Source organism: Curtanaerobium respiraculi, assembly GCF_024609215.1.
GTDB lineage: Bacteria > Actinomycetota > Coriobacteriia > Coriobacteriales > Eggerthellaceae > Curtanaerobium > Curtanaerobium respiraculi.
The window spans coordinates 1-57,671 of sequence record NZ_JANIPD030000034.1 but is presented as its reverse complement, the minus strand read 5'-3'; the positions used below and the strand labels follow the sequence as shown (position 1 = coordinate 57,671).

General features: G+C 65.2%; 45 protein-coding genes, 1 tRNA gene, 1 other RNA gene and 1 riboswitch (1 of these 48 running past the window's edge). Of the genes, 41 read left to right on the top strand and 6 right to left on the bottom strand.

All coding sequences use genetic code 11. The annotated features are described in order from the left end of the window. The 3 genes in view from NOV21_RS08090 to NOV21_RS08080 are tightly spaced (at most 41 nt apart) and all read left to right on the top strand, a layout consistent with a single transcriptional unit that may run on beyond the window. A protein-coding gene (locus NOV21_RS08090) for a cell division protein SepF (protein WP_283170549.1) crosses the window boundary here: on the top strand, window positions 1–601 show its 3' portion. It extends 311 nt beyond the left edge of the window; 601 of the gene's 912 nt are visible here — the last part of the coding sequence; its start codon lies off the left edge, out of view; it ends in the stop codon at window positions 599–601. Window positions 602–638: 37 nt separating this feature from the next. Continuing rightward, complete coding sequence (locus NOV21_RS08085; protein ID WP_283170548.1) at window positions 639–896, top strand: YggT family protein; 258 nt, start codon at window positions 639–641, stop codon at window positions 894–896. Between the two features lie 41 nt (window positions 897–937). Next, complete coding sequence (locus NOV21_RS08080; RefSeq protein WP_283170547.1) at window positions 938–1,714, top strand: DivIVA domain-containing protein; 777 nt, start codon at window positions 938–940, stop codon at window positions 1,712–1,714. Between the two features lie 336 nt (window positions 1,715–2,050). On the opposite strand, the gene NOV21_RS08075 is transcribed toward NOV21_RS08080, so the two are convergent. Next, window positions 2,051–2,716 carry a thiamine diphosphokinase gene (locus tag NOV21_RS08075; RefSeq protein ID WP_283170546.1) on the bottom strand — a complete coding sequence of 222 codons (666 nt, stop codon included), beginning with the start codon at window positions 2,714–2,716 and terminating at the stop codon, window positions 2,051–2,053. Between the two features lie 85 nt (window positions 2,717–2,801). On the opposite strand from NOV21_RS08075, the gene rnpB reads away from it, so the two are divergent. From rnpB to rpmE, 9 genes are all read left to right on the top strand, one after another. Next, window positions 2,802–3,145, top strand: an RNA gene (gene rnpB, locus NOV21_RS08070) — RNase P RNA component class A. A 203-nt stretch (window positions 3,146–3,348) separates the two neighbouring features. Next, window positions 3,349–3,453, top strand: a riboswitch (TPP riboswitch). Continuing rightward, the gene (gene thiC, locus NOV21_RS08065; RefSeq protein ID WP_283170545.1) at window positions 3,443–4,747 is read left to right on the top strand and encodes a phosphomethylpyrimidine synthase ThiC; all 1,305 of its coding nucleotides are present in this window, start codon (window positions 3,443–3,445) and stop codon (window positions 4,745–4,747) included. It overlaps the preceding riboswitch by 11 nt. Further along, window positions 4,740–5,381: a thiamine phosphate synthase gene (gene thiE, locus NOV21_RS08060; protein ID WP_283170544.1), complete on the top strand. Its 642-nt coding sequence runs from the start codon at window positions 4,740–4,742 to the stop codon at window positions 5,379–5,381. The genes thiC and thiE overlap by 8 nt, the downstream gene beginning before the upstream one ends. A gap of 21 nt (window positions 5,382–5,402) precedes the next feature. Continuing rightward, a complete protein-coding gene (thiD, locus tag NOV21_RS08055; RefSeq protein WP_283170543.1) occupies window positions 5,403–6,197 on the top strand; it encodes a bifunctional hydroxymethylpyrimidine kinase/phosphomethylpyrimidine kinase in 795 nt (264 codons plus the stop codon). Window positions 6,198–6,607: 410 nt separating this feature from the next. Continuing rightward, on the top strand, window positions 6,608–7,294 hold the full coding sequence (locus NOV21_RS08050; RefSeq protein WP_283170542.1) for a transaldolase family protein: 687 nt from the start codon (window positions 6,608–6,610) through the stop codon (window positions 7,292–7,294). A 1-nt stretch (window position 7,295) separates the two neighbouring features. After that, window positions 7,296–8,966 carry a transcription termination factor Rho gene (rho, locus tag NOV21_RS08045; protein ID WP_283170541.1) on the top strand — a complete coding sequence of 557 codons (1,671 nt, stop codon included), beginning with the start codon at window positions 7,296–7,298 and terminating at the stop codon, window positions 8,964–8,966. A 9-nt stretch (window positions 8,967–8,975) separates the two neighbouring features. Then, on the top strand, window positions 8,976–9,998 hold the full coding sequence (gene sppA, locus NOV21_RS08040; RefSeq protein ID WP_283170540.1) for a signal peptide peptidase SppA: 1,023 nt from the start codon (window positions 8,976–8,978) through the stop codon (window positions 9,996–9,998). Beyond that, window positions 9,982–12,000, top strand: a complete 2,019-nt coding sequence (locus tag NOV21_RS08035) for a methionine--tRNA ligase (protein WP_428978392.1) — start codon at window positions 9,982–9,984, stop codon at window positions 11,998–12,000. The genes sppA and NOV21_RS08035 overlap by 17 nt, the downstream gene beginning before the upstream one ends. Before the next feature lie 92 nt (window positions 12,001–12,092). Then, window positions 12,093–12,575 (top strand): 50S ribosomal protein L31, encoded by a 483-nt coding sequence (gene rpmE, locus NOV21_RS08030; RefSeq protein ID WP_283170538.1) that lies wholly within the window; start codon window positions 12,093–12,095, stop codon window positions 12,573–12,575. 70 nt (window positions 12,576–12,645) lie between these two features. Here rpmE and NOV21_RS08025 read toward each other — a convergent pair whose 3' ends face one another. Beyond that, on the bottom strand, window positions 12,646–13,536 hold the full coding sequence (locus NOV21_RS08025) for a class I SAM-dependent methyltransferase (protein ID WP_283170537.1): 891 nt from the start codon (window positions 13,534–13,536) through the stop codon (window positions 12,646–12,648). A 114-nt stretch (window positions 13,537–13,650) separates the two neighbouring features. Between NOV21_RS08025 and thyX the strand changes: the two genes are divergently transcribed. From thyX to NOV21_RS07940, 17 genes are all read left to right on the top strand, one after another. Continuing rightward, complete coding sequence (gene thyX / locus NOV21_RS08020; protein ID WP_283170536.1) at window positions 13,651–14,331, top strand: FAD-dependent thymidylate synthase; 681 nt, start codon at window positions 13,651–13,653, stop codon at window positions 14,329–14,331. A 1-nt stretch (window position 14,332) separates the two neighbouring features. After that, window positions 14,333–15,688, top strand: coding sequence for a DUF1385 domain-containing protein (locus NOV21_RS08015; RefSeq protein ID WP_283170535.1), 1,356 nt, complete (start codon window positions 14,333–14,335; stop codon window positions 15,686–15,688). A 314-nt stretch (window positions 15,689–16,002) separates the two neighbouring features. Next, window positions 16,003–18,480, top strand: coding sequence for a DNA topoisomerase I (locus NOV21_RS08010; protein WP_283170534.1), 2,478 nt, complete (start codon window positions 16,003–16,005; stop codon window positions 18,478–18,480). Then, window positions 18,480–19,217, top strand: a complete 738-nt coding sequence (tmk, locus tag NOV21_RS08005; protein WP_283170533.1) for a dTMP kinase — start codon at window positions 18,480–18,482, stop codon at window positions 19,215–19,217. The genes NOV21_RS08010 and tmk overlap by 1 nt, the downstream gene beginning before the upstream one ends. Then, window positions 19,217–20,359 carry a DNA polymerase III subunit gene (locus NOV21_RS08000; RefSeq protein WP_283170532.1) on the top strand — a complete coding sequence of 381 codons (1,143 nt, stop codon included), beginning with the start codon at window positions 19,217–19,219 and terminating at the stop codon, window positions 20,357–20,359. Before tmk ends, NOV21_RS08000 begins: the two co-directional genes overlap by 1 nt. Continuing rightward, complete coding sequence (locus NOV21_RS07995) at window positions 20,325–21,716, top strand: PSP1 domain-containing protein (protein WP_283170531.1); 1,392 nt, start codon at window positions 20,325–20,327, stop codon at window positions 21,714–21,716. The genes NOV21_RS08000 and NOV21_RS07995 overlap by 35 nt, the downstream gene beginning before the upstream one ends. 3 nt (window positions 21,717–21,719) lie before the next feature. Then, the gene (locus NOV21_RS07990) at window positions 21,720–23,186 is read left to right on the top strand and encodes a nicotinate phosphoribosyltransferase (protein WP_283170530.1); all 1,467 of its coding nucleotides are present in this window, start codon (window positions 21,720–21,722) and stop codon (window positions 23,184–23,186) included. A gap of 9 nt (window positions 23,187–23,195) precedes the next feature. Continuing rightward, a complete protein-coding gene (locus NOV21_RS07985; protein ID WP_283170529.1) occupies window positions 23,196–24,140 on the top strand; it encodes a DegV family protein in 945 nt (314 codons plus the stop codon). A gap of 18 nt (window positions 24,141–24,158) precedes the next feature. Further along, window positions 24,159–25,085 (top strand): DegV family protein, encoded by a 927-nt coding sequence (locus tag NOV21_RS07980; RefSeq protein ID WP_283170528.1) that lies wholly within the window; start codon window positions 24,159–24,161, stop codon window positions 25,083–25,085. A gap of 1 nt (window position 25,086) precedes the next feature. Continuing rightward, window positions 25,087–26,109, top strand: a complete 1,023-nt coding sequence (locus NOV21_RS07975; RefSeq protein ID WP_283170527.1) for an NAD(P)-dependent oxidoreductase — start codon at window positions 25,087–25,089, stop codon at window positions 26,107–26,109. 31 nt (window positions 26,110–26,140) lie between these two features. Next, complete coding sequence (locus NOV21_RS07970) at window positions 26,141–27,121, top strand: radical SAM protein (protein WP_283170526.1); 981 nt, start codon at window positions 26,141–26,143, stop codon at window positions 27,119–27,121. Between the two features lie 89 nt (window positions 27,122–27,210). Further along, window positions 27,211–28,188, top strand: coding sequence for a 1-phosphofructokinase family hexose kinase (locus tag NOV21_RS07965; RefSeq protein ID WP_283170525.1), 978 nt, complete (start codon window positions 27,211–27,213; stop codon window positions 28,186–28,188). A 56-nt stretch (window positions 28,189–28,244) separates the two neighbouring features. Continuing rightward, the gene (locus NOV21_RS07960; RefSeq protein ID WP_283170524.1) at window positions 28,245–30,200 is read left to right on the top strand and encodes a PTS fructose transporter subunit IIABC; all 1,956 of its coding nucleotides are present in this window, start codon (window positions 28,245–28,247) and stop codon (window positions 30,198–30,200) included. A gap of 31 nt (window positions 30,201–30,231) precedes the next feature. Beyond that, a complete protein-coding gene (locus NOV21_RS07955; RefSeq protein ID WP_283170523.1) occupies window positions 30,232–30,498 on the top strand; it encodes an HPr family phosphocarrier protein in 267 nt (88 codons plus the stop codon). A gap of 123 nt (window positions 30,499–30,621) precedes the next feature. Further along, window positions 30,622–32,370 (top strand): phosphoenolpyruvate--protein phosphotransferase, encoded by a 1,749-nt coding sequence (gene ptsP / locus NOV21_RS07950; RefSeq protein WP_283170522.1) that lies wholly within the window; start codon window positions 30,622–30,624, stop codon window positions 32,368–32,370. 135 nt (window positions 32,371–32,505) lie between these two features. Further along, window positions 32,506–33,762, top strand: a complete 1,257-nt coding sequence (rpoD, locus tag NOV21_RS07945; RefSeq protein ID WP_283170521.1) for an RNA polymerase sigma factor RpoD — start codon at window positions 32,506–32,508, stop codon at window positions 33,760–33,762. A gap of 131 nt (window positions 33,763–33,893) precedes the next feature. Continuing rightward, window positions 33,894–34,625, top strand: coding sequence for a metalloregulator ArsR/SmtB family transcription factor (locus NOV21_RS07940; RefSeq protein ID WP_283170520.1), 732 nt, complete (start codon window positions 33,894–33,896; stop codon window positions 34,623–34,625). 340 nt (window positions 34,626–34,965) lie between these two features. Here NOV21_RS07940 and NOV21_RS07935 read toward each other — a convergent pair whose 3' ends face one another. Further along, window positions 34,966–35,988: an alpha-hydroxy-acid oxidizing protein gene (locus tag NOV21_RS07935; protein WP_283170519.1), complete on the bottom strand. Its 1,023-nt coding sequence runs from the start codon at window positions 35,986–35,988 to the stop codon at window positions 34,966–34,968. A gap of 282 nt (window positions 35,989–36,270) precedes the next feature. Beyond that, a complete protein-coding gene (locus NOV21_RS07930) occupies window positions 36,271–37,479 on the bottom strand; it encodes a diphosphate--fructose-6-phosphate 1-phosphotransferase (protein ID WP_283170518.1) in 1,209 nt (402 codons plus the stop codon). Window positions 37,480–37,731: 252 nt separating this feature from the next. On the opposite strand from NOV21_RS07930, the gene ppdK reads away from it, so the two are divergent. Further along, a complete protein-coding gene (gene ppdK, locus NOV21_RS07925) occupies window positions 37,732–40,449 on the top strand; it encodes a pyruvate, phosphate dikinase (protein WP_283170517.1) in 2,718 nt (905 codons plus the stop codon). Window positions 40,450–40,640: 191 nt separating this feature from the next. Next, window positions 40,641–42,209, top strand: coding sequence for an alanine/glycine:cation symporter family protein (locus NOV21_RS07920; protein WP_283170516.1), 1,569 nt, complete (start codon window positions 40,641–40,643; stop codon window positions 42,207–42,209). 98 nt (window positions 42,210–42,307) lie between these two features. Here NOV21_RS07920 and NOV21_RS07915 read toward each other — a convergent pair whose 3' ends face one another. Further along, the gene (locus tag NOV21_RS07915; RefSeq protein WP_283170515.1) at window positions 42,308–42,751 is read right to left on the bottom strand and encodes an Hsp20/alpha crystallin family protein; all 444 of its coding nucleotides are present in this window, start codon (window positions 42,749–42,751) and stop codon (window positions 42,308–42,310) included. 435 nt (window positions 42,752–43,186) lie between these two features. On the opposite strand from NOV21_RS07915, the gene NOV21_RS07910 reads away from it, so the two are divergent. Then, window positions 43,187–43,468, top strand: a complete 282-nt coding sequence (locus NOV21_RS07910) for a hypothetical protein (protein WP_283170514.1) — start codon at window positions 43,187–43,189, stop codon at window positions 43,466–43,468. Between the two features lie 441 nt (window positions 43,469–43,909). Here NOV21_RS07910 and serC read toward each other — a convergent pair whose 3' ends face one another. Beyond that, window positions 43,910–45,001, bottom strand: coding sequence for a 3-phosphoserine/phosphohydroxythreonine transaminase (gene serC, locus NOV21_RS07905; protein WP_283170513.1), 1,092 nt, complete (start codon window positions 44,999–45,001; stop codon window positions 43,910–43,912). Window positions 45,002–45,227: 226 nt separating this feature from the next. Between serC and NOV21_RS07900 the strand changes: the two genes are divergently transcribed. From NOV21_RS07900 to thrS, 9 genes are all read left to right on the top strand, one after another. Further along, window positions 45,228–45,806: a helix-turn-helix domain-containing protein gene (locus NOV21_RS07900; RefSeq protein WP_283170512.1), complete on the top strand. Its 579-nt coding sequence runs from the start codon at window positions 45,228–45,230 to the stop codon at window positions 45,804–45,806. Between the two features lie 15 nt (window positions 45,807–45,821). Continuing rightward, window positions 45,822–47,711, top strand: a complete 1,890-nt coding sequence (locus NOV21_RS07895) for an AMP-binding protein (RefSeq protein ID WP_283170511.1) — start codon at window positions 45,822–45,824, stop codon at window positions 47,709–47,711. A 179-nt stretch (window positions 47,712–47,890) separates the two neighbouring features. Beyond that, window positions 47,891–47,975 (top strand) — tRNA-Leu (locus NOV21_RS07890). A gap of 76 nt (window positions 47,976–48,051) precedes the next feature. Beyond that, window positions 48,052–49,617, top strand: a complete 1,566-nt coding sequence (gene tig, locus NOV21_RS07885) for a trigger factor (protein WP_283170510.1) — start codon at window positions 48,052–48,054, stop codon at window positions 49,615–49,617. A gap of 137 nt (window positions 49,618–49,754) precedes the next feature. Then, window positions 49,755–50,378: an ATP-dependent Clp endopeptidase proteolytic subunit ClpP gene (clpP, locus tag NOV21_RS07880; protein ID WP_283170509.1), complete on the top strand. Its 624-nt coding sequence runs from the start codon at window positions 49,755–49,757 to the stop codon at window positions 50,376–50,378. Window positions 50,379–50,393: 15 nt separating this feature from the next. Beyond that, complete coding sequence (clpX, locus tag NOV21_RS07875; protein ID WP_283170508.1) at window positions 50,394–51,770, top strand: ATP-dependent Clp protease ATP-binding subunit ClpX; 1,377 nt, start codon at window positions 50,394–50,396, stop codon at window positions 51,768–51,770. A gap of 70 nt (window positions 51,771–51,840) precedes the next feature. Beyond that, on the top strand, window positions 51,841–54,507 hold the full coding sequence (locus tag NOV21_RS07870; RefSeq protein ID WP_283170507.1) for a valine--tRNA ligase: 2,667 nt from the start codon (window positions 51,841–51,843) through the stop codon (window positions 54,505–54,507). A 409-nt stretch (window positions 54,508–54,916) separates the two neighbouring features. After that, a complete protein-coding gene (locus NOV21_RS07865; RefSeq protein WP_283170506.1) occupies window positions 54,917–55,450 on the top strand; it encodes a double zinc ribbon domain-containing protein in 534 nt (177 codons plus the stop codon). Between the two features lie 82 nt (window positions 55,451–55,532). Then, the gene (gene thrS, locus NOV21_RS07860; protein ID WP_283170505.1) at window positions 55,533–57,449 is read left to right on the top strand and encodes a threonine--tRNA ligase; all 1,917 of its coding nucleotides are present in this window, start codon (window positions 55,533–55,535) and stop codon (window positions 57,447–57,449) included. Window positions 57,450–57,671 lie beyond the last annotated feature (222 nt).

Sequence of the window (57,671 nt, the reverse complement as noted above, 5' to 3'; positions counted from 1 at the left end):
CGACGTGAAGAACAGCACGCGCGTGCCGGATTCGCTCAACCGCGATCCCCTGCCGCCGCGCCGCCGCAGCAACGCGGGCCGCGCGACCGCGCTCCGCGCGAGCGACTACAAGCGCTCTGGGGCCGAGATCGACCGCGGCCTGGGCGTGGCCGAGCCCACGTCCGCCGAAGGGCGCCGCAACGGGTACGGCTCGCTCTTCGAGCCCTCCGCCGATGCCGCAGAGCCCGCCGATCCCACGCCCGCTTCCAGCGTGGGGCAGGGAACCCATCCCGCCCGTGGCGGATACGACCCGTACCAGGCGTACGAGGGCGCGGGCTCGCCGAGGCACGCTCCCACGCGCCGCATCACCGTCATATCGCCCACGGCCTACAGCGAGGTGGAGGCCGTGTCCCGCGGCTTGAAGGCGGGGGACGCCATGGTCCTGAACCTCCGTAATACCGGCAACCAGCTCTCGAAGCGCGTGCTCGACTTCTCCTTCGGCGTGGCCAGCGCCTTGGATGCCAGCGTCGACTGCATCGCCGACCAGGTGTTCGCCATCACGCGCACCGCACCCTTGTCCGACCAGGAGATCGCCGATCTCCGCACGAAGGGCGTCATGTAGTGGCGTCCGCGTGCCCCCGATAGAACAGGAAACCTCGATGCTCTCCCGACTCATATTGGAATTGGGGAACCTCTATTCCCTCTGCATCGTCATCTACTGCATTTTCACGTGGATTCCCATGAACAGGCAGGGGGTGCTCGCCGACATCGCGAATTTCTTCCGTGCCATCTGCGAGCCGTACCTCAACCTGTTCAAGAAGCTGATCCCCCCTATTGGAGGAGCAGTGGATATAACGCCCATCATCGCGCTGGTTGTACTACAATTAGCCGTGTCTTTCATTGTCCGCCTGCTCTAATCGGCGCATGCCGTTGAAGTTATCGTACGAAGGGAAAACCAATGGCACTCACTGCTGAAGACGTCAACAATCAAAGTTTCTCGATCGACCGCAAGGGCTACAACGTTGACGAGGTCGATGTTTTCCTGGAGCAGGTTGCGGCTTCGCTTGACGAGCTGAACGCTCAAGTGGCCGACCTTTCCGACCAGCTCCGTTCGTCCCAAAGCGCGCCCGCGGCGCTTTCCTCCGGCGACGAGGGCTACTCCCGCGCCGACATCGAGGAGCGCGATGCCCGCATCCGCGAGCTCGAGGTGAAGCTCGCCGACCGCCGCGCCGACGACAGCGCCATCTCGCAGGCGCTTATCGTCGCCCAGCGCTCCGCCGACGAGGTCATCGCAAACGCCAACGGCGCCGCGGAGACCACCCGCCAGGACGCCATGGCCGAGGCGCAGCGCATCCTCGACAAGGCCAATGCCGAGAAGCAGCGCGTGCTCGACCAGATCAAGAAGCTCGAGGACGACCGCGAGGGCGTCCGCGACCAGTTCACCGAGATGCTCAACGAATTCGTGGCGAGTTCGAAGGACCTGCTCAGCGACTTGGAGGCCGGCAAGGGGAACCGCTCCCGCGGCAGCCACCGCCTGCCCTCCGCGCGCACTGCGGCGGAATCGCCCGAGACCTCGGGCGCTCCCTCGGCGGCAGCCGTCGCGGCGACCTACACCACGCCTACCGTCTCCCCGGTGGTGGTGGCTCCCACCGCGCCTAAGCCCAGCAAGCCCGAGAAGGACTTCAGCGGCTTCGGCGACACCGACGACGGCTTCGAATTCGACGACGTCGACTAGGGGAACCGCTGACGGATTCCGCCGGCCCAGGGACGGCATGCTGGCGCCGGAGCGGCTCGATCCCCGTTCGCGCACGCCTGCGCCCGCTCGGCTTTCGCCGCCCTGGCACTCAGCCCGCCGTCCCCGGCCAAGGCGGAATTCATCAGCGCTTCCCCAACGCGGCGCAGCTCCCCGAGCTCGATCCCTTGCATCGCGCGCCCGGAAGGCTTTCCCCTCCGGGCGTTTTCGCGCTCGCGTCCAGCCGGTTTGCCCTGATGCGGGCCGGGAGCGCGGGGCTTCGTGCACGAAGCGCGCCCGTGGGGTTGCGGATCGACGGGATCGGCGCACCCCGCCGACTCAGAGCAGGGCGCCCCACGCCTCCAGCGGGAAGGTGATCAGGAGGGTTCCCGCGCCGACGGTGATGGAGGCGGGGGAGGCGGCGAACTCGTTGCTGAGGCCGCGGCTGACCGTATCGGGCACGTCCTCGTGCTCGAAGGCGTATTTCAGGCCCTTCTCGCACACGTCGCGCGCGGTCCCGCCGTGGGCGAACACGCTGACGAAGTTTGCATAGGGGCCGATGAGCTCCTCGGGCGGGATCTCCGCGAAACGCAGCTCGCCGGGTGCCGCGCCCCCTGCGATCGCGGCCAGCGCGAATGCGTCGCCGATTCCGAAGACGCGGACGCCCGCCTGCGCGAGTCCGCTCATGAGCTGCACGTTGGCGATGGTATGGTCCAGGCGGGCGGACAGGCATCCGTACAGCAACAGCTCGTCCGCATGGGCAAGCCCCTTGCGGCAGGCGAGCTCCATGTCGCTTTCGTCCTTCTCCGCGGGGAAGACGGCCACGTTCGAGGCATCGGGCACGAAGCCGAGCGAATCGAAGTCGCCCACGACGGCATCGGGTTCGATGCCGGCTGCTTTGAGCTGGGCGTATCCTCGGTCGACGGCGATGACGTAGTCGGGCCGCTGCGAGCGGAAATGCCCGACGTTGAAATCGACCGCCCCCACGAGCGCACAGGTGCCCATCGGCGCCCTCCCTTCGAATATGGCGAAGCTCCCGGCTTTTCGGCCGCCCGGCACATGCGCGGGCAGTCTGCTACAATACTCCCTCGGAGCGGGCGGGACAACCGCGGGCCGCGAAGGCGGCGTGAGGAAAGTCCGGGCTTCGCAGGGCAGGATGCCAGCTAACGGCTGGACGGGGCGACCCGATGGATCAGTGCCGCAGAAAAGAAGACTCCGCCTCGCGCGGAAAAGCTGAAACGGTGCGGTAAGAGCGCACCAGCATGCCGGCAACGGCATGGCTTGGCAAACCCCATCCGAAGCAAGCGCAAATAGGAGCGCCATGCGGTGGCCCGCCGCGCGTTCGGGTTGCGCGCTCGAGACGCGCAGCGATGCGCGTCCTAGATAAATGGTTGTCTTCGACGACAGAACCCGGCTTACACGCCCGCTCCCTCCCGTCTTCTCCGCCCCGCTAGCGGCTTCCCTGCGGCGATGCGGCCGATTCCCGCAGCACAGGGGGCATTTGATACGCCGCGGCGCCGGCTCGGGCCAACCCGTATCTCCGATGGGGTTTCGCGTGCCCGCCGGAACCATTCATCATGCCCGATTTGCCCTCGCAGTTCCCCTGATTCGAAACGAGGTGCGACCGTTGGTGTAATATGGATCGACCGGGGAGCCGCGCGGTGGCTGAGAGGGGGCGTTTCGCCCCGACCCGATGAACCTGTATGGGTAATGCCAGCGAAGGGAGTATGCATGACGCAGATGGATGCGGCGCGTGCCGGCGAAATCACCCCGGAAATGAAGCTCGTGGCCGAAAAGGAGGGCCGCGATCCCGAATGGATCCGCGAGCGCGTGGCGCGCGGGCGCATCGCGATACCGGCAAACGTGCACCACCGGGCGCTCTCGGCGGAGGGCGTGGGAGAGGGGCTGCGCACGAAAGTCAACGTGAACCTGGGGATCTCCGGCGACATCGCCGACCTTCCCCTGGAATGGCGCAAGGTGGAATGCGCGCTGCGCTACGGTGCGGAATCGATCATGGATCTGTCGAACTGCGGCAAGACGCACCCCTTCCGCAGCGAGCTGGTGGCGAAGTCCCCCGCGATGATCGGCACCGTGCCGATGTACGATGCCATCGGATATTTGGAGAAGCCCCTGGAGGACATCACCTGGCAGGATTTCATGCGCGTGGTGCGGGCGCACGCCGAGGATGGCGTCGATTTCGCGACCATCCACGCGGGCATCAACCGCCGCACCGTGGAGGCCTTCTTGCGCGGCGGCAGGAAGATGAGCATCGTCAGCAGGGGAGGGTCGCTCATCTTCGCCTGGATGGAGCTGACGGGCAACGAGAATCCCTTCTTCGAGCACTACGACGAGCTGCTGGAGATACTGCACGAACATGACGTGACCATCTCCCTCGGCGATGCCATGCGCCCCGGCTGCTTGGCCGATTCGAGCGACGCCGGCCAGATCTCCGAGCTGGTGGAGATTGGCGCGCTCACGCAACGCGCATGGGATGCCGGCGTCCAGGTGATGGTGGAGGGGCCGGGCCACATGGCCATGGACGAGATCGCCGCGAACATGAAGATGGAGAAGCGCCTGTGCCACGGCGCGCCGTTCTACGTGCTGGGCCCCCTGGTGACCGATATCGCCCCCGGCTACGACCATATCACGAGCGCCATCGGCGGGGCGATCGCGGCGGCGGCGGGCGCCGACTTCCTCTGCTACGTCACCCCGGCCGAGCATCTGCGCCTGCCCGACGAGGATGACGTGCGCGAGGGCGTGGTCGCCACCAAGATCGCCGCCCATGCGGCGGACATCGCCAAAGGCGTGCCCGGCGCACGCAATGCTGATGACGCGATGGCGGACGCCCGACACGCGATGGATTGGGAGGCGATGTTCGCGGTCGCCCTCGATCCCGTCAAGCCGCGCGCATACTTCGAGAGCGCCCCGCCCGCCGAGGAGGGGACGTGCACGATGTGCGGCGAGATGTGCGCGGTCCGCACGATGAACCGTGCCCTCGATCGGCTCGAGGCGAAATTGGGGGGCAGCCATGCATAAGTTCGTTCCGGAGGACCTGCTGTGCTACGCTGTCACGGACAGCGCTTGGCTCGGCGGGCGCACGCTGCCCGAATGCGTGCGGCAGGCTATCGAAGGCGGGTGCACGTTCGTGCAGCTCCGCGAGAAGGACGCCGGGCAGGAGAGGATCGTCGCCCTCGCGCGTGAGATCAAGCCGATCTGCGAGGCGGCCGGCGTGCCGTTCGTCATCGACGACGATGTGCAGGCCGCTCGCGAGGTGGGCTGCGACGGCGTGCACGTGGGCCAGAGCGACGAGGGGTGCGCATCCGCGCGTCGGACCCTGGGGCCCGACGCCATCATCGGCGTTTCCGCCCAAACGGTCGCGGAAGCGCAGGCCGCCGAAGCGGCCGGGGCCGACTATCTGGGCGTGGGCGCGCTGTTCGGCACGACGACGAAGCTTGACGCCGGCGATCTGCTCACGGCTGGGCGCTTCGCCGAGATCTGCCGGTCGGTGTCCATCCCCGTCGTGTGCATCGGCGGCTTGAACGCCGGCAATCTTCCCCGGATCAAGGGACTGGGGGCGTCGGGCGCCGCGGTCGTCTCGGCGATATTCGCGGCGGATGATTGCGGGGCCGCCGCAGCCGAGTTGCGCGCGGTGTGCGATACTGTGTTCTAACCGAGAAAAGGAGCATGCGCTATGATTCCCTCCGTACTTTCCATCGCCGGTTCCGATTCGTCGGGCGGTGCCGGCATACAGGCCGACCTGAAGACCATCGCCGCCCATAAGCTCTACGGGGAGACGGCCATCACCGCGGTGACCGCGCAGAACACCCTGGGCGTGCTCGCCGTGGCATATCTGGACCCGGCGTTCGTCTCGCAGCAGATCGAAGCGGTGTTCGACGACATCCGGCCCGCTGCCGTGAAGATCGGCATGGTCGGCAACGCCGACATCGCGCGTGCCGTCGCGCGCACGCTGCGCGATGTCGAGGCGGAGAACGTCGTGCTCGACCCCGTCATGGTCGCCACCTCGGGGTCGTCGCTGATGGCCGACGCCGCCGTGCAGGCCGTCGTGGACGAGCTGCTGCCCGTGGCGGACATCGTTACCCCGAACATCCCCGAGGCCGCCGTCCTTTCGGGGCGCCGGGTGGAGGCGCAAAAGGACATGTCAGCCGCCGCCCAGGCCATCCAAACGCTGATGGGACGTGGGAAATGGGTCCTGGTCAAGGGCGGACACCTTGCGGATTGCGCCGATGACCTGCTGCTCACCGAGCACGGCCGCGAGGTGTGGCTGCGCCGCAAGCGCGTCGCCACGTCGAACACGCATGGGACGGGCTGCACGCTGTCCAGCGCCATCGCCTGCGGGCTCGCGCGCGGATTCGACATGCAGGCGAGCGTCAGCAAGGCGAAGTCCTACCTTTCGGGTGCGCTGGAGAGCGACCCGGGCATGGGCCGCGGCAGCGGCCCGCTCGACCATATGTGGGAATACCGCTAGACGTGGGGGAAATCGCAGGTCGACGGGGGCGGGGTGCGGTTCGGCATCGCCGCCCCGTCGCGTCGGGGCGCTCCCCGGCCATTCCGCACGCCGCCCACGCTGTGCTGCAAAGAAGCGTTCGCAGTCGCTTCGATAGTCGTTATCGCAGGTAAGCGACTCGCGCCCTCGGTATGTATGCGCCCAGGGCGCGTCTTCGTGCAGGAGTAGTACCGCAATACTATATACGTCGCTGCAAACGGTGCTCTTTGGGGAAATATGTGAATGCACCTTGCGCATGGCCTGCCGTTTGCTACGATGAACACGGTTTCCCCGGCGGGGAGCCGTTTCCAAACACTTCCCCTTTGAGAATGCGCTCGTATCACGTTCCGTCCATGCGCATTCTGCATTTCCTTGTGAGGAGGAATCTTTCCGTGAAATTTTTCCTGGACACCGCCGACTTGGCCGAGATCGAAGAGGCGGCAAGCTGGGGCGCCATCGCCGGCGTGACCACCAATCCGACGCTCTACGCGCGCATCGGCGGCAAGCTGCCCGATTTCGAAGCCCACATCAAGCGCATCTGCGACATCGTCGGCTCGGATTGCCCGGTTTCGGCGGAGAGCGTCGCCATGGACCGCGCGGGCATCGTCGAGGACGGCCGCCGGCTTTCGGCGATCGCCCCCAACGTCGTGGTGAAGGTTCCCACGATGGTGGAGGGCCTCGCCGCAACGCGCACGCTGGCGAACGAGGGCATCCGCGTGAACATGACGCTGTGCTTCAGCGTTCCCCAGGCGATCCTCGCCGCGCGGGCGGGCGCGCGCTACATCAGCCCCTTCATCGGGCGCTTCGACGATATCAGCGAAGACGGCCTGGCTCAGGCGAACGACATCGTCGACGCCATCGCCAACTACGATTTCACGGCCAGCACGGTGGGGGGAGAGCGGGTGGAGGTCATCGCCGCCAGCATCCGCAGCGCCCACCACGTCGCGCAATGCGCGCTCATGGGCGCCGACATCGCGACGGTGCCCTTCGGCGTGCTGAAGAAAATGGTAAAGCATCCCCTGACCGATCAGGGGTTGGCAAGTTTCATGAAGGACTGGGAGAAAGTGCAGGGTGCCTAGCATGGCCGAGAACGAAGAAGCCTTGATGGTTGAGGAGAAGCCGAAGTGCCGTACACCCCGCGCGCGCAAGGCGAAGCCGGCGCCCGAAACCAAGGTCGATGCCGCGGCGGAGGCCCCCGCGGAGCCGCGGCGCTCCCGAGCGAAGACTGCTGCCGGGGACGATGCCGAGCCGAAGCCCGCAGCCGACAACGACGGCGAGCAGAGGACGGCGGGCGATGCCGCGCGCGAGACCGCCACGAAGGTGCGCCGCCGCCGCGTGCAGCCCAAGCAGCAGGGCACGCAGCGGCAGGATTCCACCGCCCAAGCCGGCCCCGGTGGAAAGGACCGCAACCGCGGGAAGAACCGCAACCGCCATGACCGCAACGGCCGCAACCGCGAGGTTTCGCCCAGCGTCACCAAGGACGAGCTCGCCGCGCTGAAGGTCGTCGAGCTGCGCGAGAAGGCCAAAGAGCTCGACATCGACACCAAGGGCCTGCTCAAAGCGGACTTGATCCAGGCGGTGTACGATGCCGAGGTCAAGAAGGAGGGTTTCGTCGAGGTCTCCGGCGTCCTCGACATCCTATCCGACGGGTACGGATTCTTGCGCACGGAGGGATACCTGCCCGGCGAGCACGACGTGTACGTGGGCACGGCGATGATCCGCCGCAGCGGGCTGCGCAAGGGCGACATGGTGTCCGGCACGACCCGCCCGCCGCGCAACAACGAGAAGTTCGGCGCGCTCCAGCGCATCGCCTCGGTGAACGGCAAGCCCGTCGAAGAGTCGTTCCGCCGGCCGCATTTCAAGGATCTCATGCCGGTCTACCCCGACGAGCGCCTGATCATGGAGCACGGCCGCCAGAGCATCACCTCGCGCGTGATCGACCTCGCCGCCCCCATCGGCAAGGGCCAGCGCGGGCTGATCGTCTCGCCCCCGAAGGCGGGCAAGACCACGGTCCTCAAGCAGATCGCCGCGAGCATCGCCGCCAACAACCCCGAGGTGCATCTCATGTGCCTGCTCGTGGACGAGCGCCCCGAAGAGGTCACCGACATGGAGCGCAGCGTGAAGGGCGAGGTGGTAAGCTCAACCTTCGACATGCCATCCGACAACCACATCGCCGTGGCGGAGATGGTGATCGAGCGTGCGAAGCGCCTCGTGGAAGAGGGCAAGGACGTCGTCATACTGCTCGACAGCATCACCCGCTTGGCGCGCGCGTACAACCTCGCGCAGCCCGCGAGCGGGCGCATCCTCTCCGGCGGCGTGGATTCCACCGCGCTGTATCCGCCCAAGCGCTTTTTGGGCGCTGCCCGCAACATCGAGGGCGGCGGCAGCCTCACCATATTGGCTTCGGCCCTCATCGACACCGGCTCGAAGATGGACGAGGTCATCTTCGAGGAGTTCAAGGGCACGGGCAACATGGAGCTCAAGCTCGACCGCAACCTCGCCGACCGCCGCATATATCCGGCCATCGACCCGGTGGCAAGCGGCACGCGCAAGGAGGATCTGCTGCTCAACCCCCAGGAAGCCCCGCTCATATGGGCCGTCCGCCGCATTCTGGCGAACATGAACAACACCGAGCGCGCAATGGACATGCTCATCAAATCGCTGAAGCAGACGGAAACCAACGCGGAATTCCTGCTGCGCACGGCCAAGAAGGCGCAGAACCGCCGTTCCGACGACAACTTCGAATTGTAGGGGGAATCCATGGCAGAGAACACGCCCTACGATGCCCCGCAACCGCCCTACAATGCATGGCAGCAAGCGCAGCCCCCGTATCCGCAGCCGGCGCAACCCGCCCGACCCAAGAAGAAGCGCGGGTGGATCGTCGCGCTCGTCATCGTCGCGATCATCGCCCTCCTTGCGTTCTCCGTCAGCTCGTGCACCCAGGCGCTGATGAGCGGCGGCGGGGATATGCGCGTCGCCAAGCCGGGAACGGTGGCGGTCATCAATCTGGACGGCACGATCAAGTACGACGGCAGCTCATGCAGCCCCGAGGGGTTGAAGTCGCTGCTCGATGAGGCAGAGGGGGACGAGAACATCGTCGCCGTGGTGCTGCGCGTGAACTCCGGCGGCGGCACGGCGACCGCCGGCGAGGAGATGGCCCAGTACGTGCGCGATTTCAGCAAGCCCATCGTGGTGAGCTGCGCGAGCATCAACGCCAGCGCCGCGTACGAGATCAGCTCGCAGGCGGATTACATCTTCGCGGCGAAATCGACCGAGACGGGCTGCATCGGCACGGCCATGCAGACCATCGACTACTCGGGCCTGCTCGAGCTGCTCGGCGTGCAGATGACCAACATCACCAGCAGCCCCAACAAGGATTCCAGCTACGGAACCCGGCCCCTCACCGACGAGGAGCGCGCCTATTACCAGGATATGGTGAACCAGATCAACCAGGTGTTCATCGACAACGTCGTCCAAGGCCGCCGCATGTCCGTCGAGCAGGTGACGGCGCTTGCCACAGGCCTTCCGTTCACCGGCGTGCAGGCGGTTCAAAACGGCCTGATCGACGAGATCGGCACGCTCGAGGACGCCGAGGCTAAAGCGGCGGAGCTTGCGGGCGCGAGCACCGATGACGTGCCGGTCACCACGCTCAAGATCGAATCGCACGGCCTGTCGGACCTCCTCGACCTGCTGTCCTCCTCGAGCAATTCGGGCGGCATAAGCGTCGACCAGCTGGCGAAAGCATTGAAGGAGCTCAACCATGGCGATGGAATCGTCCAATAACGTGGAATGGCCGCATCGCGCCGTCGTGACGGCGGGCATGCCCTACGGGAACAAGCCGCTCCACTTCGGCCACGTCGGCGGCGTGTTCGTCCCCGCCGACTGCTTCGCCCGCTTCCTGCGCGACCGCATCGGCGCGGACAACGTGCGGTTCGTGTCGGGCACCGACTGCTTCGGGTCGCCGATCGACGAGGGGTACCGCAAGCTCGTCGAGGCGGGGGGTTTCGAGGGGACCATTGCCGACTACGTCCAACGCAACCACGACGCGCAGAAGGCGACCCTCGACGCATACGGGATCAGCCTCGACATATACGAGGGCAGCGGCATCGGGCATGCGGGCGAGGTGCATCAGGCGGTCACCAACGAAGTGCTGAGGCGCCTGCACGAGAGCGGGCACCTGCATAAGCGCGAGACCCTGCAATTCTACGACCCCGAAGCCAAAACGTTCTTGAACGGGCGCCAGGTGGTCGGGCGCTGCCCCGTGCAGGGGTGCAAGAGCGAGAAGGCATACGCCGACGAATGCGATCTGGGCCACCAGTACGACCCGCGCGACCTCATATCGCCGCGGTCGTCGGTCACCGGCAGCGTGCCGGAGATGCGCCCGGTGCAGAATTGGTACTTCGACTTGCCGGACTTCGCGGACTACCTGCGCGACTGGGTGAAGCTGGAGGAGCGGGACCCCGACGTGCGCGCCGTCGTCACCGAGACGATCGAGGAATTCCTCGTGCCGCCGATCATCTTCGTGAAGAACGATCTCCACGACGCGTACCTGGGCGTGAGGGACCGCCTGCCCGAGCATGCCTTCCGCCCGGCCGAGGGCGGCAAGCAGAGCTTCGAGCTCGAATTCCCGGACATCGACGCGCGCGATGACGCGCGCGACGTCCTCGCGGCGGCGGGCATCCGCTTCCGCACGGGCAAGGCGCTCGTCCCGTTCCGCATCACGGGGAACATCTCCTGGGGCGTGAAGGCGCCCGAGATGGACGGCACCAGCGGGCTGACGGTGTGGTGCTGGCCGGAGAGCCTGTGGGCCCCGATATCGTTCACCATCGCCGCCAACGACGCCCGCGGCCTGCCGCGCGAGGAATGGCGTCGGTTCTGGTGCGACGACGATGCCGAGGTCTACCAGTTCATCGGGCAGGACAACATCTACTTCTACGGTGTGGCGCAGCCCGCGCTGTGGGCCGCGATGCAGGAGGGGGGCAATCGCGATCTCGAGCCCTCCGGTTCCGACCTGCGCCAAACCAATCTGGTCGCCAACTACCACATGCTCTTCGGCAGCAAGAAGGCGAGCTCGTCGAGCGAGTGCAAGCCGCCGACCGCCGACGAGCTGCTCGACTTCTATACCGTGGAGCAGCTGCGAGCCCACTGGCTCGCGCTGGGGTTGGACCAGCGCGCGGTCGGGTTCAAGCCGAAGGCGTTCGAGCCCGACCCCGCGAAGCGCGCCGATGCGCGCGTCTCCGATCCGGTGCTGAAGGAAGGCGCGCTGCTCACGCGCGTGTTCAACCGCCTGGCGCGCAGCTGCCTGTACGAGGCGAAGAACAATTTCGACTGCTTCATGCCCCTGGGCGCGGTCACGCCCGAGGTGCGCGACCGCGCGCTCGGCACCATGTCCCGCTACGAACGCTTCATGCACAGGGTCGAGCTGCATTCGATCATGTCGCTCATGGACGATTTCATCCGCTATGCGAACAAGTGGTGGAGCGATGGGATACGCCGCGCGCAGAACGACGAGGACGAGGCGCTTCGCCGCCAGGTGCTGGTCGACAGCTTCTACCTGCTCCGCATCGCGACGCTGCTCATGCATCCGGTGGTGCCCCAAGGGACCGAGAAGATCTGCGATTACCTCAATTTCGACTTCGCGGAATTCTTCAGCTGGAACTACGACTTCGAGAGCATGGACGAGCTTTGCGGCGCCGCCGAGCTGGGGGAGGGGCGCCATCTGGTGCTCGAGCTTCCCCCCAAAGCCGACTTCTTCCGCCCGCATCCCTCGCAGTTGAAGAAGTGATGGAAGGGTTTGCCCTCGCGAAGGGGCGGGGGTATAGTTACCGGGTTCGTCTTTCGCCTTGCACGGAAACCAAGGCGGCAAAGGAGAAAACCATGAAACAGGGAATCCATCCGGAATACGTCGAGTGCACGGTCACGTGCTCATGCGGCAACACGTTCAAGACACGCTCCACGAAGTCCGAGCTCAAAGTCGATATTTGCAACGAGTGCCATCCGTTCTTCACCGGGCAGCAGAAGCTGATCGACACCGGCGGACGCGTCCAGCGCTTCACCGACAAGTTCGGTTCCGCCCGCGAGGGCGTCGCTGCCCGCGAGGCCGCCAAGAAGGCCAAGCGCGCCGAGGCGACCGCCGCTGCGGAAGCCGCCAAGAAGGCCGAGCGCGAGGCGAAGGCCGCCAAGAAGGCCGAGCGCAAGGCCGAGTTCGAGAAGAAGGCCGCCGAGGCCGAGGCGAAGGCCGCTGCCGCCGCCGAAGCCGCCGCAACCGCCGCCGCTGCCGAGGAGGCCGCCGCCGAAGCGCAGGCCGACGAGGTCATCGCCGAGGCCGCGACCGCGGAGGAAGCCTCTGCTGCGGAGTAAGCCGCGCCACATGGAAATCGAAAAGGGTGGAGTCCCGCTCCGCCCTTTTTTCATGCCGCCGGGGGGTGGATCAAATCCCCCATGAGATGAACGCCCAGGTCACCACGCGGGGCTCCCTCAGCACGAGCGCGCCCTGCTCGTTCCCCTTGGCATCCGCCTCTCCCGCATGCGGGTTGGCGACGAGGTTGCCCTCGAGCCACGAGCGCAGCTTGCCCTTCGCCGTGCCGATCTCCTCGGTCCGGCTCGCATCGACCACGTCGTCGATCATGCGCCCGAAGTCGATGGCGGCGGCGTCCAGCGAGTCGAAGGTGTCGCGTCGGATCGTCCGTATATAGGCCACGCTCGGCGCGAACCCGGCGTTCACCAGTATGTTCCAGGCGTATTGGTGATCGCGGCCGTGCAGGTTGCGGATGCCGCAGGCGCTCAGCACGCGCGGGTCCATGCGCGGGCTGCTCCCGCATGAAAGGGTGACGCAGCACTTCCGCCGGGCGATCCAGGTGAGCTTGGCGAGCGCCGCGGCCATATCATCGGTCGCGATGGAGCGGCTGGCGAAGGCCACGTCGGCCGATTTGGCGCGCAACCCCGCTTCCTTCCAGTTGTCATCCCATGCCAGATGCAGCGTCTTCACCCGAACGCCCGTCGCTTGCGCGCGAAGGCCGGTCTGCTCGAGCATGCTGCTGCTGAAATCGGCGGCGACCACCTCGTGCCCCGCCTGCGCCAAGGGGATCGCCAGCGTGCCCGTTCCGCATCCCATGTCGAACACCGATTCGCCTGGCCCGACGGCGGCGAGCCGGAGGAAATCCTCGACGTAGGGGTTGTGCTGCCCTGTGTCGAAGTTATTCGACCGCTTGTTCCAGTATTGCGAGTCGTCGCGCTTGCGGCGCACCCGCTGCAGGAGCTTCCATTCCTCGTTCCAGTCGGTCCCCTGCAGAGTCGATATCTGCTCGATGCGTTCCACCATGCGTTCTCCTTACCTACCCCGTTCATGGTAACAGCATATGGCGGTTGCGCGTACATCCCCGTAAACGCGATTTTGTCGTTTAGGATACGAAGGAGTTTGAAGGAGGGTGCTTCCATGCATGTCGAACTGCTATACCATACGCCCGATCCCGAGCGCGCCATCGCCACGGCCGCGCGGCTGTGCTACGCGCCGGTGGGGGCGGCGGAGCTCATGGAGACGCTGTCCGAGGATCGCATTCGAAGCGTGCTGGGCACCATCATGGGCAGCGGCCATTTCAGCACGCTCGAGCATGCCAGCTTCACGTTCGCGGTCGACGGGGTCTCCCGCGCGCTCACCCATCAGCTGGTGCGGCATCGCCTGGCAAGCTACAACCAGCAAAGCCAGCGCTATGTGAAGTTCAAGGACGGCGTGCCGGCGGTCAAGCCTCCCACGATCGCCGAGAACGAGGAAGCCGCCCGCCTGTTCGACGATGCCATCGCCGTAGCCGCCGAGGCGTACGCGAAGCTCGTCGCCGCGGGCGTCCCCGCGGAGGATGCGCGGTACCTGCTTCCCAATGCGACCGAGAGCAAGATCGTGGTCACCATGAATGCCCGCGAGCTGCACCACTTCTTCGGCGAGCGCTGCTGCAACCGCGCCCAATGGGAGATCCGCGATCTCGCGTGGCGGATGCTCGAGCTCGTGCGGCCCATCGCGCCGTTCATCTTCCTCGACGCCGGCCCGGGCTGTGTGCGCGGCCGATGCCCCGAAGGGAAGATGGCCTGCGGCAACCCCTATCCCCGGGCGGAGTGCCGGTAGCGTGGCGCGGCCCCGTTCCGACCTCAAGCGCGCCTTCTCGGAAGACGGTACGCTGAAGACCCACGTCGGGGGGCAGGCCCTCCTCGAGGGCATCATGATGCGTGGCCGCTACAACTGGAGCGTCGCCGTGCGCGAGCCCGCCGGGGGGATCTACACCGAAGAGCACGACCTTGCCAGCGGCAGGGACGAGAACAGCTGGCTGCGCTGGCCCGTCATCCGCGGATGCACCGCGTTCGTCGAGAGCCTGGCGCTGGGCTACAAGGCGCTCGAGATCGCGGCGCTCCACGCATTCGCTGAGGGGGACCGCGCCGGCGAGGAGCGCGCCGGCGATGCCGAGGCGCCCGCTGCGCACGGGGAGCACCCGAGCGAGGCGGCGCCGTCCGCCGCGGCGGGCTCGTTCAGCTGGAGCCGCGACTTCGGCCATCCCGACGAGGCGATCGACGCCCTCGGAGCCCAGCGCGCGCTGGAGGTGGTGCGAGAGCCGGCTGCCGAGGGTTCGCCCGCGAACGCGTCCCGCGCAGCCCGCGATGATTCCGACGGGGGCTCGTTCGGCCATCGCGAGATGGCGGCCTCCATGGCGCTCGGGCTGCTTCTGGGCATCGTGTTGTTCATCGTGGCTCCCGCCGCCCTCGCCAACCTGCTGGTGGGGGAGTACGATCACGCCACGCTCGCTTGGAACCTGGTCGACGGCGTGGTTCGCGTGGCGGTCTTCGTCCTCTACATATGGCTCATCGGGCGCATGAAGGATATCCAGCGGATGTTCGGCTACCATGGCGCGGAGCACAAGACCATCCATTGCTACGAGCACGGGCTGCCGCTTACGCCCGAAAACGCCCGCAGCTTCCCCCGGCTCCACGTACGCTGCGGCACCGCGTTTCTGATCATGGTGATGATCATCGCCATATTGGTATACACCATCACGCCGATCAACGGGCTCATCGCCGCCTGGGGCGTGCCCGACGGCCTGCCGAAGCTCGCGCTGGTAATCGCAGTCCGCATACTGCTGATGCCCGTCATCGCGGGGGTGTCGTATGAGGTCACCGTCAAATGGGCCGGTTCCCATCCCGAAAACCCGCTGGTCAAAGTCATATTGTGGCCGGGGATGCAGATGCAGTACCTGACCACGCGGGAACCCGACGACGGCCAGGTCGAATGCGCGATCGCCGCGATGCGGCTGGTGTTGGAGTGCGAGGCTCGGGAAGAGGCGCCTGCGGGCAAGGCGGAATTAATCAGTGGTTCCCTAGAGCTTGGAGGTCGTCACGATCTGGGTGGCGCGCGCAGGCTCCGCCGCGGGAGCGGGCGCTACGAAGAATTGCAGGTACACGCTGACGGAACCGATGACGATCAATGCGATTAAAGCGAACAAGGCGATGAATTTCCGCACCGACGCGTCACCTTCTCTCAAACCCATCCTATCAAGGCGCCCCCAGCATAGCCGACTTTGCCCGCATGCCCTCCGCGATGGCGGTAATACAGATTCCGCCCGCAAGGATTTCGCCGAATCTCCTTTAACGGAGCGGTGCATGCGGCTTAACGGAGCGGTGCATGCGGCGCGGCGGTGTAATTTCGCGCCCCGCCGGTTTTTCGTGTATCATGCCGTCCAGTTCGCGTCCGAGGTTCGGACGCCGGAATTCCAACCCCACGCACGTTAAATCAAGAGAGGGGCATCGTGTGAAGCTCGTAGTCACGGAAAAGAACGACGCTGCCGAGAAGATCGCGCAGCTTTTGGGCGAGACCAAGCCGAAACGGGACAAGGTGTACAGCACGCCGGTGTATCGGTTCGCGGTGGACGGCGAGGATTGGATCGCCATCGGCTTGCGCGGCCATATCCTCGAACCCGACTTCACGCCGCAGCTGGTCTACAAGAAGCGCGGCGGATGGCGCGGGGTGGATGCCGACGGGGAGGCCGTCCCGGCGAAGCTCCCCCCGACGCTTCCCAAGCCCCCCTTCAAGAAGAAGAAGCCCTTCACCGAGGACGGCGTCGATCTGTCCAAATGGAAGATGGACGCGCTCCCGTACCTCATCTACGCGCCGGTGCGGATGCTCCCCAAGGAGAAGGACATCATCCGCAGCCTGAAGAACCTGGCGAAGAAGGCCGACAGCATCGTCATCGCCACCGACTTCGACCGCGAGGGGGAGCTCATCGGCAGCGATGCCCTCCAGATGGTGCGACAGGCGAACGGGGCCGCGCCCGTCTCGCGCGCGCGGTACTCCGCCTTCACCGAGCAGGAGATCGCCCACGCGTTCTCGAATCTCGTTGCCATGGACGATGACCTTGCGGCTGCCGGCGCGAGCCGGCGCGACATCGACCTCATCTGGGGCGCCGTGCTGACCCGCTATCTGACGCTGGTGAAGTTCGCCGGCTATGGCAATGTGCGCAGCTCGGGGCGCGTGCAGACGCCCACGCTGGCCCTCATCGTCGCCCGCGAGCGCGAACGGCTCGCGTTCAAGCCCGTCGACTACTGGGTCATCCGCGGGAGGTTCGCGAAGGCGGGCGAGGAATTTTCCGCCCCGCACGCGACCGCGCGCTTCAAGACGGAGGAGGCGGCCATAGCCGCGATGCGGCATGTCGAGGGCGCCACGACGGCGCGGGTCGTCAGCGTCGAGAAGAAGCGCCGCCGCGTGAAGCCCCCGGCGCCGTTCAACACCACCTCGCTCATGGCTGCCGCGGCCTCCGAGGGCATACGGCCCGCGCGCACCATGCGCATGGCCGAGAGCCTTTACATGGACGGCTACATCAGCTACCCCCGCGTCGACAACACCGTGTACCCCTCATCGCTCGATTTGGCGGAGGTCGTCGCCATGCTCGAGGGCAACCCCGCCTACCGCCCGTATTGCCAAAAGCTCCTTGCGGAGGGGCCCCTGCATGCCACGCGCGGCAAGAAGGAGGAGACGGACCATCCGCCCATCTACCCCACGGCGGCGGTCACCCCCGACGACCTGCCCGCGGCCGAGTACAAGCTGTACAACCTCATCGCCCGCCGCTTCCTGGCCACGGTCTCCGGCCCCGCCACCATCGAGGGCACCAAGGTGGCGCTCGACGTGAATGCGGAGCCCTTCGCCGCCAAGGGCGACGTGCTGGTGGAGGCGGGCTTCCGCGCCATCTATCCCTACGGCCTGAAGAAGGACGAGCAGCTTCCCGCGCTCGAAGAAGGGCAGACGGTCGATTTCCTGGGCGCGGATATGCAGAAGAAGAGCACCGAGCCCCCGGCGCGCTATTCGTCGGGCCGCCTGATCCAGGAGATGGAGCGGCTCGGCCTGGGCACCAAGAGCACGCGGCACAGCATCATCGAGCGCCTGACGACGGTGGGCTACGTGGTGAACGACCCGCTCGAGCCCACGCAGATGGGCATGGCCGTCGTCGACGCCCTGGGCTCCTTCGCGCCGCACATCACCACGGCGGACATGACCGCCGAGCTCGAGCGCGAGATGAGCAACATCGCCGAGGGCAAGACCACCAAAGACATCGTGGTGGGCCATTCGCGCGATCTGCTCGCCGAGCAGCTCGCTGCCCTGATGCCCCATTCCGAAGAGGTGAAGACCGCCCTGGCGGATGCCGTTGCCGCCGACGCATACGTGGGCAAATGCCCCAAATGCGGCAAGGACCTGCAGCTGCGCGTGAGCCAGAAGACGCGGGGGATGTTCATCGGGTGCGCCGGCTGGCCCGACTGCGATGTCACCTATCCGCTGCCGAAGGGCAAGGTCGAGGCCACGGGCAGCACCTGCCCGGTGTGCGGGATGCCGCAGATCAAGGTTTCCCCGTTCCGCGGGAAGCCCTTCCTCCACTGCATCGACCCGGAATGCCCCACGAACAAGGAACCCGATCTGGTGGTAGGCGAGTGCCCGACATGCGCTGCCGCCGGCAAGCACGCGCGCCTCATCGCGCGCAGAAACCCGCGCACGCTGAAGCGGAGCATCACCTGCGAGAACTTCGACGAGTGCGGCACGCGCTACCCGCTTCCCCAATACGGGACGCTGGAAGCCACCGACGAGGTGTGCGAGCATTGCGGCGCGCCGCTCGTCGTGGTCACCACGAACCGCGGACCGTGGAAGCTGTGCCCCAATTTCGATTGCCCGGGGCGCGCGGAGGCCGAGAAGGAGAAGGAAGAGCGCAAGGCGAAGAAGGCCGCGCGCGGAAAGGCACGCTGATGAGCGCGGAAGCGGGAGTGTTCATAACGTTCGAAGGCGGCGACGGGGCGGGCAAGAGCACCCATATCCGCTTTTTGGCGGCCGCCTTGGAGGGGCAGGGACGCGAAGCGCTCTGCCTGCGCGAGCCGGGTGGAACGGTCGTGGGCGAGGCGCTGCGCGACGTCGTTCTCGACCCCGCGAACGAGGGGCTTGCGCCCGAGGCGGAGCTCTTCATCTACGAGGCGGCCCGCGCCCAGATCGTGGCGGAGGTGATCAAGCCCGCGCTCGCGCGCGGTGCGGTGGTGCTGTGCGATCGCTTCTGCGATTCCACGGTAGCCTACCAGGCGTACGGCCGGGGCCTCTCACGCGAGTTCGTGCAGCAGGCTAACCGCTTCGCCTGCCAGGGCGTGCGCCCCGACCGCACCGTGCTCATGCTCGCGTCGGAAGATCCCGCGGTCGGCCTGGCCCGCGCGTCGCGCGGCTCCGCGCCCGACCGCATGGAGGGCGCCGGCCTGGAATTCCACGAGCGCGTGGCGCATGCGTTCCGCCTGCTCGAAACGCATGCCCCCGACCGGGTCCGCGTCGTGCGGTCGGCGGCCCGCAAGAGCGATACCGCGCGCGCGGTGTTTTCCGCCGTGGCCGACGTGCTCGGCTGGGATGCGGAGGACCTCCCGTTCGACGATGCGTTCTTCCACGGCGCGGACCGCTCGAACCGGGCCGGGAAGGGGCGCGCGGCCGCGGCGGGGAAGGCGCTCTGATGTCCGACCCGTTCGAGCGCATCCTGGGACAGCCCAAGGTGCGGGAATTTCTGCGCGCCACGGTCGCGTCCGGGCTCATCGGCCAGTCGTACCTGTTCACCGGTCCGGCGGGGAGCAATAAGACGACCGCGGCGTACGCCCTTGCCCAGGCGGTCGTGTGCGAGGACTCCGGGTGCGGGACCTGCGACGCGTGCAAGCGCGTGATGCGCCGCCGCCATCCCGATGTGATCCATCTTGAGCCCGCCGGGGTGGACGGCTACCTTGCCGAGCAGGTGCGCGATATCGTCGCCGATGTGAATATGGCGCCGGTCCAGGCGAAGAGCAAAGTGTACATCATCGACCGGGCCGACCAGATGGGCGCGTCCGCGGCGAACGCCTTTCTGAAGACGCTCGAGGAGCCTCCCGCGCATGTGGTGCTCATCCTGCTCGCGCGCACGCGCGCCGGCGTGCTCTCCACCATCGTCTCGCGCTGCCAGGTCGTCCCCTTCCGCCAAATCCCCGAGCGCATCGCCGCCGGCATCGTCGCCCAGAACAGCGGCGTCGCCGCCGATCGGGCGCGGTGGGCGCTCGCGGCCTGCAACGGCTCCATCGACGCGGCGATCGAATTCGCCCGGTCGACCGACCGCTTCCTGTTCAGGCAGCGGGTGTTCAAGGTGATGGAGGATCTGGCCGCCGCGGACGACCTGGATATACTGGGGTACGCCGCCGAGCTGATCGAGATGGCGAAAGCTCCGCTCGACCTGGTGCGCCGCGGCCTCGACGAGGATCTGGAAGCCTCGCGCGAGTTCATGGCACGCTCGGCGATCAGGCAGATCGAGGCGCGGAACAAGCGCGCGCTTTCGAAGAAGACCAAGGATGTCCTGTACGAGACGACGGCCTTGATGCGGTCGTGGTTGCGAGATATGCTCGTGGTGTGCGGCGGCGCCGCGAACCTTGAGGTGAACGGCGATGCGGCGGCCGCGATCCGAGCGGCGGCCGCGAAAACGGATGAGGGCCGCGTCGTGCGCGCGCTTGCCGCGGTCGACGAAGCCGACACGGCCATCCGCTATAATGTTTCGCCCGAAACGTGCATCGATGTTCTGCTTCTGCAAATGAGAGAGGAGCTGTATGGTTCGCATAGCGCCCGTGGCGTTGCAAGATAATCCGCGTCTGCTCTGGCTCGACCCCCGCGACCTGGACATCCGCGAAGGCGACACCGTCATCGTCCATACCGAGAAGGGTTTGGATTTCGGCGTGTCGAAAGATATCATCGAAGTGGGGGAGGACCAGGTCAAGCGGCTGAGATCGAGGCTGAGGCCCGTGGAGCGCATCGCCGATGACCGCGATCTCGCGCGCATCCGCGATCTGCGGCAGAAGGGGCGCGACGCCCTTCCCCGGTTCAAGCAGCTTGCCGCCGAGACCAACGAGGATATGCACCCCGTGATGGTGGAATACCTCTTCGACGGCGACCGCGCCATCTTCTTCTTCGAGGCCGAGGAGCGCGTTGACTTCCGCGACCTGGTGCGCAAGCTGGCGAACGAGTTCCACGTGCGCGTCGACATGCGCCAGGTAGGCGTCCGCGACGAGGCGCGCCTCGTGGGCGGCCTAGGCCATTGCGGCCAGGAACTGTGCTGCCGGCGGCTGGGAGGGGATTTCAACCCCGTGTCCATCCGCATGGCCAAGGAGCAGGATCTTTCGCTGAACCCGCAGAAGATCAGCGGCGTCTGCGGCCGCCTGATGTGCTGCCTGCGCTACGAGTACGACGCGTACAAGGACTTCCATTCCCGCGCCCCCAAGCAGAACGGCCGCATCGAGACGCCGCATGGCACCGCCAAGGTGGTTTCGCTCGACGTCCCGCGCGAGCAGGTGACGGTTCGCGTGGAAAGGGGGGACAAGAACGTGACGTTCCCCCTGTCCGCCATGGACCCCGTGCCCGAGGATGCGGAGAACAAGCGCCCCACCAGCATCGGCGAGGCGTTCGATGAGTATGCCAACCCCGATCCGTTTGGCGCCTCGGTCGCGTTCGGCGCTTTCGATACGGCCGGTTTCACGCGGGAATCGAAGCTGGGCACCGCGCAGGCCCATCACAATCCCGCCTCCAAGCGCAACGGCGTCGACGCGGGCGGATCGTCGAGCGAGCATCGCAAGCCCCGACGCAGGCGGGGCAACGGCGGCAAGCCGGCCGATCAGGCCCGGCAGCAACACTCCGGACGCAAGGGCAAGCCCCAAGGGGGGGATTCCGCCCAGCCGGGGAAGGATCAGCCCTCGCACCGCCGGCGCTGCCGCCGGCCCGCGGCGATCCAACAGGGACAGGCGCCCCAGGGCGCGCCTCGGCAGCCCCGCCAGGACAAGCCGAAAGGGCAGCAGCCGGCGGGCAGGCCGAGGCCGGGCCAGAAATCCAGCGGGCTGTCCCATGGGCAGAAGCCGTCCTCCCATGCCGAAGGCGCCCCCGCGGGCGTCCGCAGAAAGCGGCGGCGCAGCCACCATACGGGAACCACAACAGGCAGCGAAGGGGAGTAGACGATGATGGGCACCATTGATTACGCATTGATGACGGACCTGTACCAGCTGACCATGGCGCAGGGGTACTGGCATCGGGGGAAGTCGGGCGATCAGGAGCGGGCGTGCTTCATGATGTATTTCCGCAGCAACCCCTTCAAGGGCGGCTATTCCGTCGCTTGCGGCATGGACCAGCTGGCCGAGATGGTCGAGACGTATCGGTTCACGCCGGAGAACTGCGCATACCTAGCGGGTCTGGAGGCGCCGCTCGGCGGCAAGCTGTTCGACCCGGCCTTCCTGGATTATCTTGCCGACATGAAGTTCACCTGCGATATCGATGCGGTGCACGAGGGGGAGATCGTGTTCCCCAACGAACCGCTCGTGCGCGTGATCGGCCCCATCATGCAGTGCCAGCTCATCGAGACCCCCCTGCTCAACGCCGTGAATTTCGAAACGCTCATCGCGACCAAGGCCGCCCGCGTCTGCGAGGCGGCGGAGAGCAGCGTCGCGGAGTTCGGCCTGCGCCGCGCCCAAGGGCTCGGCGGCCTGTGGGCGAGCCGCGCCGCGGTGGTGGGCGGCTGCTCCAGCACGAGCAACGTCCTGGCGGGGCAGCTCTACGACCTCCCCGTCTCCGGCACCCATGCGCATTCGTGGGTCATGTCGTTTTCCAGCGAGCTCGAGGCGTTCCGCGCATATGCGCGGGAATTCCCGAACAACTGCGTGCTCCTCATCGATTCGTACGACATCGAGCAGGGCCTCGAAAACGCCATCACGGTCGGGCTCGAAATGAAGGAGCGGGGTGAACGCCTCATCGGCGTGCGCATCGACTCGGGCGATTTGGCCTGGCAGGCGAAGAGGTGCCGCGCCCGACTGGACGAAGCGGGTTTGACCGACACCGGCATCGTGCTGTCCAACGATCTGGATGAGTACACCGCTCGCAGCATACTGGACGAAGGCGCCGTTGTCGCCAGCTGGGGCATCGGGACCAAGCTGGCCACCGCCTACGACCAGCCCACGCTGGGCGGCGTTTACAAGCTCTCCGCAATCAAGCATCCCGGGTCCGACGAGTGGGTCCCGCGCGAGAAGGTCACCGGGAGCGTCGCGAAGATCACGTTCCCCGGCGTGCTCGACATCCGCCGCTACTTCCACGACGATGGCACCGTCGCCGGCGACATGGTGTTCGACGTCAACGGCGTCGTCAACGACGAGGAGCGCATCATCGACCCGGCGGACGAGCTGCGCCAGAAGGTGCTGTTCGGCCGCTCGTACGAGACGCTGCTCCACCCGCTGGCGCGCGCGGGCGAGGTCGTCCTCGACGCGCGCCACCGCAGCGCGAAGGAGGCGGCCGCCCGCGCGAAGCGGGGGCTTGCCTTGCTCGACCAATCACGGAAGCGCATGTTGAACCCCCATCCGTATCCGGTGGGGCTCGAAGCGAACCTGTGGCGCGAGCGCCATGCCCTGGCCGAGAAGCTCTCGGGCGTGCACGCCTAGGAGGTGCCCATGGACTACCGATGCAATCTCATCGTCGATTCGTGCTGCGACCTGCCATATGACATGCTCGACATCCCCGGCGTGTCGCTGATACGGTTCCCGTTCGTCATGGACGGGCAGGAGCACGTGGACGACATGTTCCGGTCAATGCCCCCGAAGCGGTTCTACGACGCCATGCGCGACAAGCGCCGCGGCTATCCCACGACGGCCCAGCTGCCGGCGACCGCCTTGATCGAGGAGTTCTCGCGGGCGTGCCAGTCGGGCGTTCCCACGGTGTACCTCAGTTTCGACAGCGCGTTGTCAGGCAGCTTCGACACCGCCGTGCTCGTGCGCGACGAGGTGCTGCGGGAATTCCCGGACGCGGAGCTGTACGTGGTCGACACCAAGCTCGCGAGCATCGCCGAGGGTCTCGTGGTGCTCGGCGCCATCGAGCAGCGCGAGAAGGGGCTGACCGCGAAGCAGATGGTCGCATGGGCGGAGGAGGCCCGCTACTATGTGGGCAGCGAGTTCATGGTCGAGGATTTCGAATCGCTGCGCCGCGGCGGGCGCATCCCCGCGGGCGTGGCGCTCGCGGGCGCGAAGCTCGACGTCAAGCCGCTGCTCAGCTTCGATCTGTCCGGCAAGCTCACGCTGGTGGGCATGGCGCGCGGCCGCAAGAAGGGCTTGCGCGCGCTGGCCGAGCATTACGCGAAGCGCGTGTACGAGGACCAGCCGATGAAGACCGTCATCCTCGCGAACGCGGACTGCCCGAAGGATATGCAGCGCCTGCGCGACGAGGTGCTCAAAGCCGACCCGGACGTGGTGTTCACCGAAAGCAGCATAGGGCCGGTGATCGGCAGCCATGTCGGCCCCGGCATGGTGGCGATCGTCTACTGGACGACCGACCGGCGCAAGGAGAAGCTCTCCGTGGCCGATCGGATCGCCAAACGCGTCAAAGACAAAGAGCAAGGGTAGCGAACGAGAGGAAGCCCCATGCCTGCACAATGCAACCTCATCATCGATTCATGCTGCGAGCTCCCGCGAGAGGCCTGGGACCAGCCCGGCGTGTTCGTGCTCGGCCTCAGCTTCACCTTCGACGGTGAAGAGCACATCGACGATTTCTTCCAAGCGATATCGGCCCACGACTTTTACGAGGCGATGCGCAACGGCGCCGCCCCCAGCACGTCCGGGGCGAGCCCCCGGGAAATCGAGCGGGCGTTCCGCGAGGCCATCTCCGCCGGCGTCCCCGCCGTGTACCTGGCGTTTTCCAGCGGGATCTCGGGCACGTACAACACCGCCCTGCTCGTCCTCGACAAGCTGAAAGAGGAGTTCGGCCCCGATCTGTCCCTGTACGTCGTCGACACATTGGCCGGCTCCACCACGGAGGGTGTGATCGTCCTCGAGGCGCTGCACCAGCGCGAGCGCGGTCTCACCGCCAGGGAGATGGTCGAATGGGTCAAGGAAGCGCGGTACTACGTGCAGACCATCTTCACCGTCGACAACCTCGATGCGCTCCATCGCGGCGGCCGCGTCCCCAGGAGCGTGGCGGTCGCCGGGGACAAGCTCGACGTGAAACCGATGCTCAGTTGGGATCTTGACGGCAAGCTGGCCGTGGTGGGCGTCGCGCGCGGGCGCAAGAAGGCGCTCAAGCGGATGGTCGACTTCTACGAGAAGAACCACGGTGAGGCCGCGGGCCAGCCCGTGATATTGGGAAACGCCGACTGCCCGAAGGATGCCGAGCGCCTGGAGGGGCTCATCGTCGACCGCAACGAGGACGCGCTCATCATGCATTCGAGCATCGGGCCCACCATCGGCTGCCACGTGGGGCCGGGGATGGCCTCCTGCTGCTTCTGGGGAGACGATCGCCGCAAGAGCCTTTCGGTCACCGACCGCATCGCGAATAAAGTTAAGGGGAACTAGCATGGAAACGCCAGAGTCTTTCGCCTTCATCGGCAACCAGCAGGTGGGAGGGGCGCTTGCGGACGGCCTCGCCCGCGCGGGGTTCCATCCGGTCGAGCCGATGAGCGACGCCGACGCCATCATCACGTACTGCACGTCCCAGGAGGATCTGGAAGAGGTCTATCTGGGCGAGGAGGGTCTGATCGCGCTCGCCGCCGAAGGCACGCTGCTCATCGATTGCAGCGCCACGACCCCGTCGTTTTCCAAGGAGCTCGCCGCCGTGGCCGCCGTCAACGACCTCCGCATGGTCGAGGCCCCGCTCTACGTCAACGACGTGACGCGCGACGATGCCTTCGCCGAACGCGGCAACCTTTCCGTGTTGGCGGCGGGCGAGGATTCCGACGTGGCGGCGTGCAAGCCCCTGCTCGAGGCGTTCGCGGGGACGGTCGTTCCCTGCGGTGCGGCAGGGAGCGCCCAGGTCGCGAAATGCGCGCTCACGCTCCAGCAGGCGCTGCGTATCATGGGCCAGGTCGAGTCCGATGCCCTGTGCCGCGCGGTCGCCGGCCCCGCGGGAGCCGCGCAGGCGCGCTGCGCCGTCGCGCAGGTGGGCGGCCAATCGCCTCAATCGTCCGCGCTTGCCCACGCCATCGAGCAGGGCGAGTTCGCAAGCGGATACACCGTCGACATGATGCTGGGCGAGCTGCATGCGGCCCTCAACCAGGCTGACGAATCCGACCTGATCACCCCGCTAGGGGAGTCGGCGGAATACCTGCTGCGCTTGCTCGCCATGGTGGGCGGTATCGACCTGGCGCCCTCCGCCCTCACGCTCATGTACCGCGACGAGGACGAGTGCGCGAAGCACGGGCTCGATTGGTCGCGCGCGGAGGCTTTCTTCGCCCATGAGCACGAGAAGGACGATGACGACCCCTACGGCTACGACGAGTCGGACGAGGAGTTCCACAAGCACCAGCACCGCCATCATCACGATGACGATGCCGGCTTCGACGGCTTCGGCTCTTTCTACGGGGATTACTCCGCGAACTAGGCGCGAGACGCACGGGGGTCGCGCCGCAACCATGGTCGGACATTCGGAAAGCACCGCGGACGTCGCCGCCATGGCTCCGTGGCTGTCGCGCTGCGAGCTGTGCCCGCGGCGCTGCGGCGCCGACCGCCTCGCGGGGGAGCGGGGCGTCTGCGGCGCGGATGCGGGCCTGCGGGTCGCCCGCGCCGCGCTCCACGTGTGGGAGGAACCGCTCATCAGCGTCGGGGCGGGAAGCGGCGCCGTGTTCTTCAGCAACTGCCCCCTGCATTGCATCTACTGCCAGAACATCGGCATCGCGCATGGGGCGCACGGCACCGATATCACGGTCGAGCGGCTCGCCGAGATCTTCGCTGAGCTCGAGGCCCAGGGCGCTGCGAACATCAACCTGGTCACTCCGACCCAGTACTGGCCGCACATCGCCGCCGCCCGCCGCCTGTTCGAGCAAAGGGGGCCGCGGTCGCGCATCCCCTTCGTCTGCAACACGAGCGGGTACGAATCCGACCGGGTCATCCGCGATTTCTCCGATTGCGTCGAGGTGTACCTGACCGATTTCAAATACGATTCGCCTGCGCTCAGCGACGCGGCCGAGCGGTATTCCCATGCCGCAGATTACTTCGAGGTGGCCACCGCCGCCCTGGACGCCATGGCTGATTGCGCCGGCGAGCCCGCGACCGAGTCGTTCGCCGGAGGGGAGCGCCTCGTGCGCGGCGTTATCGTGCGGCATCTGCTCCTCCCCGGCCGCCTGGAGGATTCGAAGCGGGTGGTCGAGCATCTGTGGTCGAGGTACGGCGACGCGGTGCTCTACAGCGCGATGGGCCAGTATACGCCCGTGCGCCCGCTCCCCCGTGCGCCGGAGCTGGACGGCCGCGTCGATGCGCGGGAGTACGAGCGCCTGCTCGACTTCATGGACTCGCTGGGCATGGAGGACTACTTCTGGCAGCAAGGCGGCGCCGACCAGGCGAGTTTCATCCCGACCTTCGACAGCACCGGCGTTCTGCCCGCGAATGAAAAATAGCGCGCTTCCCCGGAAATTGTGTTAGACAACTTTGGGGACCAATCGTATGATGAAGTGGTGAATTTTCTATTGGGTGAAGGGACCACCCCATGATCTACACCGTCACGTTCAACCCCGCAATAGATTGCGTCATGCACGCTGACGACGTGTCCATCGGGTCCATCAACCGCTCGCGCACGCAGGAGTTCTATTTCGGCGGCAAGGGTGTCAACGTCTCATACGTGCTCTCGCATCTCGGACGGCCTTCGATCGCCTGGGGCTTCGTCGCAGGCTGGACGGGCGAGGCGCTGGAGGACGCCCTCGCGCGCGATGGGATCGCATCGGGCTTCGTGCATCTGCCCGCAGGCAACACGCGCGTGAACGTGAAGCTCAAGGGCCATGTCGAGGGCGCGGGCGAGCGGGAAACCGCCGTCAACGCACCCGGTCCCCCCGTCGACGGGGCGTCGCTCGAGGCGTTTTTCGATCAGCTCGCCGACGTGCGGGCGGGCGATGTGCTCGTGCTCTCGGGCGGCATTCCCTCCGGCATGGACGAAACGGTCTACGCGCGCATCATGAAGCGGGTCGCCGCATCGTCCGCCGACGTCGTGGTGGACGCCACGGGCGACCTTCTGATGAACACGCTGCCGCTGCACCCCCTGCTGGTGAAACCCAACGACGAGGAGATCGCCGAGATCATGGGCGCGGGCTTCGACGCGTCAAGCGAATCCGACCTGGAACGGGGTGCTCGCCGCATGCACGATCTGGGCGCGCGCAACGTGCTTATCTCCCGCGGGGGCGACGGCGCCCTGCTGATCGACGAGGCGGGCGAGCTCCATCGGGCCGACGCGCATGCAGGCGAGCTGGTCAACTCCGTCGGCGCGGGCGATTCGACCGTCGCCGGGTTCGTGGAAGGCACGCTTCGTGCGCTCGAACTGGGGCTTTCCGGATCCGATGCGGTCGAGTACGCATTCCACCTGGCGTTGGCGTGCGGGTCGGCCACGGCGTTCTCGCCGGGCCTTGCCCCGATAGAGAAGGTTCGCGAGCTGTTCTCCCGCGCGGGGTACGCGCAGGGCGGCTCGCTCAGCTGAAGGTACCAAGCGCGGCCGCAGCGCGTGAAGCGGCGAATTTCCTAAGGAGGAAATCCATGAGGATCACCGACCTTCTGTCGCCTCAGAGCATCGAGCTTGGGGTGAAGGTCGCATCGAAAGCCGAAGCGATCGAGAAACTCGTCTCGCTGCACGATGCGGCAGGCAACCTTGCCGATGTCCAAAAATACCGCGAGGCAATCCTGGCACGGGAATCGCAGGGCACGACGGCGATCGGGGAGGGCATGGCCATCCCGCACGCCAAGACCGACGCGGTCGCGCATCCGGCGCTGGCCGCCATCACCGTACCGGGCGGCGTCGACTACGAGGCCCCCGACGGCAAGTCGTCCAACCTGGTCTTCATGATCGCGGCGCCCCCGGAGGGCGATGTCCATTTGGAGGTCCTCGCCCGCCTGATGACGATGCTCATGGATCTCGATTTCCGCCAGAAGCTCCTCGGCGCCTCCGACGTGCAGGCGTTCCTCGACGCCATCGACGAGAAGGAGCGCGAGAAGTTCGGCGAGGAGGAAGCGGAGGATGAGGTCCCGGCCGCCGCGCCCGCCGCCGCATCTTCCGCGCCCGACGAGGGGCGCATCCGCGTGCTCGGCGTCACGGCGTGCCCCACCGGCATCGCGCACACCTACATGGCCGCCGAAGCCCTCGAGCAACAGGGCGAGAAGATGGGCGTGTCCATCAAGGTCGAGACGAACGGCTCGGGCGGTGCGAAGAACGTGCTCACCGCCGACGAGATCAAGGCATGCGACGGCATCATCGTCGCCGCCGACAAGAACGTCGAGATGGCGCGCTTCGATGGCAAGCCCGTTTACATCACCAAGGTCGCGAACGGCATCAACAAGCCCGAAGAGCTCATCAACAAGGTGATCGGCGGCGAAGCCCCGATCTACCATCATTCCGGTTCCGCGGACGCCGCGGCCGCCGATGAGTCCGCGGAGGGGGAGAGCGCCGGGCGGCAGGTTTACAAGCATTTGATGGAGGGCGTCTCGCACATGTTGCCCTTCGTCGTCGCGGGCGGCATCTTCATCGCGCTCGCCTTCCTCATCGACACCATCGCCGGTGCGCCGCAGGATTCGAGCTTCGGCACCGCCACGCCGGCATCCGCCTGGTTCAAGGCGATCGGCGGCGTGTCGTTCGGCTTCATGCTCGCCATCCTGGGCGGCTATATCGGCCAATCCATCGCCGACCGTCCCGGCCTGCTCGTCGGCTTCGTCGGCGGCGCGCTGGCGGCGGCGGGCAACACCTTCGCCGACCCGGCTGCCACGGCGGGCGTATCCGCCGGCTTCCTGGGCGCCCTGCTCGCCGGCTTCGCGGGCGGCTATTTCATGAAATGGTTCGAGAAGCTTTGCGAGAACATCCCCCATTCTCTCGAGGGTATGAAGCCCATCCTGCTGTATCCGCTGGTGGGGCTCGCATTCATCGGCTTGTTCATGTGCGCTGTCAACCCGTTGATGATCCTCATCAACCAGGGCATCACCGATTTCCTCAACGGCCTGGGCGATGCGAAGATCCTGCTGGGCATACTGCTCGGCGGCATGATGGCGATCGACATGGGCGGCCCCATCAACAAGGCGGCCTACCTGTTCGGCACCGCCGCCATCACCACGGGCAACTACGACATGATGGCTGCCGTCATGATCGGCGGCATGGTCCCGCCGCTCGCCCTCGCCCTCGCCACCACGTTCTTCAAGGACCGTTGGACGGAAGGCGAGCTCAAGAGCGGACCGGTCAACTACATCATGGGCCTGTCCTTCATCACCGAGGGCGCCATCCCCTACGCGGCGGCCGACCCCCTGCGCGTCATCCCCTCCTGCGTGGTGGGCTCCGCCCTCGCCGGCGCCATCAGCATGGCGTCCGGATGCACGCTGATGGCCCCCCATGGCGGCATCTTCGTGTTCGCCGTCGTGGGCAACTGGCCGATGTACCTGGTCGCGCTCGCCGCCGGCGCCGTCGCGGCGGCACTGCTCCTGCGCATCTTGAAGAAACCCGCCGAGAAATAGCACACGCATCCCGAAGGAAAGGAAAAGAAGGATGTTCTCCGAAAAAGTCACGCTCATCAACCCCCAAGGCTTCCATATGCGCCCCGCCAGCCTGATCGTGGGCGAGGCGGCCAAGTTCAACGCGACCGTCACGCTGGTGCACAACGGCAAGGAAATCCCCGGCAACAGCCTGATGGCCATGATGGCCGAGGGCATCAAATGCGGCGAGGAACTTGAGATCCGCGCCGAGGGCGCCGACGAGGAGGCCGCCGTCAAGGCGATCGTCGCGTTCATCGCCGGGGGCATGGGCGACCTGTAGGGAATCCCCGTCCGCATCGCCGGCCGATGGGATGCCTGCCGGCCGCGCGCTTCGGGGCGGGCAATCGATAGGCGATGCACCGGGGCAGATGGCGCATCGCCGCCTTTGAAAAGGACAGTGATCATGGCTACAAGCGAATTGAAGGGCGTCGCCGCCTCGGCGGGAATCGGGATCGGGCAGGTGGTTGCCGTCGCCGAACCCGATTTGACGTATGCCCCGCATGCGATCGAGGACGTTTCGGCGGAGATCGCTCGATTCGATGCCGCGATAGCGAGCTACATCGAGCACACCAACGCGCAAGCCGAGGCGGTCTCCGCGCAGGTCGGCCCCAAGGAGGCGGAGATCCTCACCGGGCACGTGGTCATGATCTCGGATCCGTACATGCAAGGCGAGATGAAGAAGCTCATCGAAGGGGGGTCGTGCGCGGAGGACGCGCTCGTCCAGATCTGCGACATGTTCGCCAGCATGTTCGAGCAGAGCGGCGACGAGCTCACGATGCAGCGCGCCACCGATGTGCGCGATGTGAAGACGGGGGTCTTGGCCGAGCTGCTGGGCCGCCGTCCCGTCGACATCGCCTCGCTTCCCATGGGGACGGTCATCGTCACGCACGACCTGACGCCCTCGATGTGCGCCGAGATCACCGGCGCCATCGTCGCGGTGATAGCAGAAACCGGTGGCTTGACCAGCCACTCCGCCATCCTCGCCCGCGCGATGGAGCTGCCGGCCATCCTGTCGGCCCCGGGAGCCTTGGACGCGCTCTCCGACGGCACCACCGTCGTCGTCGACGGGTCGACCGGGACGGTGCAGGTGGAGCCCGACCATCTCGAACTGGATGCCGCCATGGTCGCTCAGAAGAAATTCGCCGAGGATAAGGCGGCCCTGCAGGCGTACGAGGGCAAGCCGACGGCGACCGCGGATGGCGTGGCGGTCGAGCTGGTGTCGAACATCGGCACCCCCGAGGACGCGAACGCCGCGATGGAACGCGACGCCGAGGGGATCGGCCTGTTCCGCACCGAGTTCCTGTTCATGGACAACACGTCCATGCCCACGGAGGAGGAGCAGTTCGCCGCGTACAAGAAGGTCGCCATCGTATGCAAGGGCAAGCCGGTGATCATCCGAACCCTCGACATCGGCGGCGATAAGGAGATCGGCTACCTCGGCATGCAGAAGGAGGACAACCCCTTCATGGGTTTCCGCGCGGTGCGCTTCTGCCTCAGCCGCGAGGATGTCTACATCCCCCAGCTGCGCGCCCTGCTCAGGGCGAGCGCGTTCGGGGACATCCGCATCATGGTCCCGCTGGTCACCTGCGTCGACGAGCTGCGCCAGGTGAAGGCCCTCGTGGCGCGCTGCATGGAAGAGCTGGACGCGGAGGGGCGGAAGTACAACAAGGACATCCCCATCGGCGTGATGGTGGAGACCCCCGCCGCGGCGATCATGGCCGACGTGCTCGCCAAGGAGGCCTCATTCTTCAGCATCGGCACGAACGACCTGACCGGGTACACCATGTGCGCCGACCGCGGCAACGAAGGGGTGCGCTACCTGTATTCGACGTGGAACCCCGCGGTCCTGCGCAGCATCCGCGCCATCATCTCCGCGGGCAGGGCGGAGGGGATCCCCGTGGGCATGTGCGGCGAGGCCGCCGCCGACCCGCTGCTCGTCCCCCTGTGGATCGCCTTCGGGCTCACCGAATACTCGGTGTCCTCCACCAGCGTCCTGTCCACGCGGCGCGAGATCGCCCGCTGGACGGTGGCCGACGCGCAGGCCCTCGCCGAGCGGGTCATGCACCTCGCCACTGCGGATGAGGTGCGCAAGGCGCTCGAAGCCGCCGTGGCGGTCCGAGCGGCCGCGGAGGCTGCGTCGGAACCCGCATAGGGGCCGTCTCGGCGCGCGCCTGCGCGCCCTCCGATCGCCGTGGCGAGCGCACCGGGTTTGTGATACACTACTTCGCTGTATCTTTATGCCCAAATGCAATGAATCGGGGTTTGCAGCCCTCGAAAGGAATCAAGCGTGGCAGAAGCTTCCAAAGAGAAGACACAGGAAACCGCTGGGGAAACCGGCGAGGAACAACAGAATATCGAATTGGCCAACGAAGAAGAGCAGGACGAGAGCATCGATTTCGAGGATATGGAGACGCCCGAGACGGTGCCCGACGATGAGCCCGAGGACGATCGCGCCGGCAGCGAGGATCGCGACGGCGAGGATGACGAGGACCTTCTGGAGGGCATCCCCGAAGAGGAGCTGAAGGCCCCTTCGAGCGTGAACCTGCCCAAGGTGACGCATGTGCGCAGCCGGAGCGACCGCGGGCGCACGCGGCGGACGGCCGACGCCTCGGTCACCATGCTCACGGGCGATCCCGTCCGCATGTATCTGAAGGAGATCGGCAAGGTCCCGCTGCTCAACGCGTCCGAGGAGATCGACCTTGCCATGAAGATCGAGGCGGGGGTCAACGCCACCGCCGCCCTCGACGCCGCCGAAGAGGAGGGCCGCCAGCTCGAGCGGCGCGAGAGGCGCCGCCTCTCGCGCGTGGAGCAGGTGGGGCTCGATGCCAAGCAGCAGCTGATCGAAGCCAACCTGCGCCTGGTCGTGTCCATCGCCAAGCGCTACGTCGGCCGCGGGATGCTGTTCCTCGACCTGATCCAGGAGGGCAACCTGGGCCTCATCCGCGCGGTCGAGAAGTTCGACTACACGAAGGGTTTCAAGTTCAGCACGTACGCAACGTGGTGGATCAGGCAGGCCATCACGCGCGCTATCGCCGATCAGGCACGCACGATCCGCATTCCCGTCCACATGGTGGAGACCATCAACAAGCTCGTCCGCATCCAGCGCCAGCTGCTGCAGGAGCTCGGCCGCGAGCCAACCCCCGAGGAAATCGCCGCCGAGATGGACCTCACCCCCGATCGCGTGCGCGAGATCCAGAAGATCTCCCAGGAGCCCGTGTCCCTGGAAACGCCCATCGGCGAGGAGGAGGACAGCCAGCTCGGCGACTTCATCGAAGATGACGCCGCGGTGGTGCCGCCTGACGCGGCGAGCTTCAGCATGCTGCAGGAGCAGCTGAACAAGGTGCTCGACGGGCTTGCCGAACGCGAGCGCAAGGTGATCAGCCTGCGCTTCGGGCTGGAGGACGGCCATCCTCGCACGCTGGAAGAGGTCGGGCGCGAGTTCGGCGTCACTCGCGAGCGCATCCGCCAGATCGAGAGCAAGACGCTTGCCAAGCTGCGCCATCCCAGCCGCTCGAGCAAGCTGAAGGACTACCTCGAGGACTGATCGCCTCCGTTCGGGTTTTCCGCGAAAACCGCGTCGGCAGACGCTTGACGCGGTTTTCGTTTCGCTTATCATTTACTTTAGCCATGACTGAAGTAAATGAACATACCGCGCATTTCGGCACGGTGCTCAGGGTGCTCGGCGAACCAACCCGCTTCAAGATCTGCCAGCTTCTGCTGGAGCGCCATCATTGCTCGCGCTCGATCAGCAGAACGCTGGGGATCAGTGAATCGGCGGTCTCGCAGCACATGTCAGTGCTGAAGGACGCGGGCCTGGTCACGTATTTCCGCCACGGCTACCATGTGCACTATGTGCTTGCAATCGATGAATTCAGGGACATGGTCACCCAGTTGAACGGCTGGATAGAGCGTATGGACGCCATATTGGACTGCCACGAGTACAACCCGTGCCAGTTCAGGTTGGACGACGGGTCCGATGGCTGCCTCAATCGATCCGCCCGGCCGAAGACGAAGCCGACTGCGAAGAAGGAGAAGCGCACCATGAGACTTGCCATTCCCAGCGAAACCGACGAGATGCTCGAAAGCGTTCGAAGCGGCCATTTCGGCCACACCCCGTATTTCACGATCGTCACCTTCGACGACGATAAGAACATCGTGGGGACCGAGGCGGTCAAGAACGTTGACCACGACCAATACGGCTGCGGCGGAGTGATCCAATTCGTGCAGACATTGGGCGTCGACGGCATCCTGACAATCGGCATGGGCACCCCGCCCCTGCAGGCGTTCACGCGCAGCGGCGTCACGGTATACTCCGAGACGCAGACCCCGAAGGTGGGCGATGTCGCCAAGCTGTTCGCCGAGGGCAAGGTCAACGTCATGGACCCCTCCGCCGCTTGCCGCCATTAAGCCTCCCCGAAGCGGGCCGCTCGCTGGTTCCCGAAGCGCGCCCGCCCTCTTCCCCCGGCGAGGGAGGTCATCGGCATGGATCATACGGTGCGCATACGCGATCCCAACGGGGGCGGGGAACATACGGTGATGGCGAACGATGCGGGGGCGCAGCAGTTCGCCGACCGCTCGCGCAAGGTTGCGAGGGAATGCCGGAACCGGGCTAAGCGCGAAGGGGTTCGCTGCCACCGCGCCTACGATGCCGATCTCCCCGATTCCGCCGTCGCCGTGGAGCTGTTCGAGGGGGCGGGGCAGCGCGGGGGAGCGCCACGCGGTCGTCGCGGAATAGCAAGTTGCCGGTTTACGGCAGGCGGACCATGTCGGGGGAGATCTCCGCGAGGCTGTGCGCCCCGCACATCTCCATCGTGTCCGAGAGTTCGGATATATAACGACTTGCCAGCATACCCACGCCCTCCGCGGCGCCTCCGTAGACGGCGTTGACGAACGGCCGGGCGATCAGCGCGCCGGATGCGCCCATGGCGAGCGCTTTGAACACGTCGACGCCGGTGCGGATGCCACCGTCGACCAGCACGCGCACGTCGCCCCCTTCAAGCGCGGAGACGATCTCCGGGAGCATTTCCGCGGTCGCCGGGCATTGGTCGAGCACGCGCCCGCCGTGGTTCGACACGATGACGGCGGCAGCGCCCGCCTCGGCGGCCTTCAGGGCGCCCTTCGGCGTCATGATCCCCTTCACGATGAACGGGACGTCGACGGAAGCGATGATTGCGGCGAGCTGCCCCGCCGTCATGCGCCCGGCGGGGGGCTCGAGGTTCTTCAAAAAGGGCAGCCCCGCGGCGTCGACGTCCATTGCGACGGCGAACGCCCCCGCATCGCGGACGAGCTGGAGCTTCTCGACGATGGTCTCGGGATCCCACGGTTTCACCGTGGGCACGCCCGCTCCGCCGCTCGCCCTGATCGCGGCGGTTGCCGCCTGCATGACCGTCGGCTCGACGCCGTCCCCGGTGAATGCGGCGATACCGGCCTTTGCGCAGGCGGGAACCAGGATGTTGTTGTATGTCACGTCGTTGTGGACATCGCCGTAATGCGTTGCCACGGCACCCACAGGGCCCGCGAACACGGGTGCGGCGAAGGTGCGCCCGAACAGATGCGCGGTCGTGTCGGCAGGCTCGTTTTCAACCAGGGTGTCCATGTTCACGCGGATATCCGCCCATGCGCTGAAATTGCGCCGCGCCACGTCGCCCGTCCCCTTGGCGCCCGGTCCCGGTATGCGGTTGCCGCACGCCACGCCGTTGCACACCGGGCACGAGGCGCAGGCCCCGTTCATGTTCGCGCGCGCCCTTTTCAAAACCTCATCGTAATCCACACGGCCTCCTCGGCATCGGCATTCCACCGCGCCTATGGTAGCGAATGGGGCGCTATCCGCCCCCGTGAGGTGCCGGACGGTGCGGAAAACCAGGTCAACGAACGGGCCATGCGAGAAGGCGGCGGCAGCAGTTCCAATGCGACCGCCTTCTCGGCACCCCGGGGGGATCCTCGGACATAGGCCGCGTTTGCCTCGGGTCTGCGCGGCGCAGCCCCGGGTCGGAGGGGCTGCGCCGCACGGCCGCCGCCGCGCCTCGTGCCCTGCGGCCGGAGTTTTCCGGCGCTACCGTTTGTTGAATGCGACGATGGTGGCGGGCAGGCCGTTGTCGTAGACGATGTCCGGCTCGCCCTGAATGAGCGGGCGGAAGTAGTCGTACGCTTCCGGGGCGATGCCGGCGTAGTCCGGTAGGATCCATTCAGCGGGGAAGCTCTTCACCGCGTTGGCGAACTCGCTCGCGGGCCCGGCGAAGAATTCGGGCGCATAGTTCCCGTCCTCGTCCTTGCCGCGGCGCACGCCGACCACCTGCCCGGTGAACGACCCGTCGGCGGACCGCATATGCGCGCTCATCCCCAGCTCGAACGCCTCGGACACGTCGACCTTGCTCTGCGCGAAGCTGCTCGACCGCGCCGCGCGCGAGAGGTCCTGCACCAGCCCGCGGGGGACGATGCCCTCGTCGATGATCATCTGCTTCAGCGCTTGGCCCGCGCCGCCCAGCTGCGCGTGGGCGAACCCGTCATCAGCGCTCTTGCCGGCGGAAAGGTAGGTGCCGTCCGCGAAATGCGTGCCCTCGCTCACCACGATGTAGCATTCGCCCTTTTCATCCATCACTCGCTTTACCTGCGCCATGAACGCGTCCTTGTCGAAGTCCTCCTCGGGGAGCACCAAAAGGTCGACGTCGCCGGAAAGGCAGCAGCTTGCGGCGAGCCATCCCGCATCGCGCCCCATGGTCTCCAGCACGAACACTTCAGGGCGGGTGAAGGCGCCGTAGTCCATTGCGGTGGCATGCGTGACCATGGCGGCGAATTTGGCGGCGCTGGGAAAGCCGGGGCAGTGGTCCACGGGCACGAGGTCGTTATCGACCGTCTTGGGGATGCCGACGAAGCGCTTGCCCGGCGCGTTCGCCTTCGCCCACTCGGAAAGCGCGTCGACCGTGTCCATGGAATCGTTCCCGCCGATGTAGAACATGGTCTCGATGCCGTGGGCGTCCATCACCTCCACCAGCTGGTTGTAATCCTTGTCATCGCCGCGTTTCAGCTTGTAGCGGCAGGTGCCCAAGGCGCTCGAAGGGGTCTGCTTCAAGAGTTCGATCTCGCGCGCGGAGATATTCGTGAGGTCGTAGAGCTTGTCCTGCAGCACGCCCTCGATGCCGTACAGCCCGCCGTACACGTGCTCGTAGCAGGGGTTGAGCTGGTTTGCGCGGATGACGCCGGCGAGGCTGGCGTTGATGACGGCCGTGGGTCCGCCGGATTGGGCGACAAGGCAGCTGGACATGGTGTTCCTTTCTTCCGGTGCATGCCGATTCCCCCTATTGTGCCACTTTCCACGGGTGAAATGGCGCGCGGGGGCCACGCGTTTCCCCCGAACCGCGGCAGCCCGCCGCCGCCGGGCGATTTCGCCACCTTAATGCGCTCTATTCCGGCGAATCCCCCCGAGAAGGCAAGTCTTTTGCAGTATGATTGAGGGGCACAGATCAGGCGGAGTGTTCCGCTTGCTCATGCGAGTGATGTTGCGAAAGGGGTAACAGTGGCTGAAGAAGTCAAGCGCGTGTTCTCGTTCGGGAAGGATGAGAACGGCAACAACGTAACGGAGGGCAATACCAAGATGAAGGCCATCCTGGGTGGCAAGGGCGCCAACCTGGCGGAGATGGCTAACATCGGTCTTCCGGTGCCGCCGGGATTCACGATTTCGTGCCAAACCTGCATGGAGTACGCCAATGCGGGCAACGTCTGGCCCGAGGGGGTCCTCGACGTGATCGAAGAGTATCGCGAGGATCTCGAGCGCCGCATGGGCAAGAAGATCGGCGATGCCGAAGACCCCCTGCTGGTCTCTGTCCGCTCCGGCGCCCCCATGTCCATGCCCGGCATGATGGACACGGTGCTCAACCTGGGCTTGAACGACCGGTCCATCAACGGGCTGATCAAGCAGACGGAAAACCCGCGTTTCGCCTGGGACTCCTACCGCCGCTTCATCCAAATGTTCAGCAACGTCGTCATGGGCATCGACGGCGACCTGTTCGAGAACGCCATCACCGCGATGAAGAACGCCCGCGACGTCAAGAGCGACACCGACCTGTCCGCAGCCGACCTGCAGGAGCTCGTGGGCGAGTTCAAGAAGATCTTCTCGGCCAACGTCGATCCCGCGCAGTATCCCGACCTCGCCGCCGACGGGGTCGCGCTCTTCCCGCAGGATCCCTCCATCCAGCTGAAGCTGGCGATCGAAGCCGTGTTCGGCAGCTGGAACAACCCCCGTGCAACCCTGTACCGCAAGCAGAACAAGATCGCGGACGACCTGGGCACCGCCGTCAACGTGCAGTCGATGGCATTCGGCAACAAGGGCGATAACAGCGCCACCGGCGTCGCCTTCACCCGCAACGCCGCCACCGGCGAGAAGGAATACTACGGCGACTACCTGGTCAACGCCCAGGGCGAGGACGTGGTCGCCGGCATTCGCAACACGAGCCCCATCTCCGAGCTCAAGCACACCCCCGGCCTCGAGGAGGCGGGCCAGCAGCTCGAGGACATCTTTGAGCTTCTGGAAGGCCACTTCCACGACATGATGGACATCGAGTTCACCATCGAGCAGGGCAAGCTCTACATGCTGCAGACCCGCGTGGGCAAGCGCACCGCCGCCGCTGCCCTCAAGATCGCGATCGATATGGAGAAGGAGGGCCTGATCGACAAGGCGACGGCGGTCAGCCGCGTCGAGCCCGAGCAGCTCGACCAGCTCCTGCACCCGCAGTTCGACAAGGCCGCCAAGTACGACATCCTGGCCCAAGGCCTGAACGCCAGCCCCGGCGCCGTCGTGGGCGAAGTCGTCTTCAGCTCCGCCGCCGCTGTCGCCGCAGCCGAAGAGGGCAGGAAGACGGTCCTCGTCCGCTGGGAGACCACGCCGGACGACCTTGCCGGCATGATCGCCGCCGAGGGCATCCTCACCAGCCATGGCGGCAAGACCAGCCACGCCGCCGTCATCGCGCGCGGCATGGGCGCCCCCTGCGTCTGCGGCGTCGACGCCCTCCACATCGACGCGGCCAAGAAGGAGGTCGTCGTCGCCGGCACGGATGTCGTGCTGCACGAGGGCGATATGATCTCCATCGACGGAACCACCGGCCATGTCGTCCTGGGCGCCGTCGACCTGGTCATGCCCGAGCTCACCGGCGATCTGGAAACGATGCTCACCTGGGCGGACGAGATCCGCACCCTGGGCGTGCGCGCCAATGCCGACAACCCCGAGGACGCCCAGCTCGCCCGCGACTTCGGCGCCGAGGGCATCGGCCTGTGCCGCACCGAGCACATGTTCCTGGGCGACCGCAAGCAGCTGATCCAGCAGTTCATCCTCAACGACGACGAAGCCGTCCGCGAGGACTGCATCAAGAAGCTCGGCGAACTCCAGAGGGGCGACTTCCTGGGCATGTTCAAGGCCATGGACGGCCTGCCCGTCATCGTGCGCCTGCTCGACCCGCCGCTGCACGAGTTCCTGGAGAGCCCCCGCGAGCTCGACGTGCAGATCGCGCATATGGAGGAGCAGGGCGCCCCTGCCGAGGAGATCGCCGCGAAGCGCGCCCTCATGGAGCAGGTCGACAGCTGGGCTGAGGCCAACCCCATGCTCGGCCTGCGCGGATGCCGTCTGTCCATCGTGTTCCCGCAGCTTCCGGTCATGCAGGTCCGCGCCATCGCCGGTGCGGCCGCCGAGCTGAAGAAGCAGGGCCTCGACCCCCGGCCCGAGATCATGATCCCGCTGGTCGCCTTCGAGAGCGAGATCGAGTTCCTGCGCGCCAAGGCCGAAGAGCTCATCGCCCAGGTCGCGGAAGAGGAGGGCGTCGATTTGGGCATAGAGATCGGCACCATGATCGAGCTGCCGCGCGCGGCCATCATCGCCGACGACATCGCGAAGCACGCCGACTTCTTCAGCTTCGGAACGAACGACCTCACGCAGACGACGCTCGGCTTCAGCCGCGACGACGCTGAGGCCAAGTTCCTTCCCGCGTACTTGGACCAGCACCTGCTGAAGCGCAATCCCTTCGCCACGGTCGACGACGGTGTCGCCGAGCTGGTGAAGATGGGATGCGAGAAGGGCAAGGCCGCCAATTCCAAGCTCATCTGCGGCGTATGCGGTGAGCACGGCGGCGATCCCGAGTCCATCCATAAGTTCGACAAGATCGGCCCCGACTACGTCAGCTGCTCGCCGTATCGCGTGCCCCTGGCCCGTCTGGCCGCCGCCCAGGCTGCTTTGGAAGACAAGTAGTCAGTAGTCGACGTCTCCCGTCCTTTATGGAAGCGACTCGCCCCAACCGGCGAGTCGCTTCTTTTCTGGTATCCTATGCCCGGACTTTCTTACGGGAGGGTAACGGCAATTCGAAAAAGTCCTGTTGGCCCGGGCTTGAACCTCGAGCGTCAATCCCGGTCTAGGAGGGCGAAAGGGAAAGGGGGGAATGCATGGACATGGATGCCCTGGTCGCCTTGACGGGCGACATCGACACCTTCATGTACACCTACATCCTCATCATCATGCTCGTGGTCTCGGGCGTGCTCTTCACCGTGCGCACCAAGGGCGTGCAGATCCGCTTGTTCAAGGACATGATCAAGTCGATCACCGAGCAGAAGTACAACGAGGGGGAGGCCACCGCGTCCTCGTTCCAAGCCCTCATGATATCCACCGCCAGCCGCGTGGGCACCGGCAACATCGCCGGCGTCTCCACGGCGATCGCCTTCGGCGGGCCGGGCGCCCTTCTGTGGATGTGGATCATGGCGTCGATCGGCGCTGCGTCCGCCTTCGTCGAGTCGACGCTCGCCCAGATATGGAAGGTCAAGAACGAGGACGGCTCGTTCCGCGGCGGCCCGGCCTATTACATCGAGCAGGGCCTCGGCAAGCGCTGGCTCGGCGTGGTGTTCGCCATCACCCTCATCCTCTGCTTCGCGTTCGGCTTCAACGCGCTTCAGGCGTACAACGCCTCCAGCACGTTGGAAGTGTACATGCCCGACTACTTCAGCAGCGGCGTGGTCGTGTGGGTCGCGCTGCTCATCGCGGCGTTCATGGCGATGTGCATCTTCGGCGGCGGTGCGCGCATCAGCTTCCTCACCAGCATCATCGTGCCCATCATGGCCATCAGCTACCTGCTGATCGCCATAGTGATCACCTTCATGCACGCCGGCGACATCCCCGCGGTGTTCGCGCTCGTGTTCGGCTCGGCATTCGATTTCCGATCCTTCGCGGGTGGGTTCGCGGGTTCGGTGGTGTCCTGGGGCATCAAACGCGGCCTGTACAGCAACGAAGCCGGCATGGGTTCCGCCCCGAACGCCGCCGCTGCGGCGTCGGTGTCCCATCCGGTGAAGCAAGGTCTGGTCCAGACGTTCTCCGTATTCATCGACACGATGATCATCTGCACCTGCACGGGCATGATGATCCTGGTCTTCTACGTGGGCAGCGGCATGACCACCATGGTCGACCCCGTCACCAACATCGTCTCGTTCGTGAACCCGCAGTCGGGCAAGATCCTGACCGGCATGCCCCTCGTGCAGGAGGCGCTGCGCTACTCGCTGGGCGACTTCGGCGTGAACTTCATCACGTTCAGCATCTTCCTGTTCGCGTTCTCCAGCCTGCTGGGCAACTACTACTATGCCGAGAGCAACATCCGCTTCATCAAGGACAACAAATGGGTCACGTTCGTGTTCCGCATCTTCTGCGTCCTCGCGGTGTTCTGGGGCGCCCAGGCGGGATTCGACCTCGTGTGGAACTGCGCCGACATCTTCATGGGATTCCAGGCGTTCGTCAACCTGCTGGCCCTGTTCTTCTTGGGCGGCTGGGCGGTCAAGGCCCTCAAGGATTACGAAGGCCAGCGCGCGGAGGGGAGGAACCCCGTGTTCCAGGCCTCTTCGATTCCCGGCCTGCCTGCCACCGAATGCTGGCACGAGACCCCCGAGGAGCTCGATGAGGCCGCATCGCACGGCGACCTGAGGAAGGAAGCCAAGATGCGCAACCAAGTGGAGGACATGCTGAACGCGTAGATCCCCGCGCCAAAAGAACATGAAACGGCCCCCCGAATCGGAGGGCCGTTTCTGTAAGAGGGGTGGTAGGAGAGGAAATCGAGTCTCGGGCGGAAGGGCTAGACGATTGCGATGGACTTCTTGGACTCCGGTTCGGGTTCGGAGCGCTTGGGGATGTTCACCTTCAACGTGCCGTCTTCGAACTTCGCGGTGATGGCGTCTTCATCGATATCATCGCCCATGTAGAACCTGCGGCTGAACTTGCCGGAGAAGCGCTCCTTGCGGACGTAGGACCTGCTGTCGTCCTTTTCCTCGGACTCGTGCTTCGACTCGGCGGTCACCTCGAGGTAGCCGTCTTCGATTTCCACCGAGACGTCCTCCTTCTTCACGCCGGGCAGGTCGATCTCAAGATCGAAGGCGGAATCGGATTCCTTTATGTCGGTTCGCATGAGCCCGGGGGCGGTTTTGCTCCCGGATCCGGTGGGGATGTCGAAAAACGCATCGAAGGGGGTCATCATGAAGTCGTCGAACAAATTGTTGCTGCGTTTTGCCGGTACCAGCATCTCAATCATCTCCTCGGGCGCTTCCGCGCCTTTTCGTTTTTATCTGGCAGTTATGGTTATATGCCACGGGAAAGCAAGGGTCAATGCAGATCCGACGAAGGTAACCGGCATGTAATATATGTTGCCGTTCCGAAAGAAATATGATGCGTTAGCACTTAGATTGTTCATTGGACGAAAGGCTGCCAGGGAGGGGCCGGGGACGGCGGGCTGAGTGCCGCAGCGGCGAAAGGCGAGCGAGCGCGCTGACGTGCGTGAACGGGGATCGAGCCGCTCCGGCGCCAGCATGCCGTTCCCGGGCTGGCGGAATATATCAGCGGTTCCCTAGATAACCTGAGGGAAGGGTGCCGCGGGCGCGCCTTCCACGGGGCGTGTTTTCGGCGCGCCGATCGTCACGCTCTGTGGTACGCTCCTTGATGCATGAAAGGAAGGCTGGGTGTGAAGACGTATCGCGCGCACTATGTTTCCCCGGCGGGGGCGAATCCCGTGAACGGGACATTCGAATTCGAAAGCGATAACAAGGCGCATTCGAAGGCGAATATGACGGATGCCCGCATCCGCATGCTCGAGCTGTTCGGGAATGAGGCGGTGTCGTGGGTCATCGACGATGTCGAGCTGCTCAAGCAGAAAGACGCCGTCGGGTACGCGCAGCTCCAACTCGACTTCCGCGAGCCGAAGAAGGCGCGCAAGCACCATGTGTTCGACCGCGGGAAGGTCTAGACGATATGACCCGAACCAAGGAACGTGAAGCAATTCGCGGTTGAGGCCATGAAGGGGCCTCCCGAGGCGCAAAATGGTTCCGTTGCTGAAAACCGGCTCCGAGGCGCCGCGACGGCGGGAGGGTCCCATGGCGGCGTATCGTACCCGCCTCGGCATCGACGGCCACCTGAGAACGACGACGATCTGCTCGCTTGCGCCTGCCGACGGCGAGGTGAGGCTGCGCACCTTCAAGGGCAACGATTACGGGGAGATGCGCGAGCGGACGGCCCCCTTCCCGCAGCCCTCCCGCGGCGTGCGCGAGCCGGGTCGCATCGGCTTCGTGCCCGCCCGCGAGCTGGCCTGCGGCGACGTCATGGTCGAGCCGGCCGCCTCCTCGAAGCTGCCGAGCTCCGCCGACTCGCGGTCGAAGAGGAACGGCAGGCGCGACGCCGTGCGGAGCGGCTACTTGTGGGCGAGCTCGAAATCTTGCATGAACCTCACCAACGCTTCGACGCCCGCAAGGGGCATGGCGTTGTATATGCTCGCCCGCAGGCCGCCGACGCTGCGGTGGCCCTTGAGGTTCACAAGCCCCCGCTCCTTCGCCTCGGCGACGAATCGGGCATCCAGATCGGGATCGCCGGTGGCGAATGTCACGTTCATGATGCTCCGGTGGGCGGGGTCGACGACCGTGCCCCGGAAGAGGTCGCTCTCATCGATGGCGCTATAGAGCAGGCGCGCCTTCTCCTGGTTCCGCGCCTGCATCGCCTCGAGCCCGCCCAGCGCTTTGAGATATTTGAACACCAGGCCGCAAACGTAGATGCCCCAGCATGGCGGGGTGTTGTACATGCTCCCCTTCTCCACCTGGGGGCGGTACTCCATCATCACGGGCACGCCAGCCAGGTCGCCTTCCGGGACAAGATCGTGGCGAACGATGACCACCTGGACCCCGGCGGGGCCGACGTTCTTCTGGACGCCTGCATGGATGAGGCCGAACCTCTCCACGTCGACCGGCTCCGACAAGAACATGCTGCTCTGGTCGGACACCAGCGTCACGCCTTCGGTGTCGGGCAGCGTGGGGAAGCGCAGCCCGTGCACGGTCTCGTTCTGGCAGAGGTAGACGTAGTCGGCGTTATCGGGGATGGCGAGGTCGCTGTAGTCGGGCAGGCGGCTGAAGTTGCCGTCTGCGCCGGAGGCCACGATGGGCGCCTCGATGAAGCGCGCCGCCTCCTGCTGCGCCTTCTTCGACCACTGGCCGGTCACCAGGTATGCGGCGACACCGTTCCGGTGCAGGGACAGGTTCATGGGCACCGCGGCGAACTGCAGCGTGTCCCCGCCTTGCAGGAACAGCACATCGTATGAGCCGGGGATCCCCATCAAATCCCGCAGATCCGCCTCCGCCTCGTCGATGATCCCCTGGAAGGCGGGGGAGCGGTGGCTCATCTCCATCACGGACATGCCGCTTCCCCGGCAGTCCATCATCTCGGCTGCCGCCTGTCGCAGCACCGGCTCCGGCAGCACCGCAGGCCCGGCTGAAAAATTGTACACACGCGTCATGATCGGCCCCTTTGCGCATCGTTGGTCGAATGGGATGGCAAGACAGTACCATATCGCCCGGGGTTGCGGGCGGCTCAGAGCGCTTTAGTCTGCGATAGTATTATGAATTTTCACCCCTCGACCGGCGGAAGCCTAGAATGCTATTCATCGCGCGCAGGCCGACGGCCGGCGCGGACGGTACGAAGGCAGGCAGAACGCCTGGACAGACCAGAGAAGGAGGATAAGGATGCCTGAAAAGAATAAGCTCGGCGCGAAAATCAAGACCCTACGCGAGGCCCACCACCTGAGCCAGCAAGACCTGGCCGACCGGAGCGGTTCCGAGCTTGAGATGATCCAGGGGCTCGAAGACGGCGAGCTCCCTCCCTCGTTGGCTCCCCTCATCAAGATCACGCGCGCGCTCGGCGTGCGTCTGGGCACCCTCATGGACGATGACGAGAACCTCGGGCCCATGTACATCGACTCCGACCAGATGGAGGAGGTCACCCGCATGCGCAGCCTGGAGACCAACTCCGATGCGGGCGATCTGCAATACTTCAGCCTCGCCGCCGGCAGGCCCTCGCGCCACATGGACCCCTTCATCATCACCATCTCCCCCTCGGGCGAGATGGACCACCAGCTGGTCGGCCACGAAGGCGAAGAGTGGCTCTTCGGCATGGAGGGCGCCATCGAGATCGAATACGGCAAGGAGCTCTACATACTGCATCCGGGCGAATCCATCTACTACGATTCGATCGTCCCGCATCAGGTGCGCGCCCATAAGGGCCAGAAGGCCAAGTTCCTCGCCTGCGTGTACACCCCGTTCTAGGATCGGCGGCATACTATGACGGAACATGGAACGCCATCGCGCGACCATTTGAAACCCGAGTACGGGTGGACTCCCGACGAGATCGAGCACCGTCGCGCGCAGCAGGGGGAATTCGATGATCCCAGCCCGCGCGCGGATAGCTCGACGGTGCTTCCCGGCGACCTCGATTTCCCCATGCACACGGAGAAGACCATCGGCGATTATTTCCGGGAACGCGTCGAGATGGATCCCGACCATGAATTCATGGTCTATCCCGATCGCGACCTGAGCTGGACCTACGCCGAATTCGACGAGCGTACCGACCGGCTGGCCCGCGGCATGCTCTACATCGGCATGCGCCCCGGCGACCATCTGGGCGTGTGGGCGCGCAACATCCCCGACTGGGTCACCTTCCTGTACGCCTGCGCCAAGATCGGCGTGGTCATGGTCACCATGAACCCGGTGTTCAAGAGCCACGAGCTCGATTACGTGCTGAAGCAGAGCGACATGAAGGCCCTTTGCGTCATCGACAGCTTCCGCGACATCGATTACGTGGAGATCGTGCGACAGCTCATCCCCGAGTCTCTGGAGCAGCAGCGCGGATACCTGAACACGGAGAGCTACCCCTTCTTGAAGAACCTCATCTACATGGGGCCGGAAAAGCACCGCGGGTTCTATAGCGTCCCCGAGCTCCTGCTTTTGGGCGAGCATGTCGAGGAGCAGGAACTCTACGAAGTCACCAAGTCGTTCGACAACAACGACTGCGTGATGATGCAGTACACGAGCGGCACCACGGGGTTCCCCAAGGGCGTCATGCTCACGCACCGCAACATATTGAACGACGGGTTCTTCATCGGCGAAGGCCAGAAGCTCACGCCGAACGACCGCGTGTGCCTGCCGGTGCCCTACTTCCATTGCTTCGGGTGCGTGCTCGGCCTCATGGCGATCCTCACGCACCGCAGCACCATCGTCGGCATCGAGAGCTTCGACGCGGAGATGGTCCTCCAGGCCATCGACAAGGAGAAGGCGACGGCCGTCTACGGCGTGCCCACCATGTACATCGCCGAGCTCAACCATCCCGATTTCGAGAAGTACGACATGAGCAGCCTGCGTACGGGCATCATGGCAGGTAGCCCCTGCCCGCCCGCGACCATGCAGGAAGTCATCGACAAGATGAACATGCGCGACATCACCATCTGCTACGGCCTGACGGAGACGAGCCCCGTGTTCACGCAGACCACGGCGGAAGACGACATCGAGCATAAATGCCACACGGTGGGGAAGAAGCACCCGCCCGTGGCGGTGAAGGTGGCCGACATCACCGACGGGCACCCTCTGGGGCCGGGTGAGCACGGCGAGCTGTGCTGCAAGGGCTACAACGTCATGAAGGGCTACTACAAGATGCCCGAGGAGACGGCGCGGGCCATCGACGAGGATGGGTACCTGCATTCCGGCGACATGGGGACCGTCGACGAGGACGGCTATTTCCGCGTGACGGGCCGCATCAAGGACATGATCATCCGAGGCGGCGAGAACATCTACCCCCTTGAGGTGGAGAACTTCCTGCTCACCATGCCCGGTGTGCTCGACGCGCAGGTGGTGGGCATTCCCGATAAGCGCCTCGGCGAGATCGTGGGGGCGTTTATCCGCGTGAAGCCGGGATACGAGGGCATGACCGAAGATGACGTGCGCGCGTACTCGATTCCCCGCATCGCGCGCTACAAGGTGCCCAAGCGCGTGTTCTTCGTGGACGACTTCCCGATGAACCCGGCGAAGAAGGTGCAGAAGTACAAGCTGCGCGAGCTCGCCAAGGAGCTGACCGAGCGGCAAGGCCAGATGGTGTTCGCCAGCGAGTCGGAGGCGCGAGCCGCCAAGCGAGCAAGCGACGAGGACGACGCGAAGGGCGGGATGTTCCGGGAGCACTAGCGCTTGAGCCTCGAGGCGGCCCCTTCAGGGACGGCGCGGGGAGGCATACTGCACGAGTATCAGGTTTGACGTCGACGACCGTCGATCGTAGCTAGTGCATTTTCGTGAAGTTTTGCTATCATATGCAGCCGTGTGCGCGCGAACGCGTATCGTGTACGCACGGCTTTTTCAAGTGGCATGCGGGTGTGGCGGAATTGGCAGACGCGCCAGATTTAGGTTCTGGTGGGGAAACCCATGAAGGTTCAAGTCCTTTCACCCGCACCATCGAGGCTGCTTGGCAAGGGTTCGACGAGCGCAGGAGCATGCGCTCCCGGCAAACGGTAAGATGGAGGATTTTCGAGTGGAAACCAAAGTTGAGGCTCTGGAAGGCAACCAGAAGAAGCTCACGGTAACCATCGACGCGGAAGACGTCGATGCGCGGATCAAGAAGCAGTACAAGGATTTCGCGTACAAGTACAATTTCCCGGGCTTCCGCAAGGGCAAGGCCCCGCGTCCGGTTATCGACAGCGCGCTGGGCAAGGAAGCCGTCCGCGCCACCGTCACCGATGACGTCCTCAATTCCCTCTATCCCGTCGCCATGGACGAGAACGATCTGATCGCCATCGGCCAGCCCGCATTCGAGGATGCCGAGAGCATGGTCGAAGCGGGCAAGCCCTACAGCTTCGCCGTCACCGTGGAGACCCGTCCCGAGCTCGAGCTTTCCAGCTACGACCGGGTTTCCGTCAAGCTGCCCTCGAGCGAGGCTTCCGACGAGGACATCGATGCCCAGATCGGCGAGCTCCTGAACTACTACTATACCTTCGAGGACTGCGAGGACGACGTCGAGGTCGCCGATGGCAGCTTTGTCGAGCTCGCCCTGAATGCCAAGGATGCAGAGGGCAACGACGTTCCTCGGATCACCACCGAGTCCCGCCTGTACGAGCTGGGCGGCGGCCTGTTCCCGAAGTCCTTCGACGAGGCCCTCAAGGGCATGAAGAAGGGCGATGCGAAGACGGTCGAGATCGACATGTCCGAGCCCTCCATGCTCGCCTCCGGCTTGGAGAACCCGGGCAAGACCGCGATCGAGGTTGAAGTAAAGCAGCTGAAGACAAAGGTCCTGCCCACGCTTGACGACGAATGGGCCCAGAAGACCGCAGGCTTCGAAGGCGGCGTGAAGGAGCTGCGCGAGCGCGTGGCCGAAAGCGTCAAGCAGCAGAAGGAGGACGTGCTTCCCCGCATCCGCGAGAACGAAACGCTCTACGCGCTGCAGGAGCGCCTCGAGGGCGACGTGCCCGCCGACCTTGCCGAGCAGGAGGAGCAGACCCTGCTGCAGAACTTCTTCATGCAGATGCAGCAGTCCGGCATGACATTCGACCAGTACCTCGCGTCCGCGGGCCTCACCACCGACAACTTCCGCGACGACCTGAAGAAGCAGGCGAAGGACGTCGTGGCGCAGGACCTCGCGTTGGACGCCTGGGCGCGCCATACGGGAATCGAAGTCACCGACGAGGAGGTCACCGCCGAATTCGCGAAGAGCGGAGCCGACGACCCCGCGGAGCTCGAAGCCGATTGGCGCAAGAACGGCCGCATCGCCTCGCTGCGCGCCGGCATGAAGCGCGCCCGCGCCCTGGAAGCCATCATCGAGGATCTTCAGGTCGAAGAGCTCAAGCCCGGCGAGAAGCTGAACAGCGTCGCAGCGGAGGAAGCTGCCGCGGCGGAGGATGCTTCCCTGGAGGAAGCCCCCGAAGCCGAAGCGCCCGCCCAAGACGATGCCCCCGAGGCTGCTGCCGAGGACGGCAAGCTCACCAAGGCCGAGCTGAACAAGATGAAGGTCGCCGAGCTGCGCGAGTACGCCCAGGGCAAGGGCATCGAGGCGGAGGGCCTGAAGAAGGCGGAGCTCGTCGAGGCGGTCCTGGCGGCCGAATAGCGCCAGCCGAACCCCGAACTCCCTTTCCCATAACGATTTCAACGGGTTGGCGGCATCTTCGCGGTCGACCCGTTTCCATATCCGACATGCGTATACTACAGTGCGGCAGAAATGACAGAGAAAGAAAAGAGGCACGTATGAACGAATTCGCGAACCCGAAATCTGCGCTCATCCCGTACGTTATCGAGCAATCGCCCCGCGGCGAGCGGAGCTACGACATCTACTCCCGCTTGCTCAACGAGCGCATCGTCTTTTTGGGCGAGACGATCGATGACAACGTCGCAAACTCCGTGGTGGCCCAGCTGCTCCACCTTGAATCCGCCGACCCCGAGAAGGATATCTCCCTCTACGTCAACAGCCCCGGGGGAAGCGTCACCGCCGGCCTGGCGATCCTGGACACCATGAACTACATCCGCTGCGACGTGAGCACCATCTGCATCGGCCAGTGCGCCTCCATGGCGGCCGTCCTGCTGTCCGCGGGCACGAAGGGCAAGCGCTACGCCCTGCCCAACAGCCGCGTGATGATCCACCAGCCGTCCGGCGGGGCCCAGGGCCAGCAGACCGAGATCGCCATCGTCGCGAAGGAGATCCTGTACATCCGCGAGCGCCTGAACAACATACTGGCGGAGAACACCGGCCAGGACCTGGAGACCATCCAGCGCGACACCGAGCGCGACAACTTCATGAGCGCCGAGGAGGCCCGCGCCTACGGCCTGATCGACCAGGTCGTGCTCAGCCGCGTGGCGGAAGCAGCGAACTAGGAAAAGGCAACCCGAATGGCAAAGAATCCTTACGATCCGTTTGGCCGCGAGAACGCCGATGAGATCCATTGCGCGTTCTGCGGTAAAACGCCTTCGCAGGTCAACTCGATGATCAGCGGCCCCAACGGGGTCTGCATCTGCGATGAGTGCATCTCCATCTGCGCCGATGCCTTGATGCGCGACATGGGCGGCCGCGAGCACGGGGCGTATGCCCCCCTCGCGGCGGACGAGCCCTATGCGGAAGAGGGGGGCGACGCCCCGGCCCCCGAGGAGATCCTGGGCAACCTCCCCACTCCGCATGAGCTCTACGACCGCCTCAGCGCGTTCGTGGTGGGCCAGGAAGAGGCCAAGCGGGCCCTGTCCGTCGCGGTGTACAACCACTACAAGCGTATCAGCCTCGGCGCCGATTCGACCGAGGATGATGTGGAGCTCGCGAAGAGCAACATCCTTTTGCTCGGCCCCACGGGAAGCGGCAAGACGCTGCTCGCCCAGACGCTTGCGAGGACGCTGCGCGTTCCATTCGCCATCGCCGATGCCACCACGCTCACAGAGGCGGGCTACGTGGGCGAAGACGTCGAGAACATCCTGCTCAAGCTCATCACGGCGGCGGATTTCGATATCCCGCGCGCGGAAATCGGCATCATCTACATCGATGAGATCGATAAAATCGCCCGCAAAGCGGAGAACCTTTCCATCACCCGCGATGTGTCGGGCGAAGGGGTGCAGCAGAGCCTGCTGAAGATCGTCGAAGGCTGCGAAGCCAGCGTGCCCCCGCAAGGTGGTCGCAAGCATCCGCAGCAGGAGCTCATCCACATCGATACGACCAACATACTGTTCATACTGGGCGGCGCGTTCGTCGGGCTTTCCGACATCATCGCCGCGCGCGTGGGCGGCGGAGGCATCGGGTTCGGCGCGGAGCTTCCAGCGAGCAAGAAGCGCGAGGACGCCGAGCTGTTGGCGAAGGTGCTTCCCGAGGACCTGAACAAATTCGGCATGATCCCCGAATTCGTCGGGCGCATCCCCGTGATCACCAATCTGAAGGAGCTTTCCGAGGATGATCTCGTGCGCATCCTCACCGAGCCGCGCAATGCGCTGGTCAAGCAGTACAAGCGCATGTTCGAGTTCGAGGATTCCGACCTCGTGATCGAGGACGACGCCCTGCGCGCCATCGCGCACAAGGCGGTCGAGCATAACACCGGCGCTCGCGGCCTGCGCTCCATTTGCGAAAACGTGCTGATGGATGTCATGTACGACCTGCCCGAACACGACGGCGCCACGCGGGTGACCGTCCGTGCGAGCGATATCGAGGGAACAACGAGGCCGGAGATCGAATCCGCCGAACGCGGGATCGACGGGCCGGGGCTCAGAGGCGAAGACACCACCGTCGCCTAGCATATACGTACCAGGTGCGCCGCGGGGTTTTCTTGCGGCGCATTGTCGCATCGGAGGAAGAAAAGGACCCATGGCCGAGAAGAAGAAAGTCGATTACGATTTCGCTGCCCACGAAGCCCCCCTGTTCCACGCGTGGAACGATGGGGGCTATTTCAAACGCTCGAAGGGATTCGGCCCGCATGCGGGGGACACTTACACGGTGGTCATCCCGCCGCCGAACATCACCGGCGTGTTGCACATGGGCCACGCGCTCGACGACTCGATCCAGGACGCATGCATCCGCCGCGCCCGCATGCAAGGGTATCGGACCCGGTGGATCCTGGGCACCGACCATGCCGGCATCGCCACCCAAACCAAGGTGGATAAGAAGCTCGCCGAGCAGGGCATCAGCCGCCTTGAGATCGGCCGCGAGAAATTCGTCGAGGCCTGCTACGACTGGCGGGCGGAGTACGGCGCGACCATCGTCAACCAGATCAAGCGCATGGGCGCCTCCTGCGATTATTCGGACGAGCACTTCACCCTCGACCCCGACTATATCGACGCGGTCCGCCGCCTGTTCGTGGAGTGGTACCATGACGGGCTGATCTACCGTGGCAAGCGCATCGTCAACTGGTGCCCGCATTGCACCACGGCCATCGCCGACGACGAGGCGGAGTACGTGGAGGAGAAAGGCTGCCTCTGGTACCTACGCTACCCGTTGAAGGAGCCGGTGAACGGCCGGGACTACCTGGTCGTGGCCACGACGCGCCCCGAGACCATGCTGGGCGACACCGGCGTCGCCGTCTCCCCCAAAGATCCCGACAAGGCGGCCTACGTCGGCGCCACGGTGATGCTCCCCATCGTCGACCGCGAGATCCCGGTGTTCAGCGACTACTACGTCGATGCCGGTTTCGGCACGGGCTTCGTGAAGGTGACCCCCGCGCACGACCCGAACGACTGGGGCATGGGGGAGCGCCACGGCTTGGAGAAGATCAACATATTCGACGAGACCGCCCATGTGGTGGATGGCTACGGCGCATTCAGCGGCATGGACCGCGACGAGGCGCGCGAGGCGGTCGTCGCTTGGTTCGAAGGGCACGGCCTGCTCGACCATGTCGAAGAGCACGACCATAGCGTCATGACATGCTATCGCTGCTACACCAAGCTCGAGCCGTGGCTCTCCGAGCAGTGGTTCGTCGCGGTCGATCGCCTGAAGGAGCCCGCCGCCGAAGCGGTCCGCTCCGACCAGATCACCTTCTATCCGTCGCGTTGGAAGCAGGTGTACCTCGACTGGCTCGAGAATCTGAAAGACTGGTGCATCAGCCGCCAGCTTTGGTGGGGGCATCGCATACCCATGTTCTACTGCGACGAGTGCGGTTGGGAGGATGCGAGCGTCGAGGATATCGATACCTGCCCGAAATGCGGCGCCGCTGTGCGCCGCGACGAGGATGTGCTCGATACCTGGTTCTCCAGCCAGCTGTGGCCGTTTGCCACCATGGGATGGACCAAGGCGGGGACGCATGCCCCCGAGCTCGAGGATGCGTATCCCACGCAGATGCTCGCCACGGCACGCGACATCATGGGCCTGTGGGTCGCCCGCATGGTGATGGCGAGCGAGTACTGCATGCACGACATTCCCTTCAAGGACGTGGTCATCTACCCGACGGTCATGGGCGCCGACGGCAAGCCGATGAGCAAGAGCCGCGGCAACGGCGTGGACCCCTTGGAGATGATGGACGTCTACGGCGCCGATGGCATGCGCTTCGGCCTGCTCATGCAGGTGACCGGCGCGCAGGATCTGAAATTCAACGAGAGCAAGCTCGAGAACGCGCGCAATTTCGCGAACAAGATCCGCAATGCCGCCCGCTTCGTGCAGATGAACCTCGACGGGTTCGTTCCCGGCGAACCCGAAGCCACCACCCCCGCCGACAAATGGATCTTCAGCCGCTTGGCCCATCTGGTTCCCCAGATTGACGAGGCGTTCGACTCCTACGAGTTCAGCGAGGTGACCCGCGCGCTCTACGCCTTCTTCTGGAATGAGTTCTGCGACTGGTACATCGAGTTTTCCAAGAGCCGTTTGCAGGGAGGCGACGCGCAGGACCGCCTTGCGTGCCAGCGCAATCTCGTGTTCGTGCTCGATTGCGCTTTGCGCCTGCTGCATCCGATCATGCCGTTCGTCACCGAGGAGATTTTCCAGGACCTTCCGATCGAGAAGGAAGAGCCGTATCTCATCGGATGCGCATGGCCTGATGCCGGCGCGCTTGCCCGTTATGTGGATGATAGCGCGGAGCGCGCGGTGACATTGGTGTGCGAGACCATTTCGGCAGCCCGGGCGAATCGCTCGCGTTACGGCATTTCCCCCAAGACCCCGCTTTCCCTGGTGGTAAAGGCCGAGGACGCGGCGGACATCGCCTTGTTGGAGGGGCAGAGGCAGCTCGTGGTCGACATGGGGAACCTCTCATCGCTCGAGATCGCCGTCGATGCCGCCAAGCCCGCCGAGTCGAGCGTCTCGTTGGCGCCCGGCTTGGAGGTGTACACGCTCCTGTCCGGCCTCGTCGATTTCGCAGCGGAACGCAATCGCCTTGCCAAGCAGCAGGGGGAGTTGGAGAAGGACATCGCCAAGATCGCCAGGAAGCTGTCGAATCCCGGATACCTCTCCAAAGCGGCTCCCGAGGTGATCGCGAAAGATAGGGCAAAGCACGCGGATCTGTCCGACGAGCTCGGTCGCGTGAACAGCCAGCTTGCCGAGCTCTCATAGGGAAGAAGGGGAGGGGCTCCGCAAGCTGGATGCGCAGGTAAGTCTTTCCCATACGAAGCTGACCTCGGTAAATCGGGGCCAGCTTCGTATCCGACTCGATCTTTCAGCCTTTCCAGCCCCTTCGGCCCATTTGCGGGCTTCATCCCTTTATTTCGTATGTTTTCGGGTTCTTCATGCCCAAGCCCGGCTTTTGCTATACTTTCTTCTCATGAGCCTAGGGAAGCACTGATGAATTCCGCCTTGGCCAGGGACGGCAGGCTGGCGCCGGAGCGGCGAAAGCCGAGCGAGCACAGGCGTGCGCGAACGGGGATCGAGCCGCTCCGGCGCCAGCATGCCGTTCTGGGGCTTGCAGAATTCATCAGCGGTTCCCTAACTCTTGAACTGGCAATTTCAGCATATGGGGAACAAGATGTCTGAACTCATGTCACAATTTATCACGCCTCAGGTGCAAGGGGCCTTCACCGTGCTCATGGTCATGGTGGCGGCTATTTACGTCTTGGTGGTCGTCTGGGTCGCGCGTGATGCGTATCAGCGCGGCTCGCTCTGGTGGGCTTGGGCGCTCGTCGCTCTGATCCCCGTCGTCGGCGTCATCGCCTATCTTCTCCTCCGGCCGTCCCTGCTTCAGGTGGACCGGTCCGAGCAGGAGCTTGAAATCGCGTTGAAGCAGCGCGAGTTGATGAAGTACGGCGAATGCGCGAATTGCGGCTATCCGGTCGAGGCCGACTATGTGGTGTGCCCCAACTGCCATCAGAGGTTGAAGAACCTCTGCAGCAATTGCGGCCACGCGCTCGACCCGGCGTGGTCGGTGTGCCCGTATTGCGCGAAACCGGTCGGCGGCAGCTCTCGACGTCGCAGCGGTTCGGCTCCGAGCCGCCCCCGTCGAACTACGCCCCAAAGCCGATCGGATGGCCCCCAGGGCAGGGGCCAGCAAGAAGAGCAGTAACGCTCGCATCGGTACCCGGCGCCCTGAGAAGGGCGCTTTTTGTTTGCAGACGTTTTGTCTACGTCCGGCGAAAGGAAAAATCATGAACATCAAACTACCTGATGGATCTTCGAAGGAGCTTGCGGAAGGCGCAACGGTCGCCGACGTCGCCGCGGCGATCGGACCCGGTTTAGCCAAAGCGGCCCTCGGCGGGAAGATCAATGGGGATTTCGCCGATCTCGATTTCCCTGTGCATGACGGCGACACGATCGAGATCATCACAGCGAAATCCCCCGATGCACTGGGCGTGCTCCGCCATTCCTGCGCCCATGTGATGGCGGAAGCCGTCCAACTGCTGTATCCCGGCGCGCAGATCGCCTTCGGGCCGCAGACCGATGACGGGTTCTTCTACGACTTCAGCCTCGACCAGACGATCTCGTCAGACGATTTTCCCGCCATCGAGGCGAAGATGGCTGAGATCATCGCCCGCGACGAGCCCTTCGTGCGCGAGGTGGTCTCGCGCGAGCAGGCGAAGGAGATCTTCAAGGATCAGAAATTCAAGGCGGAGCATATCAACGACCTCCCCGAGGACGAGGAGATCATCATCCGCCGGCATGGCGAATTCGTCGATCTGTGCGGCGGGCCCCACATCCCCAGCGCGGGGTGCATCGGGGCATTCAAACTGACGAAGGTGGCGGGCGCCTATTGGAAGGGCGATGCCGACAACGAGCAGCTGCAGCGCATCTACGGCACGGCGTTCTTCAAGAAGAGGGATTTAGACGAGTACCTGCATAACCTGGAAGAGGCCGAGAGGCGCGACCATCGCAAGCTCGGTCGCGAATTGGGCATCTACGTGATGGACGAGATGGCTGGCGTGGGCCTGCCGATGTATCTCCCCGCAGGTGCCCGCGTCATCCGCATCCTACAGGAATGGTTGCGGCGCGAGCTCTACCGCCGCGGATACGAAGAGGTCATCACGCCCCATATCTACAAGGCGGATGTGTGGAAGACGAGCGGCCATTACGGCTACTATCACGACAACATGTACTTCTTCAACATAAACGAGGGAAGCGATGACGAGCCGCGCATGAGCGAGTACGGCGTCAAGCCGATGAACTGCCCTGGCCATGTCATGCTGTTCAAGAACGCGATCCACTCCTACAAGGAGATGCCCATCCGCTTCTTCGAGTTCGGCACGGTCTACCGCCATGAGCTTTCCGGGGCCGTGCACGGCCTCATGCGCGCCCGCGGCTTCACGCAGGACGATGCGCATGTGTTCTGCCGCGAAGACCAGGTGGTCGACGAGGTGTGCGCCATATTGGACCTGGCGGACGATATCATGGGCGAATTCGGCTTCGAATACATGGCAGAGATCTCGACGCGTCCCGAGAAGAGCATCGGCACGGACGAGATGTGGGAGAAGGCGGAAAGCTTCCTGCGCACGGCAATCGAGCGCAAGGGCATCCCGTACGAGGTGAATCCCGGCGACGGCGCTTTCTATGGCCCGAAGATCGACATCAAGGTGAAGGACGCCATCGGGCGTTGGTGGCAGTGCTCTACGGTGCAAGTCGACTTCAACCTGCCCGAGCGGTTCGACATCAGCTACCGCACGGCGGACAATTCCGAGGAGCGCCCATGGATGCTCCACCGCGCCCTGTTCGGCAGCATCGAGCGCTTCCTGGGCATACTGATCGAGCACACGACGGGCAATCTGCCGCTGTGGCTGGCTCCCACGCAGGCGGTGGTCATCCCCATCGCCGACCGCCATTTGGACGCCGCACGCGAGATCGCTCGCAAGCTGACGGCTGCGGAAGGCCGCGTGAAGATCTACGCGCAGAACGAGCCGATGCGCGTGAAGATCGCCAAAGCGCAGGCGCAGAAAGTCCCCTACATGCTCGTCGTGGGCGATAAGGAGATCGAGTCCGGCACGGTGAGCGTGCGCAAGCGCGAGGGCGGCGCGCAATCGACCATGTCCGTGGATGATTTCGTGCAGCTCATCGCCGACGCGCGGGTGAAGTAGGCGCTACGCTGCCGAGATCGACGCAACGGCTTCCGCTGCGCTCGGAGGCGAGGATCGGAACGCCCGTTTCCGATCCTCGCCCTTCTAGGGAAGCGCTGATCAACCTATAAGTTGTTTTCTATTGTACGACGCATTTTCGGATGGCCGGACGGTCAGCTCCGATTAGCCCGGCCGAAGGCGATTCGCGCGTTTACGGGCATGCTGGCGCCGCCCCTGCTAGAA

Coding starts and splice junctions, on each gene's coding strand:
- thiD (WP_283170543.1), top strand. CDS start 5,403: ATGATTCCCTCCGTACTTTCCATCGCCGGTTCCGATTCGTCGGGCGGT.
- clpP (WP_283170509.1), top strand. CDS start 49,755: ATGAACGAATTCGCGAACCCGAAATCTGCGCTCATCCCGTACGTTATC.
- NOV21_RS07870 (WP_283170507.1), top strand. CDS start 51,841: ATGGCCGAGAAGAAGAAAGTCGATTACGATTTCGCTGCCCACGAAGCC.
- NOV21_RS07930 (WP_283170518.1), bottom strand. CDS start 37,479: ATGTCCAGCTGCCTTGTCGCCCAATCCGGCGGACCCACGGCCGTCATC.
- thyX (WP_283170536.1), top strand. CDS start 13,651: ATGCATGTCGAACTGCTATACCATACGCCCGATCCCGAGCGCGCCATC.
- thrS (WP_283170505.1), top strand. CDS start 55,533: ATGAACATCAAACTACCTGATGGATCTTCGAAGGAGCTTGCGGAAGGC.
- NOV21_RS07980 (WP_283170528.1), top strand. CDS start 24,159: ATGCCTGCACAATGCAACCTCATCATCGATTCATGCTGCGAGCTCCCG.
- NOV21_RS08035 (WP_428978392.1), top strand. CDS start 9,982: ATGGAATCGTCCAATAACGTGGAATGGCCGCATCGCGCCGTCGTGACG.
- NOV21_RS08080 (WP_283170547.1), top strand. CDS start 938: ATGGCACTCACTGCTGAAGACGTCAACAATCAAAGTTTCTCGATCGAC.
- NOV21_RS07895 (WP_283170511.1), top strand. CDS start 45,822: ATGACGGAACATGGAACGCCATCGCGCGACCATTTGAAACCCGAGTAC.
- NOV21_RS07915 (WP_283170515.1), bottom strand. CDS start 42,751: ATGCTGGTACCGGCAAAACGCAGCAACAATTTGTTCGACGACTTCATG.
- clpX (WP_283170508.1), top strand. CDS start 50,394: ATGGCAAAGAATCCTTACGATCCGTTTGGCCGCGAGAACGCCGATGAG.
- NOV21_RS08000 (WP_283170532.1), top strand. CDS start 19,217: ATGTCCGACCCGTTCGAGCGCATCCTGGGACAGCCCAAGGTGCGGGAA.
- rho (WP_283170541.1), top strand. CDS start 7,296: ATGGCCGAGAACGAAGAAGCCTTGATGGTTGAGGAGAAGCCGAAGTGC.
- NOV21_RS07920 (WP_283170516.1), top strand. CDS start 40,641: ATGGACATGGATGCCCTGGTCGCCTTGACGGGCGACATCGACACCTTC.
- NOV21_RS07960 (WP_283170524.1), top strand. CDS start 28,245: ATGAGGATCACCGACCTTCTGTCGCCTCAGAGCATCGAGCTTGGGGTG.
- NOV21_RS08025 (WP_283170537.1), bottom strand. CDS start 13,536: ATGGTGGAACGCATCGAGCAGATATCGACTCTGCAGGGGACCGACTGG.
- NOV21_RS07985 (WP_283170529.1), top strand. CDS start 23,196: ATGGACTACCGATGCAATCTCATCGTCGATTCGTGCTGCGACCTGCCA.
- NOV21_RS07900 (WP_283170512.1), top strand. CDS start 45,228: ATGCCTGAAAAGAATAAGCTCGGCGCGAAAATCAAGACCCTACGCGAG.
- thiE (WP_283170544.1), top strand. CDS start 4,740: ATGCATAAGTTCGTTCCGGAGGACCTGCTGTGCTACGCTGTCACGGAC.
- NOV21_RS07955 (WP_283170523.1), top strand. CDS start 30,232: ATGTTCTCCGAAAAAGTCACGCTCATCAACCCCCAAGGCTTCCATATG.
- NOV21_RS07995 (WP_283170531.1), top strand. CDS start 20,325: ATGGTTCGCATAGCGCCCGTGGCGTTGCAAGATAATCCGCGTCTGCTC.
- NOV21_RS07965 (WP_283170525.1), top strand. CDS start 27,211: ATGATCTACACCGTCACGTTCAACCCCGCAATAGATTGCGTCATGCAC.
- NOV21_RS07865 (WP_283170506.1), top strand. CDS start 54,917: ATGTCTGAACTCATGTCACAATTTATCACGCCTCAGGTGCAAGGGGCC.
- sppA (WP_283170540.1), top strand. CDS start 8,976: ATGGCAGAGAACACGCCCTACGATGCCCCGCAACCGCCCTACAATGCA.
- rpmE (WP_283170538.1), top strand. CDS start 12,093: ATGAAACAGGGAATCCATCCGGAATACGTCGAGTGCACGGTCACGTGC.
- NOV21_RS07970 (WP_283170526.1), top strand. CDS start 26,141: ATGGTCGGACATTCGGAAAGCACCGCGGACGTCGCCGCCATGGCTCCG.
- serC (WP_283170513.1), bottom strand. CDS start 45,001: ATGACGCGTGTGTACAATTTTTCAGCCGGGCCTGCGGTGCTGCCGGAG.
- NOV21_RS07990 (WP_283170530.1), top strand. CDS start 21,720: ATGATGGGCACCATTGATTACGCATTGATGACGGACCTGTACCAGCTG.
- tmk (WP_283170533.1), top strand. CDS start 18,480: ATGAGCGCGGAAGCGGGAGTGTTCATAACGTTCGAAGGCGGCGACGGG.
- NOV21_RS08085 (WP_283170548.1), top strand. CDS start 639: ATGCTCTCCCGACTCATATTGGAATTGGGGAACCTCTATTCCCTCTGC.
- thiC (WP_283170545.1), top strand. CDS start 3,443: ATGACGCAGATGGATGCGGCGCGTGCCGGCGAAATCACCCCGGAAATG.
- ptsP (WP_283170522.1), top strand. CDS start 30,622: ATGGCTACAAGCGAATTGAAGGGCGTCGCCGCCTCGGCGGGAATCGGG.
- NOV21_RS08075 (WP_283170546.1), bottom strand. CDS start 2,716: ATGGGCACCTGTGCGCTCGTGGGGGCGGTCGATTTCAACGTCGGGCAT.
- NOV21_RS07975 (WP_283170527.1), top strand. CDS start 25,087: ATGGAAACGCCAGAGTCTTTCGCCTTCATCGGCAACCAGCAGGTGGGA.